This is a genomic window from Streptomyces sp. CA-146814 (genome assembly GCF_050942385.1).
GTDB lineage: Bacteria > Actinomycetota > Actinomycetes > Streptomycetales > Streptomycetaceae > Streptomyces.
In genome coordinates this window covers 2,158,134-2,215,804 of record NZ_CP192068.1, presented here as the reverse complement: position 1 = coordinate 2,215,804, position 57,671 = coordinate 2,158,134, and the positions used below count along the sequence as shown (strand labels likewise).

Below are 57,671 nucleotides of genomic sequence, written 5' to 3'. Positions count from 1 at the left end.
GTGGAGACCCTGAACCCGACCCGGGTTCGGCTCAGCATCGAGGTGCCCTTCGAGGAGCTCAAGGACAGCCTCGACGCGGCGTACAAGAAGATCAACCAGCAGGTCACGGTGAAGGGCTTCCGCAAGGGCAAGATCCCCGCCCGGGTCATCGACCAGCGGTTCGGCCGCGGTGCTGTGCTGGAGGAGGCCGTCAACGACGCCCTTCCGAAGTTCTACACCGAGGCGGTCAACGAGGGTGAGCTGAACGTCCTCGGCCAGCCCGAGGTCGACATCACCGAGCTGAAGGACGGCGAGCTGCTTGCCTTCACCGCCGAGGTTGACGTACGCCCCGAGATCGAGATCCCGGACTACTCCGGCATCGAGGTCACCGTCGACGCCCTTGAGGTCACCGACGAAGAGGTCGAGAAGGCCGTGGAGCAGCTCCGCGAGCGCTTCGCGTCCACCAACCCGGTCGAGCGCGCCGCCGCCGACGGTGACGTCGTCACGATCGACCTGGAGGCCAAGGTCGACGGCGAGGTCCTGGAGGACGGCGTGGCCGCCGGTGTCTCGTACACCATCGGTTCCGGCGAGCTCCTCGACGGCATCGACGAGGCCGTGACCGGCCTGGAGGCCGGTGGCGAGGCCACTTTCACCTCCGAGCTGAAGGGCGGCTCCGCCGAGGGCAAGGCCGCGGAGGTCACCGTCAAGGTCACCGCCGTCGCCGCCCGTGAGCTCCCCGAGCTGGACGACGACTTCGCCCAGATGGCCAGCGAGTTCGACACGCTGGAGGAGCTGAAGGCCGACAGCCGCAAGCGCCTGGAGACCACCAAGCAGTACGACCAGGCCACCCAGGCCCAGGAGCGCGTCCTGGAGGAGCTGCTGAAGCTCGCCGAGGTCCCGATCCCGGAGAAGCTGCTCGCGGACGAGGTCCAGACCCGCAAGCACAACCTGGAGCACCACCAGCTCGGCCAGATGGGCCTCGATCTGGAGAAGTACCTCGAGATCCAGGGCAAGACCCTGGAGGAGTTCGAGAACGAGACCTCCGAGCAGGCCGTCAAGGGCATCAAGACCCAGTTCATCCTGGACGAGCTCGTCAACAAGGAGAAGCTCAACGTCAACCAGGAGGAGCTCACCGAGCACCTCATGCGGCGTGCAGCCTCCTCCGGCATGAGCCCCGACCAGTTCGCCCAGGCCGTCGTCGAGGGTGGCCAGGTGCCGATGCTCGTCGGCGAGGTCGCCCGCGGCAAGGCGCTCGCCGTCGTCGTCGAGGCCGCCAAGGTCGTCGACACCAACGGTGAGGTCGTCGACCTGGAGGACGACGAGGACGAGACCACGGAGGCGTCCGCCGAGGCCGCCACCGAGGACAAGGCCGAGGAGAAGAACGAGGCCTGAGCCTCGCCCTGATCCCAGGCCGGCCACGCGCCGGCCGGCACGACGGGCCCCGGACGCACCATACGCGTCCGGGGCCCGTCGCCGTCACACCTCGCATCGCTGTGCGGCACCGGAACCCCTGTGCCCACGGCGGACCTTGCGCTCCCAGCGAACAGTTGCGGAACCGGGATGGCGTTGTCCCACCTGCGCGTTAGGGTCCATGAAGAGGAAGGGTGGGGGAGTCCCCCATCCACCCGGTACGAAGACGCTGAGACGGCCGGAGCCGTCAGAGACGAGCAGGTGGATACGTGACGAATCTGATGCCCTACGCCGCCGGAGAGCCGTCCCTCGGTGGAGGCCTCGGTGACCAGGTCTACAGCCGACTGCTCGGCGAGCGCATCATCTTCCTCGGTCAGCAGGTCGACGATGACATCGCCAACAAGATCACCGCGCAGCTCCTGCTCCTTGCCGCCGACCCGGACAAGGACATCTACCTCTACATCAACAGCCCCGGTGGCTCGGTGACCGCCGGCATGGCGGTCTACGACACCATGCAGTACATCCCGAACGACGTGGTCACCATCGGCATGGGCATGGCGGCCTCCATGGGCCAGTTCCTGCTCACCGGCGGCGCCGCGGGCAAGCGCTTCGCGCTCCCGAACACCGACATCCTGATGCACCAGGGTTCGGCCGGTATCGGCGGAACGGCCTCGGACATCAAGATCCAGGCGCAGTACCTGCTCCGCACCAAGACGCGCATGGCCGAGATCACCGCCCACCACTCCGGCCAGTCCGTCGAGACGATCATCCGCGACGGCGACCGCGACCGCTGGTACACGGCGGAGGAGGCCAAGGACTACGGCCTCATCGACGAGATCATCACGGTCGCGTCGGGCATCCCGGGCGGCGGCGGCACGGGTGCCTGATCCGGTCCGCACCGGACCGTCGGCATCCCGCCCGCACCCCCTTCTCGTACGCCGAGACCTCCAGCCCCAGAACGCCACCAGGATGGTGAACACCCACATGAACAACTTCCCCGGCGCCTCCGCGAGCGGCCTCTACACCGGCCCGCAGGTGGACAACCGCTACGTCGTCCCGCGCTTCGTGGAGCGCACCTCGCAGGGTGTGCGTGAGTACGACCCGTACGCGAAGCTCTTCGAGGAGCGCGTGATCTTCCTCGGCGTCCAGATCGACGACGCCTCGGCCAACGACGTCATGGCGCAGCTGCTCTGCCTGGAGTCGATGGACCCGGACCGCGACATCTCGATCTACATCAACAGCCCCGGCGGCTCGTTCACCGCGCTCACCGCGATCTACGACACGATGCAGTTCGTGAAGCCGGACATCCAGACGGTCTGCATGGGCCAGGCCGCCTCCGCCGCCGCCATCCTGCTGGCCGCCGGCACCCCGGGCAAGCGCATGGCGCTCCCGCACGCCCGCGTCCTGATCCACCAGCCGTCCTCGCAGACGGGCCGCGAGCAGCTCTCCGACCTGGAGATCGCCGCCAACGAGATCCTCCGGATGCGGACGCAGCTGGAGGACATGCTGGCCCGGCACTCGACCACCCCGCTGGAGAAGATCCGCGAGGACATCGAGCGCGACAAGATCCTCACGGCCGAGGACGCCCTGGCGTACGGGCTCGTCGACCAGATCGTGTCCACCCGCAAGACGACCGCGGGCGCATCGGTCTGACGTCGGTCTTTCCCCTTGGCACATTCCGTTTGCACGGTCTCGGCCGTGTGAACCGTGCCAAGGGGGGCCCGAACGGGGGCCCAGGCAAGGTACCGTCGGATAGAGGCACCAGGAGCCGCTGAACCAGGCGGCCTCCCAGGCGAAGGGGAAGCACCTCGTGGCACGCATCGGTGATGGCGGCGACCTGCTCAAGTGCTCGTTCTGCGGCAAGAGCCAGAAGCAGGTGAAGAAGCTCATCGCGGGACCCGGTGTGTACATCTGCGACGAATGCATCGATCTCTGCAACGAGATCATCGAGGAGGAGCTCGCGGAGACGAGCGAGGTCCGCTGGGAAGAGCTTCCCAAGCCCCGCGAGATCTACGAGTTCCTGGAGGGGTACGTCGTCGGGCAGGAGCCCGCGAAGAAGGCCCTCTCGGTCGCGGTGTACAACCACTACAAGCGGGTCCAGGCCGGGGAGAACGGCGGCGGCGCCGGTCGTGAGGACGCGATCGAGCTCGCCAAGTCGAACATCCTGCTGCTGGGCCCCACCGGCTCCGGCAAGACGCTGCTCGCGCAGACGCTGGCCCGCATGCTCAACGTCCCGTTCGCCATCGCCGACGCCACCGCGCTGACGGAGGCCGGCTATGTCGGCGAGGACGTCGAGAACATCCTGCTCAAGCTGATCCAGGCGGCCGACTACGACGTCAAGAAGGCCGAGACCGGGATCATCTACATCGACGAGATCGACAAGGTCGCCCGTAAGAGCGAGAACCCGTCGATCACCCGCGATGTCTCCGGCGAGGGCGTCCAGCAGGCCCTGCTGAAGATCCTGGAGGGCACCACCGCCTCCGTGCCGCCGCAGGGCGGACGCAAGCACCCGCACCAGGAGTTCATCCAGATCGACACGACGAACGTGCTGTTCATCGTGGGCGGAGCCTTCTCCGGTCTGGAGAAGATCATCGAGTCCCGGGCCGGCGCCAAGGGCATCGGCTTCGGCGCCACGATCCGCTCCAAGCTGGAGATCCAGGCGAGCGACCAGTTCCAGGAGGTCATGCCGGAGGACCTGGTGAAGTTCGGGATGATCCCCGAGTTCATCGGCCGCCTCCCCGTGCTGACCTCGGTCCACAACCTGGACCGCGAGGCGCTGCTCCAGATCCTCATCGAGCCGCGCAACGCGCTGGTCAAGCAGTACCAGCGCCTCTTCGAGCTCGACGGCGTGGAGCTGGAGTTCGAGCGCGAGGCACTGGAGGCCATCGCCGACCAGGCGATCCTGCGCCAGACCGGCGCGCGCGGCCTGCGCGCCATCATGGAGGAAGTCCTCCAGTCCGTGATGTACGAGGTCCCGTCCCGCAAGGACGTCGCCCGCGTCGTCATCACGCCGGACGTCGTCCGCGACCACGTCAACCCGACGCTGGTCCCGCGCGAGCCGCGCACGATCGGCAAGAACGACGGCGGCCGCCACGAGAAGTCGGCCTAGCCGCACAGCAGTTACGTACGCCGAAGGGGCGCCCACCGGACAACCGGCGGGCGCCCCTTCGGGGTTGAGCGCGAACGCGGTGCTTCAGATCTTGGTGCGGGAGGTGTTGTAGAGCTTGGCGGCGAGGGCGGCGACCTCGTCCTGCGCCATGGCCTTGCCGGTGAGGGCTCCGCCGACATCCACGGCGACGACCATGCCGACCGTGCTGTAGTCGGCCCAGATGCAGACCGGGGTGATGACCTCCTTCGGCCCCTTCGCGAGGGTGCCGTCGGCCTTGTCATTGATGGTCTTGAGGTCCTGGCACCTCATCAGAGCGCCCTCGAAACCGGCCGGCTTGACGTCCTTGGCGTCGCCGACGAGAGAGACCTTGGCGCCGTTGCTGCTCTCGCTCATCTTCTTCTCGGCGTCGCTGAAGGAGTTGTTGATGACCTTCGCCGGGTCCTCGACCTCGCCCCAGTAGCCCTGGAGAAGGAGCATCTTCTGCGTGAGCGGGTTGTCCTTCGAACCGCTCTGGTATTCAGCGCCGGCCTGCTGCGGGTTCTTGACGCCCGCAGCCTCGGCGTCCTCCTTCGACTTCCCCGTCACCGGGCCGGAACGTACCGGCTTGGCGGTGTCCCGCGCGTAGTCGTCCACCGACGCGGCAGGAGTCAGCTTGTACCCCTTGGTGGAGTCGGCCACATCGCTGTTACTCGCCCCGCCCGCGAAGTACCAGACCCCCGCCCCGATGACCGCCAGCGCCAGCACCGACGCTCCCACGATCAGCCCGGTCTTCTTCTTCGGCTGCTGCGGCGGGTACGGCGGCTGGCCCCCGTACACCGGCTGGCCGCCGTACGGAGGAGTGGGCGGCTGCTGGCCGTACGGGCCCGGCTGCTGCGGCTGCGGGTAGCCGTAACCGGGCTGGCCCTGCGGTGCGCCGTACGGGCCGGGCTGCTGCTGCGGCGGGACACCCTGAGGGGCCTGCTGGGGGTAGCCGTAGCCGGGCTGGCCCTGAGGCGGGCCCTGCGGCGGCGGGCCGCCGTACGGCCCGGGCTGCTGTCCGTACGGTCCGGGCTGGCCCTGCGGCGGCTGCCCGCCGTACGGGCCCGGCTGGTTGTAGCTCATTGCGGTGTCCCCTCCAGATTCCTTATGCGTTGCGAACATCCTGACGGAAGCCGCCCTGACATGGGCCATCGGCCCGGACACCGTTACTGAACCAATCCGTTTCAGTGCAGAGCTGTGACGGCCCTAAACTGTCTCCCGTGACCGAGAACTCATCGCAGCAGCCAGCCAGCAACCCCGAACTGCCGACCACGTACGCGCCGGCCGATGTAGAGGGGAAGCTGTACGAGCGCTGGGTAGAGCGTGGTTACTTCGAAGCCGACGCGAAGAGTGACAAGCCTCCGTACACCATCGTCATCCCGCCGCCCAACGTCACCGGCGCCCTCCACCTGGGCCACGCCTTCCAGGTCACGCTGATGGACGCCCTCACCCGCCGCAAGCGGATGCAGGGCTTCGAGACGCTGTGGCTGCCCGGCATGGACCACGCCGGTATCGCCACCCAGAACAAGGTCGAGCAGCAGCTCGCCGAAGAGGGCAAGTCGCGGCACGACATCGGCCGTCAGGCGTTCGTCGAGCGGACCTGGCAGTGGAAGGAGGAGTACGGCGGCCGGATCCTCGGCCAGCTGCGCCGCCTCGGCGCCGGCCTGGACTGGTCGCGTGAGCGCTTCACCATGGACGAGGGCCTCTCCCAGGCCGTCCAGACGATCTTCAAGAACCTGTTCGACGACGGGATGATCTACCGCGCCGAACGCATCATCAACTGGTGCCCGCGCTGTATGACGGCCCTCTCGGACGCGGAGGTCGACCACCAGGACGACGCCGGCGAGCTGGTCTCCCTGAAGTACGGCGAGGGCGACGAGACGCTCGTCGTCGCGACCACCCGCGTCGAGACGATGCTCGGCGACACCGCCGTCGCCGTCCACCCCGACGACGAGCGCTACGCCCACCTGATCGGCAAGCGGATCAAGCTCCCGCTGACCGACCGTACGATCCCGGTCGTCGCGGACACCCACGTCGACCCGGAGTTCGGCACCGGCGCGGTCAAGGTCACCCCGGCCCACGACCCCAACGACTTCGCCATCGGCCAGCGCCACGACCTGGAATCCGTCACGATCATGGACGGCCGCGGCGTCATCACCGTCCCCGGTCCCTTCGAGGGCCTGGACCGCTTCGAGGCGCGTTCCGCGATCGTCGAGGCGCTGCGCGAGCAGGGCCGGGTCGTCGCCGAGAAGCGTCCGTACATGCACTCCGTCGGCCACTGTTCCCGCTGCAAGACCACGATCGAGCCGCGGCTCTCGCTCCAGTGGTGGGTCAAGGTCGAGACGCTCGCCGCCGCCGCGGGCGACGCGGTCCGCGACGGCCGGGTCGAGATCCACCCGAAGGAGCTGGAGCGCCGCTACTTCGACTGGGTCGACAACCTCAACGACTGGTGCATCTCGCGCCAGCTCTGGTGGGGCCACCGCATCCCCGTCTGGTACGGCCCCGACGGCGAGGTCGTCTGCGTCGGCCCCGACGACGAGCCGCCGACCGGCGAGGGCTGGTTCCAGGACGAGGACGTCCTGGACACCTGGTTCTCCTCCGGCCTGTGGCCGTTCTCCACGCTCGGCTGGCCGGAGCAGACCCCGGACCTGGAGAAGTTCTACTCCACGGACGTCCTGCTCACCGGCCACGACATCATCTTCTTCTGGGTCGTCCGGATGATGATGTTCGGCCTGTACGCGATGGACGGCGAGGTCCCGTTCAAGACGGTCGCCCTCACCGGTCTCGTCCGCGACGAGTTCGGCAAGAAGATGTCGAAGTCCAACCCGAACGCCGTCGACCCGATCGTCTGGATGGACGCGTACGGCTCCGACGCCGTCCGCTTCACCCTGGCCAACGGCGCCAACCCGGGCGCCGACGTCCCGATCGGTGAGGACTGGGTCAAGGCCTCCCGTAACTTCGCCAACAAGATCTGGAACGCCACCCGTTTCGCGCTGATGAACGGTGCGACGGTCGAGGGCCCGCTGCCGGACCCGTCGGAGATGACGGCCACCGACCGCTGGATCCTCTCCCGCCTCAACGAGACCGTCGCGGACGTCGACCGCTTCTACGACGACTTCCAGTTCGCGAAGATCTCCGACGCGCTCTACCACTTCGCGTGGGACGAGGTCTTCGACTGGTACGTCGAGCTGTCCAAGACCACGTTCTTCGCGGGCGGCGAGCAGGCCAAGGTCTCCGGCCGGGTCCTCGGTGAGGTCCTCGACGTCACCCTGCGCCTGCTCCACCCGATCGTCCCGTTCGTCACGGAGACCCTGTGGACCACGCTGACCGGCGGCGAGTCCGTCGTCGTCGCGCAGTGGCCCGCGGACTCCGGCTTCCGTGACGAGGCGGCCGAGAAGGAGATCGAGCTGGTCCAGCAGGTCGTCACCGAGGTCCGCCGCTTCAAGGGCGACCAGGGCCTCAAGCCCGGCCAGAAGGTCCCGGCCCAGCTGACCCTGACCGGCACCGCGCTGGCCCCGCACGAGGCGGCCATCCGCCAGCTGCTCCGGCTGGAACCGGCCGGCGAAGGCTTCCACGCCACCGCGTCCCTCCCGGTCGCCGGGGCCACCGTCGCGCTGGACCTGTCCGGCACGATCGACGTCCCGGCCGAGCGCAAGCGCCTCACCAAGGACCTGGAGGCGGCGCGCAAGGAGAAGGCGCAGGCGGAGGGCAAGCTCGGCAACGAGGCGTTCCTCGCCAAGGCCCCGGACAACGTGGTCGACAAGATCCGCGGCCGGCTCGCCAAGGCCGAGGCCGACATCGAGCGGATCTCCGCCCAGCTGGCGGCCCTCCCCGCGAGCTGATGAGCTGAGCAGCTGACCGGCGAAGCCCCCGCACCCCCGACCGACCGGGGATGCGGGGGCTTCCCCGTACCACCGCTCCGCACTCCGCCGGGCGCTGCGCGCGATGTCGGTGCCCATCCGTAGACTGGCCCCGTGAGTGAGCCCCGCCCTTCAGACCGGCACGACGCGTCCCAGCCCGACGACACCTTCGCGGAGATCGTCGGCGAAGAGACCCAGCGCGACCCCGACCTGGCGGTGATCGAGGCCGGGAGCCGCACCCTGCGCACCTACGGGGGCGCGCCGCAGGCCGACGCGGTCCCCGCCCGGCCCGCCGACCCCGAGACCGACCGGGCGCTGCGCGCGGTGGAGCAGGAGCTCGCCGGACGCTGGGGCGAGACCAAGCTGGAGCCGTCCGTCACGCGCATCGCCGCCCTGATGGACGTGCTCGGCGAGCCGCAGCGCGCCTACCCCTCGATCCACATCACCGGCACCAACGGCAAGACCTCCACGGCCCGCATGATCGAGGCCCTGCTCAACGCCTTCGAGCTGCGCACCGGCCGGTACACCTCGCCGCACGTCCAGTCGATCACCGAGCGCATCAGCCTCGACGGCTCGCCGATCGCGCCCGAGCGCTTCATCGAGACGTACGAGGACATCAAGCCGTACGTCGAGATGGTCGACGCCCAGCAGCCCTACCGGCTCTCCTTCTTCGAGGTGCTCACCGGCATGGCGTACGCGGCCTTCGCCGACGCGCCGGTCGACGTGGCGGTCGTCGAGGTCGGCATGGGCGGCACCTGGGACGCCACCAACGTCATCGACTCCACCGTCGCCGTCGTCACCCCGATCTCGCTCGACCACACCGACCGCCTCGGCACCACACCGGCCGAGATCGCCGGCGAGAAGTCCGGTGTCATCAAGCAGGGCGCCACGGTCATCCTGGCGCAGCAGCCGGTGGACGCCGCGCAGGTCATGCTGAAGAAGGCCGTCGAGGTGGACGCCACCGTGGCCCGCGAGGGCATGGAGTTCGGCGTCACCTCCCGCGAGGTCGCCGTCGGCGGCCAGCTCGTCACCCTGCGCGGACTCGGCGGCGAGTACGAGGAGATCTTCCTCCCGCTGTACGGGGCCCACCAGGCGCACAACGCGGCCGTCGCGCTCGCCGCCGTCGAGGCGTTCTTCGGCATCGGCGCCGAGCAGGCCCGCTCGCTCGACATCGACGCCATCCGCAAGGCCTTCGCCGCCGTGGTCTCGCCCGGCCGCCTGGAGGTCGTGCGCTCCAGCCCGACCGTCGTCCTGGACGCCGCGCACAACCCGGCGGGAGCCAAGGCGGCGGCGGACGGGATCTCCGAGGCGTTCAGCTTCTCCCGGCTCATCGGCGTGGTCGGCACCAGCGGCGACAAGGACGTACGCGGTCTCCTGGAGGCCTTCGAGCCGATCTTCGCCGAGGTCGTCGTCACGCAGAACTCCACCGACCGCGCGCTGGACGCGGACGAGCTGGCCGCGATCGCCGTCGAGGTCTTCGGCGACGACCGGGTCCAGGTCGAGCCGCGTCTCGACGACGCGCTGGAGGCGGCGATCACGCTGGCCGAGGAGGACGACGAGTACGCGGGCGCCGGGGTCCTGGTGACCGGATCGGTGATCACGGTCGGCGAGGCCCGGCTGCTTCTGGGAAGGGGCTGACAAGGATGCGCACGCTCTGCGCGTCGACGCTGCTCGGTGAGTTCTTCGTGATCGGCTTCGCCGGTCTCGTCGCGATGAAGCTCGACGATGTCTCCCAGGCCACGGTCTGGACGGTCTGCGGGGCCGGCATGGTGCTGTCCCTGCTGCTCTGCGGGATGCTCACCCGGCCCGGTGGCATCCAGCTCGGCTGGGCGCTCCAGGTCGCGCTGGTCCTCAGCGGATTCGTGGTCCCGATGATGTTCATCCTCGGCCTGGTCTTCGGCGGGCTGTGGTGGGCCTCCGTGCACTACGGCCGCAAGATCGACGAGGCCAAGGCCCGCTGGGCCGCCCAGCAGGAGGCCGGCGAGGCCACGGCCTGAGGTGACGGCAGGTGCCCGGGGCGCGAAGGTGACCCTGAGTGAACCCGGGCGCAGACCCGTCCCCGTACCCCTGTAATCTCGCCTCACCGCACCCGAAGTGTCTGCAAGGAGCCGCACATGACTCAGCGCACCCTCGTCCTCCTCAAGCCCGACGCGGTCCGCCGCGGCCTGATCGGCGAGATCGTCGGCCGGATCGAGCGCAAGGCGGAGTGGCGGATCACCGCGCTGGAGCTGCGCACCCTGGACCACGACACGCTGGAGCAGCACTACGGCGAGCACAAGGGCCGCCCCTTCTACGAGCCGCTCATGGAGTTCATGGCCTCCGGCCCGGTCGTCGCCCTGGTGGCCGAAGGTGAGCGGGTGATCGAGGGCGTCCGCACGCTCGCCGGCCCCACCGATCCGATCGCCGCCGCGCCCGGGTCGATCCGCGGTGACTTCGGCACGATCACCCGGGAGAACCTCATCCACGCCTCGGACTCGCCGGAGTCCGCAGAGCGAGAACTGAAGCTTTTCTTTCCGGGACTTTCCTGACCCGATCGGCCAAACAGCGCTGCCTGCCTGGGGCGACCGAAGTAATTCGGTCGCCCTTCGGCATAGGGTTCCCTCTCGCGGGAACGCATCCCTCCGACGTAACGTCACCATGGGTAGAACGGGCACCCGTTCCGCTCACACTGGCGAAGGACCCTCGCGCTGTGTCCGTGCATACGGCACTACGATGGAAGCTTCCACGCCCGCAGCGCCAACCTCGCCTACCAGAACAAGCCATCTTCGCTACCTGGGAAGGCCCGACGCATCCTCATGGGGAACAAGGGGAACTCAATGTCGTTCATCGGCCGTGACATGGCTATCGACCTCGGGACTGCCAACACGCTGGTGTACGTCAGGGGGCGCGGCATCGTCCTGAACGAGCCGTCCGTCGTGGCCATCAACACCAACACCGGCGGGATCCTGGCGGTCGGCTCCGAGGCGAAGAAGATGATCGGGCGGACGCCGGGCAACATCGTTGCCGTGCGGCCGCTGAAGGACGGCGTGATCGCCGACTTCGAGATCACGGAGCGGATGCTCCGCTACTTCATCCTCAAGATCCACAAGCGCCGCTACCTGGCCCGCCCGAGGGTCGTCGTCTGCGTTCCCTCCGGTATCACCGGGGTCGAGCGCCGCGCCGTCATCGAGGCGTCCACGCAGGCCGGCGCGCGCCAGGTGCACATCATCGAGGAGCCCATGGCCGCGGCCATCGGCTCCGGCCTGCCGGTCCACGAGGCCACCGGCAACATGGTCGTCGACATCGGTGGCGGCACCACCGAGGTCGCGGTGATCTCGCTCGGCGGAATCGTCACTGCCCAGTCGATCCGGACCGCCGGTGACGAGCTGGACAACGCGATCATCCAGCACATCAAGAAGGAGTACTCGCTCCTCCTCGGTGAGCGCACCGCCGAACAGATCAAGATCACGATCGGTTCGGCGTACGACATGGACAAGGACGAGCACACCGAGATCCGCGGCCGCGACCTGGTCTCCGGGCTGCCGAAGACGGTCGTCATCTCGGCCGCCGAGGTCCGCAAGGCGATCGAGGAGCCGGTCAACGCGATCGTCGACGCCGTGAAGACGACGCTCGACAAGTGCCCGCCCGAGCTCTCCGGCGACATCATGGACCGCGGCATCGTCCTCACGGGCGGCGGCGCGCTGCTGCGCGGCCTGGACGAGCGGCTGCGCCGCGAGACGGGCATGCCGATCCACATCGCCGAGGACCCGCTGGACTCGGTGGCGCTCGGCTCCGGCAAGTGCGTCGAGGAGTTCGAGGCGCTCCAGCAGGTGCTGGACGCCCAGCCCCGCCGGTAGGACATGCCCCATCGGCGGAGGGTCCGCCGGTAGGACAGACGGAACATCACCCGATCCGGCGCGCGGACGCTGCGGCTCCGCCCGCCGGATCGTTGATATAGATCGTTGCTGTACACGTACCGAAGTGCACGGGCGCTGACGTACCGACAGCGACGTACACACAGGCACGAACATTCCGACGAGGAAGGCACGGCCGCCGCACGTGAGGGACACACGAGAGAGCCGGCTGCTCCTGGTGCTGCTGATCGCCATCGCATTCGCCCTGATCACGGTCGATATCCGGGGCGGCGAGGGATCACCGGTGGACGGCGCACGGCAGGCCGCGGCCACCGTCTTCGGGCCGATCCAGAACGGCGTCGCGACGGCGGTCGACCCGGTGGGCAACGCCATAGGGGCGGTACGGGACTCCGGCAAGCGCCACGACCGGATCTCCGCCCTGGAGCAGGAGAACGCCGCGCTGAAGGCGAAGCTCGGCAGCGACGACCGCACCAACAGCCGCGTCCGCCAGCTCGACGCCATGCTGAAGAACGCGGGCGCCGGACAGTACGGCATCAAGGGCGCCGAGGTCATCGCCATAGGAGCGGCCCAGGGCTTCTCCTGGACGATCACCATCGACGCCGGATCCGACGACGGCATCCGCCGCGACATGACCGTCCTCAACGGTGAGGGGCTGGTCGGCCGTGTCACGACCGTCGGCCCGAGCACCGCGACGGTCCTGCTCGCCAACGACCCGGACTTCACCGTCGGCACCCGGATGGAGAAGACCGACGAGCTCGGCTTCGCCACCGGCCAGGGCTCACGCCCGCTCTCGGTGCAGTTCCTCAACGGCAAGGCCAAGGTGGCGGCGGGCGACCGGCTCGTCACCTTCGGCTCCAGCAAGGACAAGCCCTTCGTGCCCGGCGTCCCGGTCGGCGAGGTCGTCCGCGTCGACCCCTCCGGCGGCGCGCTGACCCGGACGGTCTACGTGAAGCCGTACGTCGGGTTCACCAAGCTCGACATCGTCGGCGTCGTCGTCCAGGCCCCGCGCTCGGACCCCCGTGACACGGTCCTGCCCAAGCAGCCCGTCAAGACGAAGCCCAAGCCGACCCCCACGGTCACCGTCACCGTCCAGCCCAACGGCGACCTCGTCGACGGCTCGGGCAAGGTCGTCGGCAACATCAACGAGAACGCGGGCGACGGCGCGGCAGCCGGCAACCAGCAACCCGACAACGCGGCAAACGACCAGGAGTAGAGCTGATCCCCATGCGCCTGAACCGGACTCTGCTCTCCATCGCCCTGATCACCGTCGCCCTCGTCGTCCAGGTGACCGTCCTCGCCCGCCTCCAGCTCCCCGGCGCCGTCCCGGACCTGCTGCTCCTGACCGTCCTCGGACTCGCCTTCGTGTACGGGCCGGTCAGCGGCGCGCTCATCGGCTTCGGCGCCGGACTCCTCGCGGACCTCGCGCCGCCCGCCGACCACGCCGTCGGTCGCTACGCCCTGGTGCTCTGCGTCATCGGCTACCTCGCGGGCATGGTCCGGCCGGAGAACGGGCAGCTCAAGTCGGCCTTCGCGCCGATGGCCGCGGTGGTCGCCGCCGCGCTCGGCTCGACCCTGCTCTACGCGGGCGTCGGCGCCCTCGTCGGCGACACGGCCGCCCGCCATGTCGGCCTCGGCAGCCTGCTGTTCACCGCCGCGGTGTACGACCTGCTGCTGGCGCCCTTCGTCGTGCCGCTGATCATGGCCCTGGCCAGACGCACCGAGAGCGACCCGGTCTCCGAGGCCGCCGGCGGCGGCAGCGACGTCGCCGCGGGCTGGCTCTCCTCCGGCACCGGGCTGCGCATCGGCAACCAGCGCGGCGGCCTGCGCGTGAAGGCCGCCCGCAACCGCGCCGCCCGCGCGGGCCGCATCAAGGGGGTCAAGCGCCTGTGAGGCTGTACTTCCCGGGGGACGACCCCCGTACCCCCAGCCGGACCACCACCGGGGGCACCCCGTGAGCAACATTCCCGAGACCGGGCGGACCCAGCGGGTCCAGATCCGGCTCATCGTCATCCAGGTCCTCGTCTTCTCGCTGCTGCTCACCCTCGGCGGCCGCCTCTGGTACCTCCAGATCCGCAACGGCGACGAGTACACCGCCGAAGCCGCCGGCAACGGCGTCCAGCAGGTCGTCCAGCCCGCCGTGCGCGGCTCGATCCTCGACGCGCGCGGCGTACCGCTCGCCGACAACGAGACCCGGCTCGTCGTCTCCGCCAGCCGCACCGAGCTGCTGAAGATGAAGGACGACGGCGTCGGCGTCCTCACCCGGCTCGCCGACGTCCTGGACATGAAGCCGCAGGACGTGCGGGACAAGGTCCGCCTTTGCGACTCCAAGACCCCGCAGCCCTGCTGGAACGGCTCGCCCTACCAGCCGATCCCGGTCACCGACGAGGCCACCACCCAGCAGGCCCTCCAGATCCGCGAGCGCGCCGAGGACTTCCCCGGCATCACCGCCGAACCCACCGCCGTACGCCGCTACACCGCACCCGGCAAGGCGAGGACCGCGCAGGTGCTCGGCTATCTGTCGCCCGTCACCGACGATGAGATCCAGAAGGCGCTGGACGGCCCGTCGCCGTACCTGCGTTCGGACCAGGTCGGCCGCTCGGGCCTGGAGCGGACGTACGACAAGGAGCTGCGCGGCAAGGCGGGCGTCACCCGCTACGAGGTCGACAACCTCGGCCGCGTCATGGGCGAGGCGGAGAGCGACCCGGCGGTGGCCGGTTCCAGCCTCGTCACCAGTCTCGACGCCCGCGTCCAGGCGGTCGCCGAGTACGAACTCGCCCAGGCGATGAAGACCGTCCGCCAGGAGACCGACAAGATCACCGGCCGCAAGTACGAGGCCGACTCCGGCGCCGTCGTCGTCATGGAGTCGAAGACCGGGCGCATCGTCTCCATGGCCTCCCAGCCCGACTACGACCCCAACGACTGGGTCGGCGGCATCTCCGGCAAGCAGTACGCCAAGCTCACCAGCGAGACGTCCAACTACCCGCTGCTCAACCGCGGCATCCAGGGCCAGGCACCCGCCGGCTCCATCTTCAAGGTGGTCTCCGCGAGCGCCGCCGTCCGGGGCGGCCACGCCTTCAACGACCGGTACAACTGCAGCAGCTCCTACAGCCTCGGCAGCCAGACCTTCGCCAACTTCGAGTCCCAGGGCCACGGCCCGATCACCCTCGGGGACGCGCTCAAGTACTCCTGCAACACCGTCTTCTACCGCCTCGGCCACGAGGAGTGGTCCAAGGACGGCGGCATAAAGCCGAAGAAGGACGCCAAGAACTGGTTCTACACCACCGCCCGCGACTTCGGTCTCGGCGCCGAGACCGGCATCGACCTGCCCAACGAGGTCAAGGGCCGCATCCCGGACCGCCAGTGGAAGCAGGACTTCTGGAAGGCGAACAAGGACGCCTGGTGCAAGGAGGGCAAGAAGGGCGGCACGTACGTGCAGCAGATCGCGTACGAGAGCTGCCTCGAAGGCAACCAGCTCAAGGCGTACGACAGCATCAACTACGCCATCGGCCAGGGTGACGTCCTCGTCACCCCGATCCAGATGGCCACCGCCTACGCCGCCATCAGCAACGGCGGCACCCTCTACGCCCCCACCGTCGGCAAGGCTGTGATCAGCCCCGACGGCAAGAGCGTCCAGGAGATCAAGCCCAAGTCGACCGGCAAGCTGCCCGTCGACGCGCAGACCGTCAAGGACCTCGACAAGGGCCTGCGTTCGGTGGTCGAGCCCGGCGGCACGGCGGCCTGGCGGTTCGGCGGCTGGCCGCAGGACAAGATCCCGATGCGCGCCAAGACCGGCACCGCGCAGGTGTACGGCAAGCAGACCACCTCGTGGTTCGCGACCTACACCGACGACTACACGATCGTCATGACGATCTCCCAGGGCGGCACCGGCTCCGGCGCCTCCGGGCCCGCCGTCCGCAAGATCTACGACGCGCTCTACGGCCTCGACGCCGAGGGCAACCAGGATGTGAGTAAGGCCCTGCTGCCCAAGCCCCAGAAGGCGCTGCCGAAGATCCAGCCCGACGGCTCGATCTTCGCCCCGAAGATCAAGCCGTACAACCCCGTCCCGACCCAGCCGGAAGGCCAGGAGGCGGACCCGGAGAACCTGGTGCCGCAGCCCCCGGGCCAGCCGGGACTCACCGGATCACCCGCGATGACCGGGAGGCGGCCCTGATGGCCGGTAGCTTCTCCGTAGGCGGATACGGCCCCGAGCGCGGTTCCTGGGCCAAGCTGACCGCCCGCGACTCCCTAGCCCGGCGGCTGGACTGGCCGCTGCTCGGCGCCTCGCTCGCGCTCTCCCTCCTCGGTGCGGTGCTCGTCTGGTCCGCGACCCGCAACCGCGACCACCTCACCCAGGGCGACCCGTACTTCTTCCTCTTCCGGCACGCCATGAACACCGGCATCGGCATCGCGCTGATGATCGCCACGATCTGGCTCGGCCACCGCACCCTGCGCGGAGCCGTCCCGGTCCTCTACGGCATCTCGGTGCTGCTGGTCCTGGCCGTCCTCACCCCGCTCGGCACCACGATCAACGGCGCCCACGCCTGGATCAAACTGCCGGCCGGGTTCTCCATCCAGCCCTCCGAGTTCACCAAGATCACCATCATCCTGGTGATGGCGATGCTGCTGGCGGCCCGCGTCGACGCGGGCGACCAGCCCCATCCCGACCACCGGACCGTCGCCAAGGCGCTGGGCCTCGCGGTCATCCCGATGGCCATCGTGATGCTGATGCCGGACCTCGGCTCGGTGATGGTGATGGCCGTCATCGTCCTCGGCGTCCTGCTGGCCTCCGGCGCCTCCAACCGCTGGGTCTTCGGCCTGCTCGGCGCGGGCGCCGCCGGAGCCGTCTCGGTCTGGCAGCTCGGGCTGCTCGACGACTACCAGATCGCCCGGTTCGCCGCCTTCGCCAACCCGGCGCTCGACCCGGCCGGCGTCGGCTACAACACCAACCAGGCCCGCATCGCGATCGGCTCCGGCGGCCTCACCGGCACCGGACTCTTCCAGGGCACCCAGACCACCGGCCAGTTCGTCCCCGAGCAGCAGACCGACTTCGTCTTCACCGTCGCCGGTGAGGAGCTGGGCTTCCTCGGCGCCGGACTGATCATCATCCTGCTCGGTGTCGTCCTGTGGCGCGCCTGCCGGATCGCCCGCGAGACGACCGAGCTGTACGGCACGATCGTCGCCGCCGGCATCATCGCCTGGTTCGCCTTCCAGTCCTTCGAGAACATCGGCATGACGCTCGGCATCATGCCGGTGGCCGGTCTGCCCCTGCCCTTCGTCTCCTACGGAGGGTCCTCGATGTTCGCCGTCTGGGTCGCGATCGGGCTGCTTCAGTCGATCAGGGTGCAGCGCCCGATGTCCGCCTGAACCCGGCCCACGCGGGTAGGTGTCCGTATATGGCGGACACCAAGCGTGAGATCGAGCGGAAGTACGAAGCCACCGACGCCACCCGGCTGCCCGACCTGAGCCGGGTGGCCGGGGTCGGCCGGGTCCTGGAGCAGGGCGTCACGGAGCTGGACGCCGTCTACTACGACACCGCCGACCTCCGCCTCGCCCAGGGCTCCCTCACCCTGCGCCGCCGGACCGGGGGAGGGGACGAGGGCTGGCACCTGAAGTTCCCGGTCGCCACCGGCATCCGCGACGAGCTCCACGAACCGCTCGCCGACACCCTGCCGCCCTCCTTCGCCGCGCTCCTCCGCTCCCGCCTCCGGCACGCGGAACCGGCCCCGGTCGTCCGCCTGCTCACCTCCCGCGACCTCCAGCACCTGACCGACGCCGACGGCACCCTCCTCGCCGAGGTCAGCATCGACACCGTCTGCGCCGAACGGCTCGCGGGGGAGGGGACCGGCACCACCGCCACCTGGACCGAGATCGAGGTCGAGCTGGCCGACGACGGCGACCCGGCCTTCCTGGACGCGGTCGAGAAGCGGCTCCGCAAGGCCGGCGTGCGCCCGTCGGACGCGCCGTCGAAGCTGACCCGGGCGCTGGCGGAGACCGCTCCCGTACGCAAGGAGAAGAAGCGGACGAAGGAGGACCCGCAGACCGCGGGCGACCACGTCCTCGCCTACGTACGCAAGCAGATCCGCACCATCGTCGACCTCGACGCCGCCGTCCGCCGCGACCTGCCCGACTCCGTGCACAAGATGCGCGTGGCCACCCGGCGGTTGCGCAGCGCCTTCAAGACGTACCGCAAGATCCTGGACCGCGAGGTCACCGACCCGATCGGCGCCGAGCTCAAGTGGCTCGCCGGTGAGCTGGGCGTCGACCGCGACCAGGAGGTCCTGGACGAGCGGCTGTCCACCGGGATCGCGGAACTGCCCGCCACGCTGGCCCTCGGCCCGGTGCGCGGCCGGCTCCAGGTCTGGTCGGCCGCCCGCCGCACCGGATCGCGCCGCCGGATCACCGGCGTACTGGACGGGAAGCGGTATCTGGCCCTCCTCGACACCTTGGACGCCCTCAGCGCCGACCCGCCGCTGCGCCCCGCCGCCTCCCGTACGCCCGAGAAGGCGCTGCCCCGCGCGGTGCTCAAGGACTACGAGAAGCTCGCGCGCCGCATGGACCACGCCCTGGAGCACCCGCCGGGCCCCGAGCGCGACACCGCCATGCACGAGGCCCGCAAGGCCGCCAAACGCGCCCGGTACGCGGCCGACGCGGCCAGGCCCGCCCTCGGAAAGCCCGCCAAGCGGTTCGCCAAGCGGGTGAAGGCCGTGCAGACCGTCCTCGGCGACCACCAGGACAGCGTGGTCGCCCGCGACGCCCTGCGCACCCTCGCGATCGAGGCGCACGCGGCCGGCGAGACCACCTTCACCTGGGGACTTCTGTACGGGCACGAGGAGGCGGCCGCCGACGCCCGGGAGCGCGAGCTGCCCGAGGTGTGGGCGCGGGCCTCGGCCCCCGTACTGCGGGCGGATCTGAAGCACTGAGCCGCGCGGTACGCTGGATGGTCACCCCAGCCGGCTCACGAAGGTTCGCGAGATGTCTGCCGCATCGGTCTTCCCACAGCTCGAAGCTCTGCTCCCGCATGTGCAGAAGCCCATCCAGTACGTCGGCGGTGAGCTGAACTCCACCGTCAAGGACTGGGACAGCTGCGACGTCCGCTGGACCCTGATGTACCCCGACGCCTACGAGGTCGGGCTGCCCAACCAGGGCGTCATGATCCTCTACGAGGTACTGAACGAGCGCGAGGGCGTCCTCGCGGAGCGCACGTACAGCGTCTGGCCCGACCTCGAAGAGCTGATGCGCGAGCACAAGGTGCCGCAGTTCACCGTGGACAGCCACCGCCCGGTCGGCGCGTTCGACGTCTTCGGGCTGAGCTTCTCCACCGAGCTGGGCTACACCAACATGCTCACCGCCCTGGACCTGGCGGGCATCCCGCTGGAGGCCAAGGACCGCACGGTGGACCACCCGATCGTCCTCGCGGGCGGCCACGCGGCCTTCAACCCCGAGCCGATCGCGGACTTCATCGACTGCGCGGTCATCGGCGACGGCGAGCAGGCCGTCCTGGAGATCACCGAGATCATCCGCGCCTGGAAGGCCGAGGGCCGCCCCGGCGGCCGCGACGAGGTGCTCTTCCGGCTCTCCAAGACCGGTGGCGTCTACGTCCCGCGCTTCTACGACGTCGAGTACCTCCCCGACGGCCGCATCGGCCGCGTCGTGCCCAACCGGTCCGGCGTGCCGTGGCGCGTCTCCAAGCACACCGTCATGGACCTCGACGAGTGGCCCTACCCCAAGCAGCCCCTCGTCCCGCTCGCGGAGACCGTGCACGAGCGGATGTCCGTGGAGATCTTCCGCGGCTGCACCCGCGGCTGCCGTTTCTGCCAGGCCGGCATGATCACGCGCCCCGTGCGGGAGCGAAGCATTACCGGCATCGGCGAAATGGTCGACAAGGGCCTCAAGGCGACCGGCTTCGAAGAGGTCGGCCTGCTCTCCCTCTCCTCCGCCGACCACAGCGAGATCGGCGACATCGCCAAGGGCCTCGCCGACCGCTACACCGACGACAAGGTGGGCCTCTCGCTGCCCTCCACCCGCGTCGACGCGTTCAACGTGGACCTGGCCAACGAGCTGACCCGCAACGGCCGCCGCTCCGGCCTCACCTTCGCCCCCGAGGGCGGCTCCGAGCGGATGCGCAAGGTCATCAACAAGATGGTCTCGGAGGAGGACCTGATCCGGACGGTGGCCACCGCGTACGGCAACGGCTGGCGTCAGGTGAAGCTGTACTTCATGTGCGGCCTGCCCACCGAGACCGACGAGGACGTCCTCCAGATCGGCGACATGGCGGTCAACGTCATCGCCAAGGGCCGCGAGGTCTCCGGCCAGAACGACATCCGCGCCACGGTCTCCATCGGCGGCTTCGTGCCCAAGCCGCACACGCCGTTCCAGTGGGCCCCGCAGCTGTCCGCCGAGGACACCGACGCCCGGCTGAAGAAGCTCCGGGACAAGATCCGCGGCGACAAGAAGTACGGCCGCTCCATCGGCTTCCGCTACCACGACGGCAAGCCCGGCATCGTCGAAGGCCTGCTCTCGCGCGGCGACCGGCGCGTCGGCTCCGTGATCCGCGCGGTCTACGAGTCCGGCGGCCGCTTCGACGGCTGGCGCGAGCACTTCAGCTACGACCTCTGGATGAACTGCGCCGAGAAGACGCTGCCCGACTTCGGCGTCGACGTCGACTGGTACACCACCCGCGAGCGCACGTACGAGGAAGTCCTGCCCTGGGACCACCTCGACTCCGGCCTGGACAAGGACTGGCTCTGGGAGGACTGGCAGGACGCGCTCGACGAGACCGAAGTCGAGGACTGCCGCTGGACCCCCTGCTTCGACTGCGGCGTCTGCCCGCAGCTCGACCTGGACATCCAGATCGGCCCGACGGGCAAGAAGCTGCTCCCGCTGAGCGTGGTCAACAAGTAGCAGGTCCGTGACACACCGCAGGCCCGGCCCGGCAACCCCGGACCGGGCCCGCGCGTCTTTCACGGCATGGACGACAGCAGCCACCAGGCCCTCGACCGGTACGCGCCCGACCCGGCCCTGACCAGGCTGATCAGGATCCCCGTGCGCATCGTGGTGCTGGTCGTGGTCCTACCCGTCCGCATGGTCTGGGACCTCCTGGCCGCCGGCTGGCACGCCCTGGACCGGACCCTGCTCCGCCCGCTGGGCCGGGGCCTGGCCTGGCTGCTCGACACCCTGGTCCTGACCCCGCTGTCCTGGCTGTACGCCAACGTCCTCACCCCGCTGGCCCTGGCCGCCACCTGGCTGGCCACCGCTGTCTTCATCTGGCCCTGGATCGGCCTGTGGCGGTACGTGGTCGTGCCGGTGGCGACGTACGGGATCGCCGTCCCGCTGGTGTGGCTGTACGGGGCCGTCCTCACGCCGCTCGGCCGGGGCACGGCCTGGCTGTTCACCACGTTGGTCGTCGCTCCTGCGGTGGGCCTCTGGCGGTACGTGCTCGTCCCGGCGGCCCGGTACGGCGTGATCGTGCCGCTGGTCTGGCTGTACGGGGCCGTCCTCACCCCGCTCGGCCACGGCACGGCGTGGGTGCTGGGAAAGGTGTGGCAGGGCACGGCGTGGACCCTGGGGCTGCTGTGGCAGGGGACCGCCTGGGTCCTGGGCGGCGTCCGGCAGGGTCTCGCGGCCACCGGGCGCGGGCTGGGGATCGCGGTCACCTGGCTGGTCATGACGCTGCTCGTGGCCCCCGCCTCCTGGCTGTACCGCCGCGTCCTCGCGCCGGTCGGCCGGGAGATCGCGGAGGCCGCCGAGGTCGCCTGGCGGATCGCCGGATACCTCTCCCGGGCGGTGGGCCGGGCGGTCGCCTGGCTGTTCCGGCACCTGATCGGCGTACCGGTCGCCTGGGCCTATCGCACGGTGGCCGTCCCGGTCGGCCACTTCGTCCGGGACGCCCTCTGGGCCCCGGCCCGACGCGCCGCCGCCGAAGCGGGCCGCGCCGCCCGGTCCGCCCTGGCCACCGCCCGCGAAACCGTGCGGCAGACCCGCCGTGACGCCTGGCGCGCACTGGTCGGCGGTACGCCCGGAACGCGGTCCGGGGAACCGGTGGGGGTGCCTGCGCGTACTCTGGGTAGTACAACGACTGTCCCCAGCGCGGCGCAGGCGTCCGAGACCCCCCTGCTGAGCGAGAAACTCGTCAAGCAGGGGTGAGCCGGAGCAGCACCCCGGGGACCACCCCGTATTTCGTGGGCGGCGCTCCCCGGCGCCCGCCCCGCACCGAGGAGAAGAACCACTGGGCAAGCGACAGCCCGAAGGCCCGCCGCCCGCACCGGCAGTGCAGCGCATCCGTCTGCGCTACACCAAGCGCGGCCGCCTCCGGTTCACCAGTCACCGCGACTTCCAGCGGGCCTTCGAGCGGGCACTGCGCCGCTCCGAGGTGCCGATGGCGTATTCGGCGGGCTTCACCCCGCACCCCAAGGTCTCCTACGCCAATGCCGCCCCCACCGGTACGGGCAGCGAGGCCGAGTTCCTGGAGATCGCCCTCACCGAGGCGCGCGACCCCGACCTCCTGCGCGAGCTGCTCAACGACTCGCTGCCGGACGGTCTCGACATCACCGACGCGGTGGAGGCCCGCACCTCCGGCCTCGCCGACCGGCTGACCGCCTCGGTCTGGGAGATGCGCCTGGACGGCGTCGAACCCGACGAGGCCCGTAAAGCCGTCGACGCGTTCAACGCCGCCGAGAGTGTCGAGGTCCAGCGCAAAGCGAAGAACGGCATCCGTACCTTCGACGCCCGCTCCGCCGTCGCCGACCTGCAGGCCCTTGAGCAACCGGCTGATAGGCCGGGGGACAAGCCCTGTGCGATACTGCGGCTGGTTGTTCGGCACGTGACACCTGCCGTGCGACCCGACGACGTCCTGTCCGGTCTCCGCGCTGTGGCCGACCTGGCGGATGGGGTCTCCCCTGTTCGAGCGCAGCCGAGAGCTTGGGGATCCGTCCCCGCCGCGGTGACGAGGCTGGCGCAGGGGCTCTTCGACGAGGAGTCCGGCACGGTGACCGACCCGCTCGCGCCCGACCGCGAGGGCGCCCCGACCGCACATCCCGCGGTCGCAGCAGCCGTCGCGACGGCGCCGGAAGGTGCAGGTTCCGCGTAAGGCGGTCGTTGTAGCGCAGCCCTCCGACTCGGGAGCCACCTGGGTCGGGCCGCGCACTGACCCATAAGACTTTCGCCAGGCCGTCCGCAACACCGCGGACGGAACCGGCGAGCCAAGACATCAGCTCCCGTGCGGCGCCCGCGCCCCGGACGAGCGGTATCGCACCACTGCGGACCGTGCCGGACCGGAATCAGACGCGGCGCCCGGGAGCGCGACGGGAGAACCGCCCGCATGCCTCAGCCGAACGAACCCGCCACCAACGGGAACAACGAAGAGAACACCCCCGGCGACAAGCTGCCGCCGCGCCGCAGGCGCCGCGCCGCTTCCCGGCCGGCCGGCCCGCCCGGCGCGGCCCAGGCGCCTGCCGCCGAGGAGGCCGCACCGGCCGCCGCGCCCGAGGAGACGGCCCCCGAACCGGCCGCCGAGACCGCGCCCCCCGCTCGTACGCGCCGCCGCGCCGTGCGCAAGGCGACCGCGCCCGCGGGCGCTCCGGAGACCGCCGAGGTGGTCGCCGAGGTCGTCGAGACCCCCGCTCCGGCGGCCGAGGCCCCGGCCCAGGCCGCCGAGCCCGCCGATGAGGCCCCGGCCCCGCGTACCCGCCGCCGCGCGGTCCGCAAGGCGACGGCTCCGGCCGGTGCCCCGCAGGCCGCCGAGGTCGTGGAGGTCGTCGAGACCCCGGCCGAGCCGGTCGTGGAGGAGGACGAGGAGCCGGCGGCCGAGGCCGTCGAGCCCGAGGTCGCTCCGGAGCCCGCCGCCCCGCGCCGCCGCCGTGCCTCCCGCAAGGCCACTTCGCCCGCCGGTGCCCCGCAGACCGCCGAGGCCGCCGTGGTCGTCGAGCCGGTTGCCCCCGCCGAGCCCGTGGCCGAGCCCACCGCCGTGGCCGCTGAGCCTGCCCCGGTCGCCGAGGCCCCGCGTGGCCGCACCCGCCGCCGTGCCTCCGCCCCGGCCGGCGCCCCGCAGGCCGCCGCCGAAGCCGCCGACGCGCCGGTGAACGAGCCCGCGCCCGCCGCTGAAGCGCCCGCCTCCGAGGAGGCCCCGGCGCCGCGTGGCCGCCGTCGTGCCTCCCGTAAGGCCACCTCTCCCGCCGGTGCCCCGCAGGTCACCGAGGCGGAGGAGACCGTCGAGGCCGGCGAGAGCCTGCCCGCCGCCGTCGCCGAGGAGCTCGCCGCCGAGGTGGAGGAGGTCGAGGAGGCCGCCCCGCGCGGACGCCAGCGCCGCCGGGCCACCGCCGCCGCGGGCCGCCCCGAGTTCACCGCCAAGACCGAGGAGCCGACCCGCAAGGGCCGCCGCGCCACGCGCCCGGCCGTCGCCGTGTTCCAGGCCCCGGTCTTCGCCGAGCCGATGTTCCAGACCCCCGAGACGGCGGCCGCCGCCGCTGCCGCGGCCGGTCCCTCCTCCGCGTACGACGAGGTCGAGGAGGCCGAGGAGCAGACCGCCGAGGTCGAGCAGACCCCCGCGCCCGCCGAGGCCGCGCCGCAGGGTCCCTCGCGCCGCCGTCGCCGTCGCCGTGGTGAGGCCGCCGAGCCCGAGCAGACCGCCGCCGCCCCCGTGGAGACGCCCGCCGAGGAGGCACCCGAGGCCGAGGCCGAGGCGGATGAGCACGACGGCGAGGACACCGACGAGTACGGCGACCGCCCCTCGCGCCGCCGCCGTCGCGGTGGCCGCCGTCGCCGTCGCGGCGAGGCCGGAGACCAGGACGAGGCCGAGCAGCACCACGCCGACGAGGCACCCGCGCCCGCCCGCGCCGAGGACGACCAGGCACCGGCCCAGGCCCAGGAGGCCGACGACGAGGAGGACGACAGCGACTCCGCCGCCTCCGGTTCGAGCAGCAGCCGCCGTCGCCGTCGTCGCCGTCGCCGCAGCGGTGACGCCGGTGCCGAGGCCGACAACGGCACCGACGACCCGGAGCGTACGGTCGTCAAGGTCCGCGAGCCCCGCAAGAAGGAGGAGCGCGAGCCGGGCACCGGCTTCGACGAGGTCCAGTCCATCAAGGGCTCGACCCGGATGGAGGCGAAGAAGCAGCGCCGCCGCGAGGGCCGCGAGCAGGGCCGCCGCCGTGTCCCGATCATCACCGAGGCGGAGTTCCTCGCGCGCCGCGAGGCCGTCGAGCGCGTGATGGTCGTCCGCCAGAGCGGCGAGCGCACCCAGATCGGCGTCCTCGAGGACAACGTGCTCGTCGAGCACTACGTCAACAAGGAGCAGGCCACCAGCTACGTCGGCAACGTCTACCTGGGCAAGGTGCAGAACGTCCTGCCCTCCATGGAGGCCGCGTTCGTCGACATCGGCAAGGGCCGCAACGCCGTCCTGTACGCCGGTGAGGTCAACTTCGAGGCGCTCGGCATGGCCCACGGGCCGCGCCGCATCGAGACCGCGCTCAAGTCCGGCCAGTCCGTCCTGGTCCAGGTGACCAAGGACCCGATCGGCCACAAGGGCGCCCGCCTCACCAGCCAGGTCTCGCTGCCCGGCCGCTACCTGGTCTACGTGCCCGAGGGCTCGATGACCGGGATCAGCCGCAAGCTGCCCGACACCGAGCGCTCCCGCCTCAAGACGATCCTCAAGAAGATCGTCCCCGAGGACGCGGGCGTCATCGTGCGCACCGCCGCCGAAGGCGCCAGCGAGGACGAGCTGCGCCGTGACGTCGAGCGGCTCCAGCAGCAGTGGGAGGAGATCCAGAAGAAGGCGAAGGGCACCAGCGGCTCCAACGCGCCGACGCTGCTCTACGGCGAGCCGGACATGACCGTCCGGGTCGTCCGCGACATCTTCAACGAGGACTTCTCCAAGGTCATCGTCAGCGGCGACGACGCGTGGGAGACGATCCACGGGTACGTCTCGCACGTGGCGCCCGACCTCACCGAGCGGCTCTCGCGCTGGACCTCCGAGGTCGACGTCTTCGCCACGTACCGCATCGACGAGCAGCTGATGAAGGCGCTGGACCGCAAGGTCTACCTGCCCAGCGGCGGTTCGCTGGTGATCGACAAGACCGAGGCGATGGTCGTCGTCGACGTCAACACCGGCAAGTTCACCGGCCAGGGCGGCAACCTGGAGGAGACCGTCACCAGGAACAACCTGGAGGCGGCCGAGGAGATCGTGCGCCAGCTGCGGCTGCGCGACCTCGGCGGCATCGTCGTCGTCGACTTCATCGACATGGTGCTGGAGTCCAACCGGGACCTCGTCCTGCGGCGCCTGCTGGAGTGCCTGGGCCGCGACCGCACCAAGCACCAGGTCGCCGAGGTCACCTCGCTCGGCCTGGTCCAGATGACCCGCAAGCGGGTGGGCCAGGGCCTGCTGGAGTCCTTCTCCGAGACCTGCGTCCACTGCAACGGGCGCGGTGTGATCGTCCACATGGAGCAGCCGACGTCCGTCGGTGGCGGCGGCGGTTCCAAGAAGTCCAAGAAGCGCCGTGGCGGCGCGGGCCAGGACCACGAGCACGGTCACGAGCAGGACCACGGCCACGACGACCACGCCGCCGAGCCCGCCGAGACCGAGGCCGAGCTGGCCGCCGAGGTCGCCGCGCCGGTGGCGGTGGAGCCCGAGGTCGCCGCGGACGAGGAGTTCTACAGCAGCCCGGCCGAGGCCGAGGCGGCCGCCGGCCGTGGCCGCCGCCGCGCCTCCCGCAAGGCGTCGGCCCCGGCCGGCGCCCCGAGGACCGAGGCGCCCGCTCCGGCCCCCGCCATCGAGGCCGAGCCGGTCGCCGAGCCCGTCGTACAGCCGGTCGCCGAGCCGGTCCTCGACACGCCCGAGCCGCCGAAGGCCCCGGAAGCCCAGGAGGCGGCCGAGGCCGCGCCCCAGGGCCGTACGCGCCGTCGCGCCACCCGTAAGGCGTCCGCCCCGGCGGGGTCGCCGAAGCAGACCGAGCCGGCGGAGCCCGTACAGCCGGCCGAGCCCGTCACGGACCCGGTCGCCGTCGAGGACCCGGTCGTCGAGGCGCCCGCCGAGCCCGCCCCCGTACCGGAGGCGCCCGAGGCGGAAGCCCCCGAGGAGGCCGCACCGCCGCGCGCCCGTCGCCGGGCGACCCGTAAGGCCACTGCTCCGGCGGGTTCGCCGACGGGCGCGGACGAGGCGGCGGTCCTCGTCGTCGAGTCGGCTCCCGAGCCGAAGGCCCCCGAGGCTCCGCAGGCCTCCGAGGCTCCGGAGGCCTCCGAGGCCCCGGAGGCCGAGGCCGCCGAGGCTCCCGCGTCCGGTGAGCCGGAGGAGGCGCCGGTGGCGAAGAAGACGGCCCGCAAGGCCGCCGCCAAGAAGGCTCCGGCGAAGAAGGCGGTGGCCAAGAAGACGGCCGCCAAGAAGACCGCCGCGAAGAAGACGACGGCGAAGACGACCGCGAAGAAGGCGACCAAGAAGACCGTCGCCGCCGAGCAGGCGTCGCCTTCCGTGACCGCTTCGGCGCCGTCCTCCGACGGTGAGGCGTCAGCCGGCTGACGATTCCCCGCAATCGGTTGTTCATTGTCCGTGGCCCGTCCCGTTACTTTCGGAGGCGGGCCACGGGCTTTGTACCAGAACTGATGCAAAGAGAGTTAACGTCGCCGAAATGGGTTGTGAAATCCCTGATAATGTGATGACGACTGTTGGACTGTCAGAGTTCTTCGCAGAAACTACAATTGGTGACCGGCCCGGTGACCCATCAGACCGGACCTGATTCCCCCGGGAGGGCGTCGGCGTCACGCCGACGGGGTTTCGCGCGGCTGTGCACGGTGTCCGCAATCCAGAATTCTGCCGGTAACGAGCTCTTGCGGTGTCAAGGAGGACGTCCATGACGAGCATCAACGAGCAGCCGATTCCCGCTGCCCGTCCCGTCATCGGGGAAGACGAGATCGAGGCCGCCGTACGCGTACTGCGCAGCGGCCGGGTCGTGCAGGGGCCCGAGGTCGCGGCCTTCGAGGAGGGCTTCTCCCGCCTGGTCGACGGACGGCACTGCGTCGCCGTCAACTCGGGCACCTCGGCTCTCCAGTTGCTGCTCCTGGCCCTCGGGATCGGCCCCGGCGACGAGGTGATCGTCCCCTCGTTCTCCTTCGCGGCCTCCGCCAACGCGGTCCGCCTGACCGGCGCCGACGTGGTCTTCGCCGACATCGAGCCGGGCAGTTTCGGCCTCGACCCGGCGGCCGTCGAAGCCGCGGTCACCCCGCGCACCGCCGCGATCATGCCGGTCCACCTCTACGGCCACCCGGCCGCGATGGACAAGCTCATGCCGATCGCCGAGAAGCACCGCCTCGCCGTGGTCGAGGACGCCTGCCAGGCCCACGCGGCGGCGCTGAACGGCACACCGGTCGGCGCGTTCGGCGCGGGCGGCACCTTCAGCTTCTACCCCACCAAGAACATGCACGCGCTCGAAGGCGGCATGGTCACCACGGCCGACGCCGGACTGGCCCGTACGCTGCGCCTCCTGCGCAACCAGGGCATGGAGCAGCGGTACGCCAACGAGATCGTCGGCGCCAACATGCGGATGACCGACGTCTCCGCCGCCATCGGCCGCGTCCAGCTCGCCAAGGTCGAGGAGTGGACCGAGCAGCGCCGCGCCAACGCCGCGTACCTGGACGCCCACATCACCGCCCCGGCCGTCACCGCACCGCCGGTGGCCGAAGGCGCCCGGCACGTCTACCACCAGTACACCGTGCGGATCCGCGGCGACCGGGACGCCGCGATGGCGAGGCTCACCGAGGCGGGCGTCGGCAACGCGGTCTACTACCCGACGCCGATCCACCGCCTCAAGCCCTACTGGGAGCCGGACCAGAAGGCGGGCCGGATCTGGGAGCTGCCGCAGACCGAGAAGGCCGCGGCCGAGGTCGTCTCGCTGCCCGTCCACCCCTCGCTCACCCGGAACGACCTGGAGCGCATCGTGGCCGCCGTGAACTCGCTGGGGGAGAATCTGTGACCGCCGTTCTGAAGGCCGGGCTCATCGGCCTCGGCTCCATGGGCCGCAACCACGCCCGGATCCTCGCCGGCCTGGAGGGCGTCGAGCTGGCCGGTGTCGTCGAGCCGATGGGCGACCGGAACGGCTGGGCGCAGGGCGCGCCCGTCCTGTCCACCGTCGACGAGCTCCTCGCCCGCGGTATCGACTACGCCGTCGTCGCCTGCCCCACCGGCCTGCACGAGAAGGTCGGCCTCCAGCTCGCCGACGCCGGTGTCTGCGCCCTGATCGAGAAGCCGCTCGCGGACAGCGTCGAAGGCGCCCGGCGCCTCGTCGAGGCGTTCGAGGCCCGTGACCTGGTCGCGGGCGTCGGCCACATCGAGCGGTGCAACCCGGCCCTGCTCTCGCTCCGCGCCCGCCTGGAGGCCGGTGAGCTCGGCGACGTCTACCAGGTCGTCACCCGCCGCCAGGGCCCCTTCCCGCACCGGATCGCCGACGTCGGCGTGGTCAAGGACCTCGCCACGCACGACATCGACCTGACGGGCTGGGTCACCGGCCAGGCGTACACGTCGATCGCCGCGCACACCGTCTCCAAGTCGGGCCGCCCGCACGAGGACATGGTCTCCGCCGTCGGCCAGCTCTCCGACGGCACGATGGTCAACCACCTGGTCAACTGGCTGAGCCCGCTCAAGGAGCGGTTCACCTCGGTCACGGGCGAGCGCGGCTGTTTCATCGCCGACACCCTCACCGCCGACCTCACCTTCCACTCCAACGCCGCGGTCGCCACCGAGTGGGAGGCGCTGCGCGCCTTCCGCGGCGTCTCCGAGGGCGACATGATCCGTTACGCCATCCCCAAGCGCGAGCCCCTGCTTGTCGAGCACGAACTCTTCCGCGACGCTGTGCGCGGGGAGTCCGCGGATGTCTGCACCCTGCGGCAGGGGCTCCTCACCGTCGAGGTGGCCGAAGCCGTGCTGGAGTCCGCCACGACCCGCACCACCGTTACTCTCACGGCCCCGGACCGGACGGAACATGGCACCTGAACTCCCCTCGTACCCAGACCTCGCCGCACTGCCCCGCAAGGGTTCACGCGGTCGTATCGTCATGCTCGTCGACAACAGCGTGCACGGCGACTCCCGTGTGCAGAAGCAGGCCGGCTCGGCGGCCGCGGCCGGCTGGGACGTCATCCTGCTCGGCAAGTTCTCCGGCAAGGAGGAGGAGACGGCCTGGCAGCTCGGTGAGGCCGAGGTCCGCCTCCTCGGCGTCAAGGCCAAGATGTCGACCCGCCCCAAGGACCTGCGCGGCGCACCGATCCGCCGCCCGCTGGCCTACCCCTCCGAGCGCGTGGCCGAGTTCCGTACGCAGCAGGTCAAGGCCTGGCGCGCGGACCTCCGGGTCCGTGGCGCCGCGCTGAGGACCGGCGAGGACCGCTCCGTCCTCGGCTCCACCGGCGGTCAGGTGTGGCTCGCGGCGCGCAGGGGCGCGGCCAAGGCCACCAGCCGCTGGGTGAAGCTGCGCTCGCGCCACACCAGGAAGCTCCGCGGCCTGCGCAGGACCCGCTCCGCCGCCGTGGACAAGGCGGCCACCGCCTTCTGGCTGAAGACGATGGGCGACCGCGCGTGGCGACGGCTCGACCCCAGCGTCTGGGACTTCGAACTGAGTTACGGGCCCGTCATCGACGTGCTCCAGCCGGACATCATCCACGCCAACGACTTCCGGATGCTCGGCGTCGGCTCCCGCGCCAAGCTCCGCGCCCGCGCGGCCGGCCGGAAGGTCTCCCTCGTCTGGGACGCCCACGAGTACCTGCCCGGCGTGCGCTCCTGGGTCAACCAGCGGAAGCTCCCGGCGATGGTGGCGTACGAACGCGAGCACGCCAAGTACGCCGACGCGGTGGTCACCGTCTCCGGCGGCCTGGCCGACCTGCTGCAGAAGACCCACAAGCTGCCCGAGCGCCCGGACGTGGTGCTCAACGCGCCGGAGGCCGCCGAGGCCTCCCGATTCACCGCTCTGCCCGTCCCCGACCTGCGCGCTCTCTGCGGCATCGGCCCGGATGTGCCGCTGCTGGTCTACAGCGGCCTCGCCGCCCGCCAGCGCGGCCTGGACGTCATGGTCGACGGCCTCCCGGAGCTGCCCGGCGCCCATGTCGCGTTCGTGGCCAGCCACCCCGAGCTGCCGTACATCCGTGCGCTGATGAAGCGGGCCGAGGAGCTCGGCGTCCAGGACCGGGTGCACGCCATGTCCTACGTGCCGCACTGGCAGGTCGTCTCGTTCCTGTCGACCGCCGATGTCGGCGTCATCCCGATCCACCACTGGCCGAACCACGAGATCGCGCTGATCACCAAGTTCTTCGAGTACTCGCACGCCCGGCTGCCGCTGGTGGTCAGCGATGTGAAGACGATGGCCGAGATGACCCGCCAGACCGGTCAGGGCGAGGTCTTCGAGGCGGAGAACGTCACGGACTACGTCCGCGCCGTCCGGGCCGTGCTCGACGCGCCCAAGCGCTACACCGCCGCCTACGAGGTCGAAGGCCGGCTGGACGAGTGGACCTGGGAAGCCCAGGCCGACGTTCTCGACGGGGTCTACACCCGACTGATGCGAGGTACGGCGAGATGACCGGAACACCCGACGTCAGTGTGGTCGTCGCCGTCTACAACACCATGCCGTACCTCACCGAATGCCTGAACTCCCTGGTGGGGCAGACCATCGGCGAGGACCGGCTGGAAGTCATCGCGGTGGACGACGGATCCACCGACGACAGCGGCCGCGAGCTGGACCGTTTCGCGGAGAAGTACCCGGACGTCTTCACCGTGGTCCACCAGCCCAACTCCGGCGGACCCGCGGCCCCGAGCAACCGGGCCCTGGAGCTGGCCACCGGCCGGTACGTCTACTTCATCGGCTCCGACGACTACCTCGGCGAAGAGGCGCTGGAGCGGATGGTCGCCTGCGCCGACGCCAACGAGTCCGACGTGGTCGTCGGCAAGATGGTCGGCACCAACGGGCGCTACGTCCACCAGAAGCTGTTCTCCGGCAACCGGATAGATGTCAGCCTCTACGACTCGGCGCTGCCCTTCACCCTCGCCAACACCAAGCTCTTCCGCCGCGAACTGGTGGAGAAGCACGGGCTGCGGTTCCCCGAGGACCTGCCCGTCGGCAGCGACCAGCCGTTCACCATAGAGGCGTGCGTCAAGGCCCGCAGGATCTCGGTCCTCGCGGACTACACGTACTACTACGCGGTCAAGCGCGGCGACGCGAGCAACATCACCTACCGCGCCGACCACCTGGCCCGCCTCCGGTGCACGGCGCGCATCATGGACCACACCGCCGGACTCATCGAGGCCGGACCGCAGCGCGACGCCGTCCTCAAGCGGCACTTCGAGTGGGAGCTGTCCAAGCTCATGCTCGACGACTTCCCGGCGCTCCCTCTGGAGACTCGGAAGGAGATCTGCGACGGACTGGCCGCTCTCCAGGACACCTACTTCACCGACACCCTGCGCGACGCGACCGGCGTGAAGAGACGGGTCCGCCTCGGCCTCGCCCAGCGCGGCGCCGTGGCGGAGCTCACCCGGGCCATCGCGGACGAGGCGGAGCACGGCGCTCCGCCCTTCCTGCTGGAAGGAGGCCGCGCCTACGCCCCCTACCCCGGCTTCCGGGACGCCGCGATCGGCCTCGACGACCGGTGGTACGAGGCGCGCGAGTCGGTCGCCGGCCGGCTCGCGGACGGTACGAAGCTGCTGTCGGCCGCCTGGGAGCAGGACGGGTCGGACCTCACCCTCGCCCTGAAGCTGCGGATCGGCCTCACCGGCGACACCCCGCCCGCCTTCGTCGCCCTCGCCCACGGTGCCCTGCCCAAGAGCGCAGGCAAGCCCGGCGGCCGCAGACTGCCCAAGGACGCCCAGCGTCCGGAGGCGGTCGGCGAGTTCACCCAGGAGCCCGCCGAGGACGGCACCGGCACCCTGCTGACCGCCCGCATCCCCGTCGACCTGGTCCACGCCAAGCGCGGCGTCCGCCTCTACGTCGACGTCGCGGGCACCCCGTACGAGATCGCGGTCCGCACCGGCGGCCTGCCGATGCCGCTGGCCCGCCGGGTGGGGACGACCACGCCCTACCGGGTCTCGGCCAACCCGAACGCCAAGGGGCGGCTCGTCATCACGACGGCCCTGCTGTGGGAACCGAAGCCCCCGCTGCGCCCCCGGCTGCGCCGACTGCTGTCCAGGCTGAAGAGGAAAGTGTCCCGATGAACATCTGTGTAGTCGCGCTCGGCAAGATCGGGCTCCCGCTCGCCGTGCAGTTCGCCGCCAAGGGCCACCGGGTCATCGGCGCGGACGCCAACGAGAAGGTCGTCGAGCTGGTCAACGCGGCCACCGAGCCCTTCCCCGGCGAGTACGACCTCGGTGCCAAGCTCAAGGAGACGGTCGGCGCCGGCCTGCTCTCCGCGACGACGGACACCACCGCCGCGGTCGCCGCGTCCGACGCCGTCGTGGTCGTCGTCCCGCTCTTCGTGGACGCCGAGGGCACGCCGGACTTCGGCTGGATGGACGCCGCCACCAAGGCCATCGCGGCGGGCCTGAAGCCCGGCACCCTGGTCAGCTACGAGACCACGCTGCCCGTCGGCACCACCCGTACGCGCTGGGCGCCGATGCTGGCCGAGGGCTCCGGCCTCACGCCGGGCGACGACTTCCACCTGGTCTTCTCGCCGGAGCGGGTGCTGACCGGCCGGATCTTCGCCGACCTGCGCCGTTACCCCAAGCTCGTCGGCGGCATCGACGAGGCGTCCGCCGCGGCCGGCGTGGCGTTCTACGAGGCCGTCCTCGACTTCGACCAGCGCGAGGACCTGCCCCGCCCCAACGGCGTCTGGGACCTCGGCACGGCGGAGGCCTCCGAGCTGGCGAAGCTCGCCGAGACCACCTACCGGGACGTCAACATCGGCCTGGCCAACCAGTTCGCCCGCTTCGCCGACCGGAACGACATCGACGTCAAGAAGGTCATCGAGGCCTGCAACAGCCAGCCCTACAGCCACATCCACCAGCCCGGCATCGCCGTCGGCGGCCACTGCATCCCGATCTACCCGCGGATGTACCTGTGGAACGACCCCGAGGCCACCGTCGTCCGCGCGGCCCGCGAGGCGAACGTCGCCATGCCCTCGTACGCCGTCGACCTGCTGGCCGCCGCCTACGGCGACCTGGACGGCGTCGGGGTCCTGGTGCTGGGCGCCGCCTACCGCGGCGGCGTCAAGGAGACCGCGTTCTCCGGCGTCTTCGGGGTGGTGGAGGCCCTGAAGGTGCGCGGCGCGGTGCCGTTCGTCTCGGACCCGCTGTACACCCCCGAGGAGCTGACCGCGCTCGGTCTCGTCCCGCACGACAGCCACCAGGCCGTCACCGCGGCGATCCTCCAGGCCGACCACGCCGAGTACCGCGAGCTCGCCGCCGCCGACCTGCCGGACGTCCGCGTCCTGGTCGACGGCCGTCGTACGACGGACCCGGAGAAGTGGGCCGGCGTACGACGCGTGGTGATCGGCGGCTGACCCTCCGTAGACGGCGGGGGCAGGGGTGAAGGCCTGCCGTGCTAGCGTTTTTATGTGCCTAACACCCCTGCTCCGCACCATGTGATTTACCTGGCGATCGGGTTTCCTCCCGCTGCGAAGAGCTGCGCCTACCGTATGCGTGAAACGGCCAACCAATTCGTCTCGCAAGGCTGGGACGTCACGGTGGTGACCATTGCCGACGAGTCCTGGGAGCGGGACTTCGGCCTCGACCACACACTCTCCGAGCCGGTCGATCCGCGCGTACGCGTCGTGAAGCTTCCGCTGGTGCGCGAGGACCTGGAAACCGATATCCGGAAGTTCTCCGAGGACCGCGCACTCCGGCCCACGCAGTGGGCCGCCGCTTACCGCAAGAAAGGGATGAAGGATTTCCCCGAGCCGATCTACGGCGGCTGGAAGGCCGACCTGGAACGGGCGGTCGAGCGCATTCACCGGAACAGGCCCGCCGACCTCGTCCTCGCGACCTGCGTGCCGTACGTGAACATGGCCGCGGCCCTGCACCTCTGGGAGACACGGAAGGTCCCGTACGCGATCGACTTCCGGGACGGCTGGTCCGTCGACGTCATCGAGGGCGGCGAGGCGTTCACCGCCGACTCGCCCTCCGGCGTGTGGGAGCGCAAGGTGCTCAGCAACGCGCTCTCCCTGTGGCTGGTGAACGACCCGATCGCCGAGTGGTACCGCGAGCGCCACCCCGATCTGGCCGACCGCGTCCACGTCGTGCGCAACGGATACGACGAGGACAGCGTCCCGGCCCGGACCCGCACTCCCGACCCCGAGGCCGGCCTGACCTTCGGCCACCTCGGTGTGGTGACCTCACCGCCCCGCATCCTCCAGGCCGTTCTCGACGGCTGGCGTCTCGCCCGCGAACGGGACCCGCTCGTCGCCCGTTCCCGGCTGGAGATCCGCGGCCAGATCGGCTCCGGAGCCACCCGCGAGGCCAACGCCCATATAGAGATGATCCGTCAGGCGCACGCCCGTGGCGAAGAGGTGAGCTTCGGAGGGCCGGCGCCCAAGGCCGAGGTGCCGGACATCTTCGCGGGCTGGGACGTCCTGCTGATGATGATCATGGGCGGGAAGTACATGACCTCCGGCAAGGTGTACGAGTACGCCGCGACCGGCCTGCCGGTCATGTCCGCGCACGCGGTGGAGCACGACGCGACCACCGTGATGACCGGCCATCCGCTCTGGACCGGAGCCACCGGCTTCGACGAGGAGGCGCTGGCCGCCGGCTACTCCCGTGCGGCGAAGCTCGCCGTGGAGGCGGGCGAGGAGGACCGGGCGGCGGCCAGGCTCCACGCGGCGCGGTACGCGCGAGCGGCCCAACTGGGCCCCGCCGTCCGCCGTCTCATCCGCCAGGCCGTCCCGGGCAGCCCCGACGGCGACCAGGGCTCCGGGACGGCGCCCACGGCCCCCGGCACCCATGAGGTGGAGGACCTCTCCGTATGACGCACGTACTTCTGATCGCCGGAACACGGCCGCAGGCCGCGGTCCTCAAGGCGTCGCTGGAGAAGTTCCGCGCGGCGGGCGCCACCGTCGAACTGGCGGGCCTCTTCGCACCGGACGACATCGACCCCGGTCTCGAACTGGCCGGACTGCGCTCCCTCAAGGAGGCGGCTGCCGGGCGCGGCCGGACGTTCGAGAAGCGCGTGGCCAAGCTCTCCGCCCCGCGCCGCGTCTGGGCCTCGGCCGAAGGCGACCGGCAGGTGCGCGGTTCGGGCCGCCGGGCCCACGTCCTGGTCGCCCTGGACGCCTCCGCCGTCTACACGGTGTGGCGGCTGGCCCAGGTGAACCGCCGGGCCCACGCGGTCTTCGGCATCGCGCCCGCGCTCAAGGCCGTCGAGGACCGCCGCGAGCGCCCGGTGCACTACGCGCTGCGGGCCGTCACCCGGAGCGTGCCGACCCCGGCCGGCGCCGCCCGCTCCACCAAGCGCGGCGTCCGGCGCGTGGCCGGCGGTGTGCTGCGCCGCGCCTCGTCCCCGGCCGTCCTGCGCACATCGCTCGGCGCCAAGTCGTGGCGCGGGGCGGTGGTCGCGCCCAAGGTGCCGGACCGGCTGCGGGCCGAGCTGGCCCGGCGCGTCAGCCTGAGCATGGCCGAAGGCGGCCGCAAGGCCGGCGCCACCCTGGTGCTGCGGGACGCCGCCCGGCTCACCTCCGACCGGGAGCTCCGCGCGGATCTGCTCGCCGAGGCCGCCCGCGCGGACCTGGAGCGCGGGCACGACGACGCGGCGCTGCGCCGGTCCGCGTACGAGGCGGCGCTCACGATCGCGGACCGGCACCACGCGAAGGGCGAGGCGAAGAAGGCCGCGGCCTCGCTCTCCTCGGCCTTCACCCTCGCCTTCCCGCGCGCCGTCCACTTCGACTCGCTCACCTCGCCGCTGGCCGAGGACCCGGCCGGCTATCTGGCGCCGTTCCGCGCGAGCACGGCGTTCCAGGCGCTGACCGCGCCGCGCGGCCGTGCGCTGCCCGCCGCCGCCCCGCCCACCGGCCGGCCGCTGCGGCTGCTGGTCACGACGTACTCCAACGCCAACTTCCTGCAGTCGATCCGCGACCGGTACGCCGACCACCCGGGCGTCGAGATCCGCTTCCTGGAGGTCAAGGAGGACGACACGCTGCGGCCGCTCGCGCGCGGCGCCCAGCGGATGATGGAGTACGCGCTCGGCGGCGCGGCCCCCCTCGGGGAGCAGGCCGAGGAGGCGCTCCGGCCCCATCTGGACTGGGCGGACACGGTGTTCGTCGACTGGTGCACCAACGCCGCGGCCCTGTTCACGCTGGTCGACCCGGGCACCACGCGGATCGTCGTACGGCTGCACAGCTACGAGGCGTTCACCCTCTGGCCGCACCTGGTGGACCTGGACCGGGTCGACGACCTGGTCTTCGTCGGGGACCACCTGCGCGACCTGGTCGTCGACTGCCTGCCGCGCCTGCGGGAGCCGGACGCGCCGGCGCTGCACGTCATCGCCAACGCCATGGACCTGGAGCGGTTCCAGCGCGGGAAGAGCGGCGCCGGCGTCCGCTTCACCGTCGGGCTGATCGGTGCGGGCGTCGTCGCCAAGGACCCGCGCTGGGCCGTCGAGGTGCTGCGGCTGCTGCGGGAGCGGGACGAGCGCTACCGGCTGGTCGTCATCGGCAACGGCCTGGACCGCAAGGCCAGCGCCGCCGCCCGCGCCTACGACGACCTGCTCCGGCGGGACCTGGCCGAGCTGGAGCCCGGCGGAGCGGTTCAGCTGCTGGGCCGTACGGAGGACGTGCCGGGCGCGCTCACCGAGGTCGGCGTGATCCTGAGCAGCTCGGTGCGCGAGAGCTTCCACTGCGGGCTGGTCGAAGGGGCCGCCAGCGGGGCGCTGCCGGTCGTCCGCGACTGGCCGTTCTTCGCGGGCAAGGAGCACGGCGCCCGCACGCTCTTCCCCGCCGACTGGGTGGTCGCCTCACCGAAGGAGGCCGCCGACCGCATCCTCGCGCTGACGGCCACCGAGGAGACCTGGCGCGAGGCGGCGGCCGGGGCGGCCAAGCACTCGCTGACCACCTGGGACTGGTCGGTGATCAGCCCCGGCTTCGACCGGCTGCTGCTGGAAGGCTGAGAGGCAGGTCTCAGGAAGCGGGCCCGTCAACCTTCTCCGAGGGGTTACGCGGCCCGCTCCCTGAGGACCCCGTCCTCCTCCTCGTACACCGCCCCGCCCTGCGGGCACTCCCACACGCCCGGCTCACCCTCGCGCGCCACCAGGCGCACACCGCTGCGGCCCACCCAGCCGATCCGCCGCGCCGGTACGCCGACGACCAGCGCGAAGTCCGGGACGTCCTTGGTCACCACGGCGCCCGCCGCGACCATGGCCCACCGGCCGATCCGCACCGGCGCGACACAGACGGACCGCGCACCGAGCGACGCGCCCTCGGCGACCTTGACGCCCACGGCCTCCCAGTCGCCGCCGCGCTTCTGCTTGCCGTCGGGGTCCACCGAGCGCGGGTACTGGTCGTTGGTGAGGACCACCGCCGGGCCGACGAAGACGCCGTCGCCGAGTTCGGCGGGCTCGTAGACGAGGGCGAAGTTCTGCAGCTTGACGTTGTCGCCGATGCGTACGCCGCTGCCGACGTAGGCGCCACGTCCGACGACACAGCCCTCGCCGAGCTTCGCGCCCTCACGGATCTGCGCCAGCTCCCAGATGCTGCTGCCCGCGCCGATCTCGGCACTCTCGTCGACCTGGGCGGTGGGCTGGACCCTGTAGTTCACGGTGTGTGCCTTCCGGAGAGCTGACTGGCCCGGAAAGCATAGGTGCGCCCGCGGTTCCGGAGGGGCCGCAGCGGGGCCGCCACCCCGGTTTGACCCCCCACGCCCCGGCCCCGTAACCTTGACCCTCGGTGTGTTTACTTGACGCGCCTACCCCTGAGCACATCCCTCCCGGTAACGGTCGGTGTTCGCGCCGTCCGCCAGGAGAGGCCGCTCATCCTTCCGGATCGTCCCGGGCCCCGGCCCGTGCGAGCGGCTGGCATCAGGGGATCCGTTCCGAGCGAGAGAGAGATCCGCGTGTACGCCATCGTGCGCAGCGGTGGTCGCCAGCACAAGGTTGCTGTCGGCGACATCGTTGAGGTTGACAAGATTTCCACTGCCAAGGTTGGCGACACGGTCGAGCTCTCGACCCTGCTCGTTGTCGACGGTGACGCGGTCACCAGCGACCCGTGGGTGCTCGACGGCATCAAGGTCACGGCTGAGATCGTGGACCACCACAAGGGCGCGAAGATCGACATCCTTCGCTACAAGAACAAGACCGGCTACCGCCGTCGCCAGGGTCACCGCCAGCAGTACACGGCGATCAAGGTCACCGGTATCCCCGCGGCTGCGAAGTAAGGGACTGAGAACACATGGCACACAAGAAGGGCGCATCGTCCACTCGGAACGGGCGCGATTCCAATGCTCAGCGGCTCGGCGTGAAGCGCTTCGGCGGTCAGGCCGTCAACGCCGGTGAGATCCTGGTCCGCCAGCGTGGCACCCACTTCCACCCGGGCACGGGCGTCGGCCGTGGCGGCGACGACACGCTGTTCGCGCTGACCGCCGGTGCGGTGGAGTTCGGTACGCACCGTGGCCGCAAGGTCGTGAACATCGTTCCGCTCGCCGTCTGATCCTTCTGACGCGCGCGTAACGGCACACAGCACCTTCCGAGGGCGGATCTCAGCTTTCCCGGCAACCGGGGAAGCGGGTCCGCCCTCGGCGTGTTACGACAGAGACAATTCCGTATTTACCTGCTGTACCTGGAGGCACCCACCATGACCACCTTCGTGGACCGCGTCGAGCTGCATGCCGCCGCGGGTAACGGAGGCCACGGCTGCGCCTCCGTACACCGGGAGAAGTTCAAGCCGCTGGGCGGCCCCGACGGGGGCAACGGCGGACGCGGCGGCGATGTGATCCTCGTCGTCGAGCAGGCCGTGACCACGCTGCTGGACTACCACCACAGCCCGCACCGCAAGGCCACCAACGGCCAGCCCGGCGCCGGTGACAACCGCTCCGGCAAGGACGGCCAGGACCTGGTCCTGCCCGTGCCCGACGGCACCGTCGTCCTCGACAAGGCCGGCAACGTGCTCGCCGACCTCGTCGGCCAGGGCACCACCTTCGTCGCCGGCCAGGGCGGCCGTGGCGGCCTCGGCAACGCGGCGCTCGCCTCCGCCCGCCGCAAGGCGCCCGGCTTCGCGCTGCTCGGTGAGCCGGGGGAGAGCCGGGACATCGTCCTGGAGCTCAAGACCGTCGCCGACGTGGCCCTCGTGGGATACCCGAGCGCCGGCAAGTCCTCGCTGATCTCGGTGCTCTCCGCCGCCAAGCCGAAGATCGCGGACTACCCCTTCACCACGCTCGTCCCGAACCTCGGCGTCGTCACCGCCGGTTCGACCGTCTACACCATCGCCGACGTCCCGGGCCTCATCCCCGGCGCCAGCCAGGGCAAGGGCCTCGGCCTGGAGTTCCTGCGCCACGTCGAGCGCTGCTCGGTCCTCGTGCACGTCCTGGACACCGCCACGCTGGAGTCCGACCGCGACCCCGTCTCCGACCTCGACATCATCGAGGAGGAACTGCGCCAGTACGGCGGCCTGGAGAACCGGCCCCGCATCGTCGCCCTCAACAAGGTCGACATCCCCGACGGCCAGGACCTCGCCGACATGATCCGCCCCGACCTGGAGGCCCGCGGCTACCAGGTCTTCGAGGTCTCCGCCATCGCGCACAAGGGCCTCAAGGAGCTGAGCTTCGCGCTCGCCGGGATCATCGCCGAGGCGCGTGCCGCCAAGCCGAAGGAGGAGGCGACCCGCATCGTCATCCGCCCCAAGGCCGTCGACGACGCGGGCTTCACCGTCACCCTGGACGACGAGGGCATCTACCGCGTGCGCGGCGAGAAGCCCGAGCGCTGGGTGCGCCAGACCGACTTCAACAACGACGAGGCCGTCGGCTACCTCGCGGACCGGCTCAACCGCCTCGGTGTCGAGGACGCCCTGATGAAGACGGGCGCCCGGGCCGGCGACGGCGTGGCGATCGGCCCCGAGGAGAACGCGGTCGTCTTCGACTGGGAGCCGACCGTGAGCGCCGGAGCCGAGATGCTCGGCCGCCGTGGCGAGGACCACCGCCTGGAGGAGCAGCGCCCCGCCGCGCAGCGCCGCCGGGACCGCGATGCGGAGCGTGACGACGCGGAGAAGGAGTACGACGAGTTCGACCCCTTCTAGGAAGCTCGCGCCTACTCATGGGCACACCGCTTCCACGACCGGACGGTCCGGTTCCGTATGGAGCCGGGCCGTCCGGTAGTCTCCGGCCAGGTATCGGGCGGTCCGGCCGCTCCCGGCGGCCGCCCCGAACCGGGCGCAAGAGTCGCAGATGTGCAGATTATGCAACATCTCTGTGGGTCGAATCACTTCCGTACCGGCCCCGCACCGTCCAACCTTCCTGGCCAGAGGGTGAACTGCCGGTTTCCGCGGGACGGGCGCCGGACGGCGTCCGCCTTGCGAGACGGTCACGGAGAGTGCGAGCATCGCGCTGTTCCCCCGTCATAGCAAGGTAGGTCGTCTGTGTCTGAGCCGCACGAAGCCAAGCCCCGGACCACAGCGGTCGTCCTCGCCGGTGGTACGGGACAGCGCGTGGGACTGTCGATCCCCAAGCAGCTGCTGAAGATCGCCGGCAAGGCGGTCATCGAGCACACGCTGGCCATCTTCGAGAACGCCGAGGACATCGACGACGTCGTCGTGCTGATGGCGCCCGGCTTCGTGCCGGACGTCGAGAAGATCGTCGCGAGGGCCGGACTGACCAAGGTCACCCGGATCATCGAGGGCGGCTCCACCCGCAACGAGACCACCGAGCGTGCCATCGCGGCCCTCGGCGAGGGGCTGGCCGAGGGCGAGGACCGCAACGTCCTCTTCCACGACGCGGTGCGCCCCCTGCTGTCACAGCGGGTGATCAGGGACTGCGTCGACGCCCTCGACCGCTACCAGGCCGTCGACGTCGCCATCCCCTCCGCGGACACGATCATCGTGACCCGCACCCACGGCGAGGACGGGGAGTTCATCACCGAGGTCCCCGACCGCTCCCGGCTGCGCCGCGGCCAGACCCCGCAGGCGTTCAAGCTCTCCACGATCCGCAAGGCGTACCGGATCGCGGCCGGGGACCCCAACTTCCAGGCCACCGACGACTGTTCGGTGGTCCTCAAGTACCTCCCCGACGTACCGATCCACGTGGTCGCGGGCGACGAGTACAACATGAAGGTCACCCAGCCGGTCGACGTCTTCATCACGGACAAGCTCTTCCAGCTCGCCTCCACCGCCGCTCCGCGCCAGGCCGGCGAGGACGCCTACCGGGAGCTGCTCTCCGGCAAGACCCTCGTCGTCTTCGGCGGTTCGTACGGGATCGGCGCCGACATCGCGCGGCTGGCCGAGAGCTACGGCGCGACCGTCTACGCGCTGGGCCGCTCCACCACCGGTACGCACGTGGAGAACCCGGTCCACATCGACGAGGCGCTCGCCAAGGCGTACGCCGAGACCGGCCGCATCGACCACGTCATCAACACGGCCGGAGTCCTGCGCATCGGCAAGCTGGCCGAGACGGACAACGCGACGATCCAGGAAGCGCTGAACGTCAACTACCTGGCCCCCGTCCAGATCGCGCGCGCCTCCTACAAGTACCTCGTCCAGACCCGGGGCCAGCTGCTGCTCTACACCTCCAGCAGCTACACCCGCGGCCGCGCCGAGTACAGCCTCTACTCCTCCACCAAGGCCGCGATGGTCAACCTGACCCAGGCGCTCGCCGACGAGTGGGCGGGCGAGGGGATCCGGGTCAACTGCGTCAACCCGGAGCGGACCGCGACGCCGATGCGCACCCGGGCCTTCGGCCAGGAACCGGTGGGCTCGCTGCTCTCCTCGGAGGCCGTGGCGCGCACCTCGCTGGACGTGCTGCTCTCCACGATGACCGGTCATGTCATCGACGTACGGCAGCAGGACCCGACGGCCGAGGCCTCCGCCTCCTCCGGGTTCGAGCAGGCGCTGGCGTATGCGCTGGACCGTCAAGGGGATGTGTAATAATTCTTGACCATTGTGTGTATACGGGCCTCTGTCATCGCTTAGCGCGACGACAGAGGCCCGTGTTCGTGCAGTCATATCCTCACACTTTCCCCGTGCGTGAATCCGACCGGCACCCCCCTGGAGCAGGTTCTTCGTGATTTCGACAGCTATTCGCCTGGCCCGTGTGGGCAGCAGGTCAGAGCTCACGGCAGCATTGCTGCTCGGGCTCGGGTACCCCTGCGTCATGCTGGCGGCGCTCCTTCCGAACATCTGGTTCTTCGCGGCGGCCGCAGCTGTCACCTATGCCGCGGACTGGTATCTGCACCAGCGGGGGAGCTATCTGATCAACCGGCTCGGCAAGGTCCGGGCCGGACTGTCCATCCGCTTCCTGGTGCGCGAGCTGATGCTCGTCCTGCTGCTGGCCCGGCTCGGCCTCGCCGAGGAGCCGCTGTTCTACACGGCGGTCGCCTGCTTCCTGATCTTCTACGGCCTCCAGGCCCCGCACGGCGCGGTGGCGACCCTGATCCGGCTGCGCCGCACGATGCCGGTCGTCACGCGCAACGTGGACCTCAACGCCGTACGCATCCCCGACGCCCCGCCGGGTGCGCTGCTGCGCCGCGCGGGGGAGAAGGTGCTGCACCTCGACATCCCGGCGATGGCCGGCATCCTGATCGCCGCCGGGACCGGTGAGGACGCCGTCGGCTACGCCGGTGCCGCGCTCTCCCTGCTGCTGGCCTTCGCTTACGTCGCCGCGCTCCTGCCGTACTTGCGGCGCGGCCGGCTCGTGCCGTCGGCCGCCGCCGTGCTCAAGGCCGTCGACACCTGGCTGCGCGAGTACCAGCCGACCGTGGTCCTCTACTTCTCCGGCTCCAACGAGTCCGCCTACCAGGGCAACATGTGGCTGGAGACCATGGCCCGGGTCGAGGGCCGGCCGCTGATCATCATGCGGGAGCGCGGTCTGGTGACGCAGCTGGCCGAGACCTCCGTCCCGGTGCTCTGCGTCCCGGCGGGCACGCATCTGATGAACCTGGACCTCTCCACCGTCCGCGTCTGCCTGTACCCGGCCAACGTCGGCAAGAACATCCACATCCTGCGTGTGCCGACCATGAAGCACGTCTTCATCGGTCACGGCGACAGCGACAAGCTCGCCAGCGTCAACCCGTACTCCAAGGTGTACGACGAGGTCTGGACGGCCGGCCGGGCCGGCCGCGACCGCTACGCGCTGGCCGACGTCGGGATCCGGGACGAGGACATCGTCGAGGTCGGCCGCCCGCAGCTGGAGCCCATCAAGAGCTGGACGGGTACGGTCCGCAACCCCATCCCGACCGTGCTGTACGCCCCCACCTGGGAGGGCTGGGACGACAACTCCGGCAACACCTCCCTGCTCCTGGCGGGCGAGAACATCGTGCGCCGGCTGCTCGCCGCCGACGACCCGGTCCGGATCATCTACAAGCCGCACCCCTTCACCGGCATCCGCAGCCGCACGGCCAGGGCCGTCGACGCGAAGATCCGCGCGATGCTGGGGAAGGCGGCCGCCGAGCGCGCCGCGGAGCCCCGCTGGACCGCGGAGGCCGAGCGGTCGGCCGCCGACCGGAGCGCGGCCCAGGCCGAGCTGGTACGGATCGAGGCGCGCCTCGCGGAGCTCGCGGCCGTGGGCCGCGCCGACGGGGACGAGGCCGAGGAGTCCCGGGTCTCGCTCGCCGACCCCGTCCGCGAGGCCGAGGTGGCGCAGCTGCGGGCCGCGTGGAACGACGCCTACTGGCGCTCCTTCGGCTGGTGGGAGCACCGTACGGTGGTGGGCCCGCAGCCCAGGCTGTACGACTGCTTCAACGAGTCCGACGCGATGGTCTCCGACATCTCCAGCGTGGTCTCCGACTTCATCGCGAGCGGCAAGCCGTACGCGGTCACCGACTCGGCGGCGCTGGGGGCCGAGGAGTTCAAGCGGCAGAACACCGCCGTACGGGCCGGGGTCATCCTGTCCAACAGCGCCGAGGAGCTCGACGAGCTGCTGGCCGCTGTCGCGGACCCGGCGGCCGACGGGCTGGCCGGTGCGCGCCGCGAGCTGAAGACGTACCTCCTGGGTCCGGACGAGCCGACCTCCATGGAGCAGTTCAACGCCGCCGTACGGGCGCTGGCCGCCAAGGCCGAGGCGCGCAACGCCGGTGTCGCCCAGCGCCTCGGCGACCAGCCCATCGCCGTCCCGGACCGTGAGGCGGCCCCCGACGGGGTCGCCACGACCGAGGCCGAGGCCGGTGCCGTGGCGGACCCGGGTGCGCTGGCCGTCTCCGGAGGGGCCGTCACCGGTGTGGCCCCGGAGACCGCGGTGGAGGCGGCGGCGGAGACCGCGGTCGTCGAGGGGACCTCGCCGGCGCGCTGAGCCGCGCATCCGATCGGACTGTCCGAAGAACACGCAACCTCCGCAGCGGCCCGTACGTCTCCCAGGGGGAGGAGATGTACGGGTCGTTCGGCGTGCCGGTACGGAGAAGGCGCATAGCCGGGCAAATCGTCCTTTTTCGTGATGAAATCGACGGGTGCATATGGCCGACATGCCCAGGACGAACCACGAGCCCGATGTCAGTGTGATCGTCGGAGCGTATGAAGCGATGCCCTATCTGGTCCGCTGTCTGGAGTCCGTGGAGGCGCAGACGATCGGCGCCGGGCGGATGGAGATCGTCGCGGTGGACGACGGCTCCACGGACGGCACGGGCGCCTGCCTGGAAGAGTTCGCCGCCCGGACCGCGATCCCGATGCGCGTCGTCCGGCAGGCCAACTCCGGCGGCCCCAGCGGCCCGCGCAACCTCGGCCTGAAGCTCGCCCGCGGCCGGTACGTCTTCTTCCTCGACGCCGACGACTACTTCGGCGAGGAGGCCCTGGAGCGCATGGTCGCCATGGGCGACCGGGCGGGCACGGACGTGGTGCTCGGAAAGATCGTCGGCGTCAACCGCGGGGCGGCGAAGTCGATGTGGAAAGAGACCGTCGAACGCGCCGACCTCTATGAATCCAACATCAAATTCACGCTGAGCGCGCAGAAGCTGTTCCGGCGCGACCTCCTCGTACGGCTCGGCATGAGCTTCGACGAGAACCTGAAGACGGGCGAGGACGCTCTGTTCACCATGGAGGCCTATCTGCGCGGCAACGGCGTCTCCGTCGTCGCCGACTACACCTGCTACTACCTGGTGGGCCGCGAGGACGGCAACCAGATGACCAGGAAGGGAAGCCACCGGCGCCGCTTCGACTCGGCCCGCGCGCTGATGGGGCTCATCGCCGACCTGGTGCCCGCCGGTCCGCGCAGGGACGCGCTGATGGTGCGTCCGTTCGTCATCACGCTGCTGCCCCAGTTCGGACCCGGACTGATGAATCAGTCCGACGCCGTGCGCCGCGAGAAGATGGCCCTCGCCGCCCCTCTGATGGACGCCTACTGGACCCCGGAGATCGGCCGCCGGCTCAAGGTCCACGAGCGGCTGAGGCTCACCGCGCTCGCTCGCGGACGGCTCGATCTGCTGCTCGACATCGCCGCGTTCCTGCGCGACAAGAAGGAGCCCGAGGTGGTCCGCAAGGGCGACCGGATCCTCCTCGCGTACCCGCACTTCGCCAAGGCGGGCAAGGGTTCCGCCCTTCCGGAGCGCGCCTACGAGGTGACCGTCCCCGAATGGGTCGGCGGCCGCCGGATCGAGCCGCCGCAGCCGAAACCGCGCGTCTCCTTCGCCCGCCGCGTGGTCCGCAAGGCCCGTCGTGCGGCGCTGCACGCCTGGCGCGCCCCGCGCGCGCACCGCGTCTGACCGGAGGGTGCTCCGAGGCTCCCGGGCCGCCCGCGGGGGGCCGCAGAGAGCATTTATGTGATTAGTGTCACACCGTGCCGGGGTGTAAGCATGAGCCGCTGTTGGCGTCTCAATTGCACCCCATTTTCCCGGGGTTCACCATCTGTACGTTTTCCCTCGGAAAGGCACTCCGCGCGTGGCGTCCCTCGAAGCGATCCCAGAAGAGCTCAGCCGGCTCATGAAGTACTTCCCCGAGACCCCGGCCGAGGAGCGCCCCGCCTTCCACAGCGCGGCCAAGGACTTCCTGGACCGAGCGGCCCCCAGGATCGTGCGGCAGTTCTCCCCGATGGCCCGGGTCAAGTGGCACCTGGCGGCCAGCGGACGCGGCGAGGAGCTGGCGGAGCTGCTCCACTACGAGCGGGAGAACCCGGGCGCCTTCTCCGTCAAGGGCCTGCGGCGGGCCCGGATCGAGCTGCCCGGCATCGAGAGCTCCTCGCTCCCGTCCTCGGTGCGCAACTTCAACCGCAGCGAACTCCCCGTACGCGCCAAGCTCCTGGACCTCGCCTGGGAAGGCGGCAAGCTCCTCGTCAAGGGCTACGCCTACATCCCCAACGTCCCCTCGGCCACCGGCAGACGCTCCCTGCGCGTCGCCGCACTCCGCCGCCAGGGCAGCCGCTCCGCCCTCCCGCTCCGCCTGCGCACGGTCGACGAGCCCCGCGCCACCGCCGAGGCCAAAGGCGCCCTGCACAACTACGACCGGTCCGGCTTCGAGATCGGCATCGACCCGGGCCGGCTGCGGGTGCGCGGCCGGTGGCAGCCCGGCACCTGGCGCCTGGGCATCGGCATCCCGCGCCCCGGCGGCATGTCCGTGGGCAGCGTCACCAAGAACAGCGCGGGCGCGGCCGGACACAGCCTCACCCGCGTCCTGGACGACGGCGTCCGGCTCGTCGCCGGCTTCGACCGCAACCGCCTCAAGCTCACCGTCGACGTCGTCCCCGCCGAGATCGACGCCCAGGAGTGCGACGGCGACACCCTCACGATCACCCTCCGCTCCCGCGTGACGGCCCCCGCCGCCCAGCACCCCGCCGCGCTGCGCATCGACCACGAGCCGACCGGCTTCGCCATCGACCTGCCGCTCCGGCACACCGGCACCGGCGACGACGGCTGGTTCCGCCACACCGCGGAGCTGCCCCTCGCCGCCCTCCCCGACGACGGCGTCGCCCCCGGCACCTGCCGCACGTACCGCACGCTCATCGTCTTCGCCGACGGCACCACCCGCCGCGCCACCAACGGCGAACACCTGCGCACCGGCGTCCACCCGTTGCCCGGCGGACGCGAGCTGGCGATCCGCACCGACGGCGCCGGGAACTTCACCCCGCAGCTGCGCACCGTCCAGCCGGTCGTCGACACCGTCGAGTGGAGCGCCGACGGCGAACTGGTCCTCTCCGGCACCTACACCGGCCCGGCCGAGCGGATGACGATGGTCCTGCGCCACACCGGCCGCAACGAGGACCGCCCGCTGCCCGCCGACTTCGCCGACGGCCGCTTCACCGCCCGCCTGCGCCCCGACACCATGCCGACGTACGAGGGCACCGTGCCGCTGCGCGCCGGACGGTGGATGCCACGGCTGCGCCGGCGCACCGAGTGGGACCACACCCACGACCTGCCCGTCACGCTCCGCCCCGACCTCGTCCCCGTACTGCCGCTCTCCCACCGAGGCGAGCACCGCACGTACACCGTGGACCGCGTCGACTTCGACCGGATCTTCATCGAGTCGGGACCGGTCCTCGGCCCCGAGCTGCGCGCCGCCTACCGCCAGCGCCTGATGCGCGACGTCCACACGCCCGAGCAGCGCAAGCTGCCGCTGCGCGAGGCCGTGCTCTACAACAGCTTCGGCGGCAAACAGTTCTCCGACTCGCCCCGCGCGGTCTACGAGGAGCTCAAGCGGCGCGGCACCGAGGTCGAGCACATCGCGATGGTCCACGACCAGCAGGTCGTCCTGCCGCCCGGCGTACGCGGCGTGGAGTGGGCCGGCCAGGAGTGGTACGAGGCGCTGGCGCGCAGCCGGTACGTCGTCACCAACGGCGGCATCCGCGAGTGGTTCGTCCGCCGCGAGGGCCAGGTCGTCGTCCAGACCTGGCACGGCACCCCGCTCAAGCGCATCGGCGCCGACCTCCTCGGCACCCCGAAGGCGAACCTGGCCTACATCGCGAGCCTGCCCCAACGGTCGAGCCAGTACAGCCTGTTCATCACCCCGAACGCCTTCACCACCCCGATCATGACCAACGCCTTCCGCCTCCGGTGCGAGGTGCTGGAGGCGGGCTACCCGCGCAACGACGTCTTCCACGCCCCCGACCGCGCCGAGCGCGCCGAGGCCGTACGGAAGAAGCTCTCTCTCCCCGCGGACAAGAAGGTCGTGCTGTACGCGCCGACCTGGCGCGACGACCAGCGCTACGGCGGCCGCCGCTTCAAGCTGGACAACCGCATCGACGTCGAGGCCGCGCGGCGCGAGCTCGGCGAGGACCACGTACTGCTCTACCGCAAGCACCACAAGGTCCTCGACTCCATCCCCGGCGCCGGACAGGGCTTCGTCCACGACGTCACGTACTACCCGGACATCGCCGACCTCTATCTGATCGCCGACGTGCTGATCACGGACTACTCCTCGGTGCTGTTCGACTTCGCGCACTCCGGGCGGCCGATGCTCTTCTTCACGTACGACCTGGAGCACTACCGCGACACCCTGCGCGGCTTCTACTTCGACTTCACCTCCCGTGCCCCCGGGCCGCTGATCAAGACCTCCGAGGACCTGGTCGCCGCGATCCGGAACATCGACGAGGTGAGCGAGGAGTACCAGGAGAAGTACGCGCGATTCCGGGACGACTTCTGCGAGCCCTCCGACGGCCGCGCCGCCGCCCGCGTGGTGGACCGGATGCTCGCGATCGGGGACGCCCCTTAGGACGTGTCCACCGGGCGAAACCGGCAGGCAGCGGGGGCGGCCGCTCGCGTACTGTGCTGTGCCGGGGCGGCGGGTGCGCGCCCCGCCGGACACCGGGGCGATCCAGAGCGAGGAAGCACGTGGCAGAGCAGAGGCCGTCGGACCGTACGGTGCCCAAGCACGGGCCTTCGGAGCGTACGGTGCCGGGCCGCGGGCCGTCCGGCCGGGCGGCGGCCGTGACCGGCGCCCGCAGGATCGTCGTCAAGGTCGGCTCCTCCTCGCTCACCACCGCCTCCGGCGGCCTCGACGCCGACCGGGTCGACGCGCTCGTCGACGTCCTGGCCAAGGTCAGGGACGGCGGCGAACGCGAGGTCGTCCTCGTCTCCAGCGGTGCCATCGCCGCCGGGCTGGCCCCGCTCGGCCTGGTCCGCAGGCCCAAGGACCTCGCCCGCCAGCAGGCCGCCGCCAGCGTCGGCCAAGGCCTCCTGGTGGCCCGCTACACCGCCTCCTTCGCGCGGTACGGCGTCCGCGTCGGCCAGGTGCTCCTCACCGCCGACGACACCAGCCGCCGCGCCCACTACCGCAACGCCTACAGCACCCTGGACAAGCTCCTGGAGATGGGCGCCGTCCCCGTCGTCAACGAGAACGACACCGTCGCCACCGACGAGATCCGCTTCGGCGACAACGACCGGCTCGCCGCCCTCGTCGCCCACCTCGTCCACGCCGACCTCCTGGTCCTCCTCTCCGACGTCGACGGCCTCTACGACGGCCCGCCCGGCACCCCCGGCGCCTCCCGCATCGCCGAGATCACCGGCCCCGGCGACTTGGCGGGCGTCACCATCGGCAGCGCCGGCAAGGCGGGCGTGGGCACCGGCGGCATGGTCACCAAGGTCGAGGCCGCCAACATCGCCACCGCCGCCGGCGTGCCGGTCGTCCTCACCTCCGCCAGCCGCGCCGCCGACGCGCTGGCCGGTCGCGACACCGGTACGTACTTCCACCGCACCGGCCGCCGCTCCGCCGACCGGCTCCTCTGGCTCGCCCACGCCTCCACCCCGCAGGGCGCGCTCACGCTGGACGACGGGGCCGTACGGGCCGTCGTCGAGCGCCGTACCTCGCTGCTGCCCGCCGGGATCTCCGCCGTCGAGGGCGAGTTCAGCGCCGGCGACCCGGTGGAGCTGCGCGACCTGCGCGGCACCCCGGTCGCCCGCGGACTCGTCAACTTCGACGCGAAGGAGATCCCGCAGCTCCTCGGCCGCTCCACCCGCGACCTCGCCCGTGAACTGGGACCCGCCTACGAACGTGAGGTCGTACACAGGGACGATCTCGTCGTCCTCACGCCCCGCCTCACCCCCTGAAACGGCTGAAAGTCCCGCCATCGGGCAGGGACCTTTACCAAAACCGCCCCGGACCAGGCCGTGGACTGGTCCACTTTGTAGTGGGGAAACAGGGGTCCGCACAGCAACACATCACAGGAGGCCGCCGGTGAGACGAGCGCGCCCGGGGGCGTCGCCCCGAGGCACGGGCAGCCGCGCCCTGACGAGTGTCGGAGCGGGGGCGGATCTCGACCGGAACCCGCCCCTGGGAGGCACCGCCGAACAGGAGCCGGTGACGGCGAATCAGGAGGACCGGCCGCAGTCCAAACTGTGGCACATCACCCTCAGCGTCTCGGGGACCGAGACACCGCTGGGGGAGGTGAGACGCGGCCTGGAACAGCTCGCACACGACCACCCCTTCCTGCTGACCAGCCGCTACGCAGGAGACCACGCGGAGATCCGCTACTGGGAAGAGGCCCGCGACCTGCACGACGCGGCCGCGGTCGCGCTGCGGCTCTGGGGCGAGCACCGATCCACCGCCCAGCTGCCGCCGTGGAAGATCGTCGGCCTCGAAGTCATCGACCGCGAGACCTACCACCTGCGCATCGCCGAGGGGTACGGGCCACCGCCCGCCGCCCCCGTCGGCGTGCACCCCTACTGAAAGACCCTGAGGCGAGGCGTCCGCCCCTCGGGTCGGCCGTCTCGCATCACGGGATACGTGCCGTATGCCCGCAGAGCGCGCATTACTCTGCGGGCATGACCACGCTCTCGCCCTACGACAACCTCTCCCCGGTCGCGCAGACCGCCTACCGGGCCCGCGCCGCCGCCGCCGATATCGCGCCACTTCCGCGCGCGGCCAAGGACGACGCGCTGCTGGCCATCGCCGACGCCCTGGAAGTGCGGACGGCCGAGATCGTCGAGGCCAACGCGCAGGACGTCGAGAAGGCCCGCGAGGCCGGCACGGGCGAGGGCATCATTGACCGGCTCACCCTCACCCCGGAGCGCATCCGCGCCATCGCCGCCGACGTACGGGACGTGGCGGCGCTGCCCGACCCGGTCGGCGAGGTGGTGCGCGGCTCCACGCTGCCCAACGGCATCGACCTCCGCCAGGTCCGCGTCCCGCTCGGCGTGGTCGGCATCATCTACGAGGCCCGCCCCAACGTCACCGTGGACGCCGCCGCCCTCTGCCTGAAGTCCGGCAACGCGGTCCTGCTGCGCGGCTCCTCCTCCGCGTACGCCTCCAACACGGCCCTGGTCCGGGTCCTGCGCGACGCGGTCGGCGGCTCGGGCCTCCCGGCCGACGCGGTACAGCTCGTCCCGGGCGAGAGCCGCGACTCGGTACGGGAGCTGATGCGCGCCCGCGGCCTCGTCGACGTCCTCATCCCGCGCGGCGGCGCCTCCCTGATCCGTACGGTCGTCGAGGAGTCCACGGTCCCCGTCATCGAGACCGGCACCGGCAACTGCCACGTCTACGTCGACGCCGAGACGGACCTGTCGATGGCCGTCGACATCCTGATCAACTCCAAGGCCCAGCGCCCCAGCGTCTGCAACGCCGCCGAGACCCTCCTCGTCCACAAGGACGTCGCCGACGCCTTCCTGCCGCTCGCCCTGGACGCGCTGGCCGAGGCCGGAGTCACCGTCCACGGCGACGAGCAGGTCCTCGCCCACGCCGAGTCCACCAAGGCCACCGTGGTCGCGGCGACGACGGAGGACTGGGAGACCGAGTACCTCTCGTACGACATCGCGGCGGCCGTCGTGGACTCGCTGGACGCGGCCGTGTCGCACATCCGCCTCTGGTCCTCCGGCCACACCGAGGCGATCGTGACCACCTCGCAGGCGGCCGCCCGCCGCTTCACCCAGCTGGTCGACTCGACCACGGTCGCCGTCAACGCCTCCACCCGCTTCACGGACGGCGGGCAGTTCGGCTTCGGCGCCGAGATCGGCATCTCCACCCAGAAGCTGCACGCCCGCGGCCCGATGGGGCTGCCGGAGCTGACCTCGACGAAGTACATCGTCACCGGCGACGGCCACACCCGGTAGCCCCGGCGGCCTGACGCGTGCGGGGCATGGCCCGTCCGCATGTTCCCCCTCCCGCCGGCCCGGCGACTTTCCGGAGCGCCTGCCCAAAACGTCCCGGCACGGCTACGCTGAGTCCGTGCCGGACGACGTGGGGGGCAAGCCGTTCCAGGACGGCTGGGAGCCCGACGACGACCGCGGGGGCGCGGACAAGGACTTCGCCTCCGTGGTGTTCGACGAGGACTTCGTCCGGGCCGCCACCGTCCATGAACCCACCGCCGTGGAGCGGCTCCTGGCCGCCGCCGAGGCCCGCGCGCAGGCCGAAGCCGCCCGGACCCGCCGCAGTCGCCGCCCCACGGACGGCGAATACGGCTCGTACGGCCGCTCCAGGGCCCACCACGACCCGCAGGACCTCGACTACGACCCCGACGACGACGCCGGTCCAGGCTCCTACGGGCCGGGCGGCTACCGGGGCGCCGCCCGCTGGCACCGCCCGGTCGCCTGGCTGCTGGCCCTGGTGATGGGCGTCGGTATGGTCGCCCTCGCCTTCTCCGCCGTCTACCGGGGCACCTCGGCGAACCGCCAGGACCCGGTGCCGCCGCCCGCGACCAGCGGGGTGGACCAGCCGGGCGCCATTCCGCCGGCCGCCGTGGAGCACGCGCGCCCGACGGTCTCCGCCACGCCCCACGCCCCCTGAGCGGCCCAGCGTCGGGTAACTGCCCGTCCATCACCCGTACGGCGGTGGTCCCGGCCGCCACTTCGCGCCGCTCTCCGCGTTTACGTCACCGCCGATCGACCTACTCTGAAGATGTGACCCCTCGCTTCCCGGGGGGCTTCTCGCTGCCGGACGCCCGGCGGCCGAAGCAGACCGTTGCGCGCCGCGCTGGACCCGGTGGTGCGGAGATGCGGGAGAGACGTCATGACAGGCCGCTCAGAACCGCCGAACGGCCCGCCCGAGAACCCCGAGGGCGGCGAGGACGAGTACCGCTCGCTCGTCTTCGACGAATCGTTCATCCGCAGTGCCCGCATGCAGGAGTTCTCGGCCCAGGAGCGGATGGGCGAGCCCGCCCGCGCCGTGCGGACCCTGCCGGAGCCGGTGGCCCCCGCCCACCACGGCTCCCGGGCCGCCATCGTGCTGGTCGTCCTCATCGCCCTGGCCTTCGCCGCGGCCGTCTACATCGGCTTCCGCAACCCCTATCCGCAGCCCGTCACCCGGCGGGCCGAACCGCTCCGGACCACCGTGGTGCCCCTCGCCCCGCGCGGAGCCGTACCCGCCGGATCACCCGAGCGGCTCTACCGGGCCGCACCACTCTCCGGCTTCCGGACCGGTGGCGAGGGCATCAACTTCCCTTCCGTACGGCGCACGCAGAACTTCTCGGACAGCCAGATCACCACCGCCCTCGCCATCGCCAAGGACTACCTGGTGGAGTCCTCGCTCAACCCGGACGTCCTCACCGGCCAGGTCCGCAGGCCCGTCGAGCAGCTCCTGGACCCGGACCAGCGCGGCCAGTTCGAACGGTCCATGAGCAGCCCCGCCGACGACGGCCTCCACGCCGCCACCGGCTGGCTGGTCCGCTTCGACCCGGCCCGGGTGGAGCTCGCGGACCCGGGGATCCGGGTCCAGGGCACCTTCGCGTACGCGGAGGACGGCGCGGGCACCCTGGAGGTCGTCTCGGACCACACCTTCACCTACGCCCTGCGCCTGGCGACAGGCCCCCGCAAGGAGGACGGCGCCTCGCTCTTCACCGTCCGGCGCGAGCTGCGCTTCCGCTTCGACCGCGAGGACCTGCGGCTGCACCGGCTGGAGCTGCGCACCGCCCACGTACAGGCCGGGCCGCAGTCCTGCTCGTCCGGCCAGGCGGGGGCGCTGCGCCCGCTCCTGGCGGGGGAGCGGGCCGACGACCGGGGCCCCGCGCCCACCGACCCGTACGCGGCCGGCCGACCCACCGCGGCCCTCTGCGGGACCCTGGCGCCGCTGAGCGCCCCTACGCCTTCCGAGGCCCCTCCTCAGGCCCCTCCGTCCCCTCAGGCCCTCCGGGAGTACCGTCCGAGCCCGTAGCGGAACCGCCCCGGGCGGCCCCGGCGCCTCCGGTGAACTTGTCGCGCAGCTTGCCGCCCAGGTCTCCGGCGCCTCCGGCGATGTCACCGACCAGCTTCATCAGCGGGTCCTTGCTCGTCCGCACGGTGTCGGCGTAGTGCGTGGCCGACTCCCGGAAGGAGTCCGTCACCGAGGCGTCCTTGTCCTCGTCGCGCCGCGGGTAGTGGCCGTCCATGATCCGCTGGAAGTCCCGGGTCTCCGACCACTTCTTCAGCTCGGCGGCCCGCACCGTGGTGAAGGGGTGCGACCGGGGCAGCACATTGAGGATCTTGAGGACCGAGTCCCGCAGGTCCCCGCCCTTCTCGTACTCGTCGGCCTGGGCGAGGAAGGCGTCCACGTTCATCTCGTGGAGGTGGTTGCCGCCGGCGATCTTCATCAGACCGCGCATCGAGGCCTGGATGTCCTGGCCCACCAGCAGCCCGGCCCGGTCGGCGGAGAGCTCCGACTTGCGGAACCACTCGCGCAGCGCCGTCACTATGGCCATGACCGCCACGTTCCCCAGCGGGATCCAGGCGACCTTCACGGCCAGGTTGGTCAGGAACAGCAGTATCGTCCGGTACACCGAGTGGCCGGAGAGCGCGTGGCCCACCTCGTGGCCCACCACCGCCCGCATCTCCTCCTCGTCGAGCAGCTCGACCAGGCCGGTGGTGACCACGATGATCGGCTCGTCCATCCCGATGCACATGGCGTTCGGCTGCGGGTCCTGCTTGACGTACATCGGCGGGACCTTCTCCAGGTCCAGGATGTAACACGCGTCGCGCAGCATGTCGTGGAGGTGCGCGAACTGCGCCTCGCTCACCCGCACGGAGTCGGAGAGGAAGAGCAGCCGCAGGCTCCGCTCCGGGAGCAGCCCGCTCAGCGCCTTGAAGACGGTGTCGAAACCGGTGAGCCGGCGCAGGGCCACCAGGGCCGAGCGGTCCGCCGGGTGCTCGTAGGCCCGGGAGGAGATCCCGGGAAATCGCCTGCGCGCCCTGCTCGGCACGTTCTCGTGACTGGTGTCGGTCATGGATGGCCCCCTGTTCGTACGAGACGTCGCTCGTCCCCCGGACAAAACCCAGCGTATGCGCTGGCGCTACGGTGTGCGGGGGGCTGTGGATAACTATGAGGAGCGCCCGGAATGCCGCACATCGCCTTCACTCTCGCCGCCGTATCCGAGGACCAGGGACCCGGTGCCACCCTCCGGATCGTGCTGCTGGCCTCGATCGTCGGAGCGGTGCTGCTCGCCTGGTTCCTGCTGCGCGGATACCGCAACAACGATGACAACGACTGAGTCGGCGTGAGCGTGCCCGGAGGCCCCGCATACGATGTGCCCGACGTCTTCCTTCCGACTCACGATCGATAGGTCCTGCCGAAGATGAGCCTCACGAGCACCGCACACGATCTGGTCACCCTCGCCTCCGGAGGCGGGGGCGGCGGCAACCACGAAAGCCTCAACCCCTACCTCGTCGGCGGCCTCGCCTTCCTCGGGCTGATGTTCCTGCTCTGGGTCACCACCCGCTTCAACCGCGACCGCTGAGTCAGAGGCGTACAGCTGTGCCAGTAGGCTCTGCACGCATGGGAGAGCAGGAAGTGCCTACCGGCCCCGAGAAGCGCCGGATCGGCGTCATGGGCGGGACGTTCGACCCGATCCATCATGGACACCTGGTGGCGGCCAGTGAAGTGGCCGCCCAGTTCCATCTCGACGAGGTCGTGTTCGTCCCGACCGGGCAGCCGTGGCAGAAGAGCCACAAGACGGTCTCCCCGGCCGAGGACCGCTATCTGATGACGGTCATCGCCACCGCGTCCAACCCGCAGTTCTCGGTCAGCCGCAGCGACATCGACCGTGGCGGACCGACGTACACCATCGATACGCTGCGGGACCTGCGCGAGGTCCACGGCGACGCGGACCTCTTCTTCATCACCGGCGCCGACGCGCTCGCCCAGATCCTCACCTGGCGTGACGCGGAGGAGCTGTTCTCGCTCTCCCACTTCATCGGTGTGACCCGGCCGGGTCACGTCCTCACGGACGACGGACTCCCCGAGGGCGGCGTCTCCCTCGTGGAGGTGCCCGCGCTGGCGATCTCGTCCACGGACTGCCGTGAGAGGGTCGCGCAGGGGGAGCCGGTCTGGTACCTGGTGCCGGACGGCGTGGTCCGCTACATCGACAAGCGCCAGCTGTACCGCGGCGACTGAGCCACGGAGAGGGGCACCGGTGAACGACCGACAGAACCCGTACGGACACGACCCGTACTACCAGCAGCCGCAGATCATCGGCTACGACGAGTACGGGCAGCCGGTGTACCAGCAGCAAGGGCAGCAGCAGAGCGGGCAGCAGTACGACCCCTACGCCGCCCAGCAGGG

At 71.0% G+C, this 57,671-nt stretch carries 44 protein-coding genes (2 of these 44 cut by a window edge); 41 read left to right on the top strand and 3 right to left on the bottom strand.

What is annotated here, in order from left to right; genetic code table 11:
• The 4 genes from tig to clpX all read left to right on the top strand — a co-directional run.
• Positions 1-1,371, top strand: partial view of a trigger factor gene (tig, locus tag ACQP09_RS09840; protein WP_432149185.1) — the 3' portion only. Its footprint begins 12 nt before the window's first position; the window shows 1,371 of its 1,383 coding nt (coding positions 13-1,383); the start codon falls outside the window, past its left edge; it ends in the stop codon at positions 1,369-1,371.
• A gap of 299 nt (positions 1,372-1,670) precedes the next feature.
• Positions 1,671-2,276, top strand: a complete 606-nt coding sequence (locus tag ACQP09_RS09835) for an ATP-dependent Clp protease proteolytic subunit (RefSeq protein ID WP_432149244.1) — start codon at positions 1,671-1,673, stop codon at positions 2,274-2,276.
• Positions 2,277-2,358: 82 nt separating this feature from the next.
• Complete coding sequence (locus ACQP09_RS09830) at positions 2,359-3,042, top strand: ATP-dependent Clp protease proteolytic subunit (protein ID WP_432149186.1); 684 nt, start codon at positions 2,359-2,361, stop codon at positions 3,040-3,042.
• Between the two features lie 157 nt (positions 3,043-3,199).
• The gene (gene clpX, locus ACQP09_RS09825) at positions 3,200-4,498 is read left to right on the top strand and encodes an ATP-dependent Clp protease ATP-binding subunit ClpX (protein WP_018511479.1); all 1,299 of its coding nucleotides are present in this window, start codon (positions 3,200-3,202) and stop codon (positions 4,496-4,498) included.
• 84 nt (positions 4,499-4,582) lie between these two features.
• Here clpX and ACQP09_RS09820 read toward each other — a convergent pair whose 3' ends face one another.
• Positions 4,583-5,599: a hypothetical protein gene (locus ACQP09_RS09820; protein ID WP_432149187.1), complete on the bottom strand. Its 1,017-nt coding sequence runs from the start codon at positions 5,597-5,599 to the stop codon at positions 4,583-4,585.
• A 137-nt stretch (positions 5,600-5,736) separates the two neighbouring features.
• Between ACQP09_RS09820 and ACQP09_RS09815 the strand changes: the two genes are divergently transcribed.
• From ACQP09_RS09815 to ACQP09_RS09715, 21 genes are all read left to right on the top strand, one after another.
• The gene (locus tag ACQP09_RS09815; RefSeq protein ID WP_433397644.1) at positions 5,737-8,358 is read left to right on the top strand and encodes a valine--tRNA ligase; all 2,622 of its coding nucleotides are present in this window, start codon (positions 5,737-5,739) and stop codon (positions 8,356-8,358) included.
• A gap of 132 nt (positions 8,359-8,490) precedes the next feature.
• Positions 8,491-10,014 carry a bifunctional tetrahydrofolate synthase/dihydrofolate synthase gene (gene folC, locus ACQP09_RS09810; RefSeq protein WP_433397642.1) on the top strand — a complete coding sequence of 508 codons (1,524 nt, stop codon included), beginning with the start codon at positions 8,491-8,493 and terminating at the stop codon, positions 10,012-10,014.
• A 5-nt stretch (positions 10,015-10,019) separates the two neighbouring features.
• Positions 10,020-10,373: a DUF4233 domain-containing protein gene (locus ACQP09_RS09805; RefSeq protein ID WP_433397640.1), complete on the top strand. Its 354-nt coding sequence runs from the start codon at positions 10,020-10,022 to the stop codon at positions 10,371-10,373.
• Positions 10,374-10,490: 117 nt separating this feature from the next.
• Positions 10,491-10,904, top strand: coding sequence for a nucleoside-diphosphate kinase (gene ndk / locus ACQP09_RS09800; protein ID WP_404057950.1), 414 nt, complete (start codon positions 10,491-10,493; stop codon positions 10,902-10,904).
• Positions 10,905-11,192: 288 nt separating this feature from the next.
• Positions 11,193-12,212: a rod shape-determining protein gene (locus tag ACQP09_RS09795; protein WP_093687258.1), complete on the top strand. Its 1,020-nt coding sequence runs from the start codon at positions 11,193-11,195 to the stop codon at positions 12,210-12,212.
• 202 nt (positions 12,213-12,414) lie between these two features.
• The gene (gene mreC / locus ACQP09_RS09790) at positions 12,415-13,443 is read left to right on the top strand and encodes a rod shape-determining protein MreC (protein WP_433397637.1); all 1,029 of its coding nucleotides are present in this window, start codon (positions 12,415-12,417) and stop codon (positions 13,441-13,443) included.
• Between the two features lie 11 nt (positions 13,444-13,454).
• Positions 13,455-14,120, top strand: a complete 666-nt coding sequence (gene mreD, locus ACQP09_RS09785) for a rod shape-determining protein MreD (RefSeq protein WP_432149192.1) — start codon at positions 13,455-13,457, stop codon at positions 14,118-14,120.
• Positions 14,121-14,181: 61 nt separating this feature from the next.
• Positions 14,182-16,401: a penicillin-binding protein 2 gene (gene mrdA / locus ACQP09_RS09780; protein WP_433397635.1), complete on the top strand. Its 2,220-nt coding sequence runs from the start codon at positions 14,182-14,184 to the stop codon at positions 16,399-16,401.
• Entirely contained in the window at positions 16,401-17,594 is a 1,194-nt protein-coding gene (rodA, locus tag ACQP09_RS09775) for a rod shape-determining protein RodA (RefSeq protein WP_433397634.1), read from the top strand. The genes mrdA and rodA overlap by 1 nt, the downstream gene beginning before the upstream one ends.
• A gap of 29 nt (positions 17,595-17,623) precedes the next feature.
• Complete coding sequence (locus tag ACQP09_RS09770; RefSeq protein WP_433397632.1) at positions 17,624-19,150, top strand: CHAD domain-containing protein; 1,527 nt, start codon at positions 17,624-17,626, stop codon at positions 19,148-19,150.
• Positions 19,151-19,202: 52 nt separating this feature from the next.
• Complete coding sequence (locus tag ACQP09_RS09765) at positions 19,203-21,131, top strand: TIGR03960 family B12-binding radical SAM protein (RefSeq protein WP_433397630.1); 1,929 nt, start codon at positions 19,203-19,205, stop codon at positions 21,129-21,131.
• Between the two features lie 66 nt (positions 21,132-21,197).
• Positions 21,198-22,373 carry a hypothetical protein gene (locus tag ACQP09_RS09760; RefSeq protein WP_433397628.1) on the top strand — a complete coding sequence of 392 codons (1,176 nt, stop codon included), beginning with the start codon at positions 21,198-21,200 and terminating at the stop codon, positions 22,371-22,373.
• A gap of 124 nt (positions 22,374-22,497) precedes the next feature.
• On the top strand, positions 22,498-23,316 hold the full coding sequence (locus ACQP09_RS09755; protein WP_433397626.1) for a TIGR03936 family radical SAM-associated protein: 819 nt from the start codon (positions 22,498-22,500) through the stop codon (positions 23,314-23,316).
• Between the two features lie 231 nt (positions 23,317-23,547).
• On the top strand, positions 23,548-27,732 hold the full coding sequence (locus ACQP09_RS09750; RefSeq protein ID WP_433397624.1) for an Rne/Rng family ribonuclease: 4,185 nt from the start codon (positions 23,548-23,550) through the stop codon (positions 27,730-27,732).
• A gap of 331 nt (positions 27,733-28,063) precedes the next feature.
• Positions 28,064-29,182, top strand: coding sequence for a DegT/DnrJ/EryC1/StrS family aminotransferase (locus tag ACQP09_RS09745; RefSeq protein ID WP_433397622.1), 1,119 nt, complete (start codon positions 28,064-28,066; stop codon positions 29,180-29,182).
• Positions 29,179-30,198, top strand: coding sequence for a Gfo/Idh/MocA family protein (locus tag ACQP09_RS09740; protein WP_433397620.1), 1,020 nt, complete (start codon positions 29,179-29,181; stop codon positions 30,196-30,198). The genes ACQP09_RS09745 and ACQP09_RS09740 overlap by 4 nt, the downstream gene beginning before the upstream one ends.
• Positions 30,188-31,768: a glycosyltransferase gene (locus ACQP09_RS09735; RefSeq protein WP_433397618.1), complete on the top strand. Its 1,581-nt coding sequence runs from the start codon at positions 30,188-30,190 to the stop codon at positions 31,766-31,768. The genes ACQP09_RS09740 and ACQP09_RS09735 overlap by 11 nt, the downstream gene beginning before the upstream one ends.
• Positions 31,765-33,393, top strand: coding sequence for a glycosyltransferase family 2 protein (locus ACQP09_RS09730; RefSeq protein WP_433397616.1), 1,629 nt, complete (start codon positions 31,765-31,767; stop codon positions 33,391-33,393). The genes ACQP09_RS09735 and ACQP09_RS09730 overlap by 4 nt, the downstream gene beginning before the upstream one ends.
• Complete coding sequence (locus ACQP09_RS09725) at positions 33,390-34,676, top strand: nucleotide sugar dehydrogenase (protein WP_433397614.1); 1,287 nt, start codon at positions 33,390-33,392, stop codon at positions 34,674-34,676. The genes ACQP09_RS09730 and ACQP09_RS09725 overlap by 4 nt, the downstream gene beginning before the upstream one ends.
• Positions 34,677-34,811: 135 nt before the next feature.
• The gene (locus ACQP09_RS09720) at positions 34,812-36,140 is read left to right on the top strand and encodes a glycosyl transferase (RefSeq protein ID WP_433397612.1); all 1,329 of its coding nucleotides are present in this window, start codon (positions 34,812-34,814) and stop codon (positions 36,138-36,140) included.
• On the top strand, positions 36,137-38,272 hold the full coding sequence (locus tag ACQP09_RS09715) for a glycosyltransferase (RefSeq protein WP_433397610.1): 2,136 nt from the start codon (positions 36,137-36,139) through the stop codon (positions 38,270-38,272). The genes ACQP09_RS09720 and ACQP09_RS09715 overlap by 4 nt, the downstream gene beginning before the upstream one ends.
• Before the next feature lie 44 nt (positions 38,273-38,316).
• On the opposite strand, the gene ACQP09_RS09710 is transcribed toward ACQP09_RS09715, so the two are convergent.
• On the bottom strand, positions 38,317-38,919 hold the full coding sequence (locus ACQP09_RS09710; RefSeq protein WP_433397608.1) for an acyltransferase: 603 nt from the start codon (positions 38,917-38,919) through the stop codon (positions 38,317-38,319).
• Positions 38,920-39,213: 294 nt separating this feature from the next.
• Here ACQP09_RS09710 and rplU point away from each other — a divergent pair, with 294 nt between their 5' ends.
• From rplU to ACQP09_RS09650, 12 genes are all read left to right on the top strand, one after another.
• Complete coding sequence (rplU, locus tag ACQP09_RS09705; RefSeq protein WP_003969204.1) at positions 39,214-39,534, top strand: 50S ribosomal protein L21; 321 nt, start codon at positions 39,214-39,216, stop codon at positions 39,532-39,534.
• A 14-nt stretch (positions 39,535-39,548) separates the two neighbouring features.
• On the top strand, positions 39,549-39,806 hold the full coding sequence (rpmA, locus tag ACQP09_RS09700) for a 50S ribosomal protein L27 (protein WP_015608479.1): 258 nt from the start codon (positions 39,549-39,551) through the stop codon (positions 39,804-39,806).
• A 144-nt stretch (positions 39,807-39,950) separates the two neighbouring features.
• The gene (gene obgE / locus ACQP09_RS09695; RefSeq protein ID WP_433397605.1) at positions 39,951-41,387 is read left to right on the top strand and encodes a GTPase ObgE; all 1,437 of its coding nucleotides are present in this window, start codon (positions 39,951-39,953) and stop codon (positions 41,385-41,387) included.
• Positions 41,388-41,726: 339 nt separating this feature from the next.
• Entirely contained in the window at positions 41,727-43,226 is a 1,500-nt protein-coding gene (locus ACQP09_RS09690; protein WP_433397603.1) for an SDR family NAD(P)-dependent oxidoreductase, read from the top strand.
• Between the two features lie 226 nt (positions 43,227-43,452).
• Complete coding sequence (locus ACQP09_RS09685; protein ID WP_433397601.1) at positions 43,453-45,585, top strand: hypothetical protein; 2,133 nt, start codon at positions 43,453-43,455, stop codon at positions 45,583-45,585.
• 160 nt (positions 45,586-45,745) lie between these two features.
• A complete protein-coding gene (locus ACQP09_RS09680) occupies positions 45,746-46,987 on the top strand; it encodes a glycosyltransferase family 2 protein (protein WP_433397599.1) in 1,242 nt (413 codons plus the stop codon).
• A 175-nt stretch (positions 46,988-47,162) separates the two neighbouring features.
• Positions 47,163-49,925: a CDP-glycerol glycerophosphotransferase family protein gene (locus tag ACQP09_RS09675; protein ID WP_433397597.1), complete on the top strand. Its 2,763-nt coding sequence runs from the start codon at positions 47,163-47,165 to the stop codon at positions 49,923-49,925.
• Positions 49,926-50,140: 215 nt separating this feature from the next.
• The gene (gene proB, locus ACQP09_RS09670; protein ID WP_433406535.1) at positions 50,141-51,259 is read left to right on the top strand and encodes a glutamate 5-kinase; all 1,119 of its coding nucleotides are present in this window, start codon (positions 50,141-50,143) and stop codon (positions 51,257-51,259) included.
• 127 nt (positions 51,260-51,386) lie between these two features.
• Positions 51,387-51,878, top strand: coding sequence for a hypothetical protein (locus ACQP09_RS09665; RefSeq protein WP_433397596.1), 492 nt, complete (start codon positions 51,387-51,389; stop codon positions 51,876-51,878).
• A gap of 95 nt (positions 51,879-51,973) precedes the next feature.
• Entirely contained in the window at positions 51,974-53,257 is a 1,284-nt protein-coding gene (locus ACQP09_RS09660; RefSeq protein WP_433397594.1) for a glutamate-5-semialdehyde dehydrogenase, read from the top strand.
• A 115-nt stretch (positions 53,258-53,372) separates the two neighbouring features.
• Positions 53,373-53,930 carry a hypothetical protein gene (locus tag ACQP09_RS09655; RefSeq protein ID WP_432149214.1) on the top strand — a complete coding sequence of 186 codons (558 nt, stop codon included), beginning with the start codon at positions 53,373-53,375 and terminating at the stop codon, positions 53,928-53,930.
• A 222-nt stretch (positions 53,931-54,152) separates the two neighbouring features.
• Complete coding sequence (locus tag ACQP09_RS09650) at positions 54,153-55,292, top strand: hypothetical protein (RefSeq protein WP_433397592.1); 1,140 nt, start codon at positions 54,153-54,155, stop codon at positions 55,290-55,292.
• Here the strand turns inward: ACQP09_RS09650 and ACQP09_RS09645 are convergent.
• Complete coding sequence (locus ACQP09_RS09645; protein WP_433397590.1) at positions 55,219-56,337, bottom strand: M48 family metallopeptidase; 1,119 nt, start codon at positions 56,335-56,337, stop codon at positions 55,219-55,221. The genes ACQP09_RS09650 and ACQP09_RS09645 overlap by 74 nt on opposite strands.
• A 111-nt stretch (positions 56,338-56,448) precedes the next feature.
• On the opposite strand from ACQP09_RS09645, the gene ACQP09_RS09640 reads away from it, so the two are divergent.
• The 4 genes from ACQP09_RS09640 to ACQP09_RS09625 form a co-directional block, all read left to right on the top strand.
• Positions 56,449-56,601, top strand: coding sequence for a hypothetical protein (locus ACQP09_RS09640; protein WP_432149217.1), 153 nt, complete (start codon positions 56,449-56,451; stop codon positions 56,599-56,601).
• Positions 56,602-56,685: 84 nt separating this feature from the next.
• Positions 56,686-56,847 (top strand): hypothetical protein, encoded by a 162-nt coding sequence (locus ACQP09_RS09635; RefSeq protein ID WP_433397588.1) that lies wholly within the window; start codon positions 56,686-56,688, stop codon positions 56,845-56,847.
• A gap of 38 nt (positions 56,848-56,885) precedes the next feature.
• Entirely contained in the window at positions 56,886-57,503 is a 618-nt protein-coding gene (nadD, locus tag ACQP09_RS09630; protein WP_433397586.1) for a nicotinate-nucleotide adenylyltransferase, read from the top strand.
• 19 nt (positions 57,504-57,522) lie between these two features.
• On the top strand, positions 57,523-57,671 hold the beginning of the coding sequence (locus tag ACQP09_RS09625; RefSeq protein ID WP_433397584.1) for an LCP family protein. 1,696 nt of this gene lie beyond the right edge of the window; the window shows 149 of its 1,845 coding nt (coding positions 1-149); its start codon is at positions 57,523-57,525; its stop codon lies beyond the right edge, outside the window.

What these genes read in the sequence shown, in the direction of transcription:
- ACQP09_RS09735 (WP_433397618.1), top strand. Translation starts at nt 30,188, where the DNA reads ATGGCACCTGAACTCCCCTCGTACCCAGACCTCGCCGCACTGCCCCGC.
- ACQP09_RS09720 (WP_433397612.1), top strand. Translation starts at nt 34,812, where the DNA reads ATGCGTGAAACGGCCAACCAATTCGTCTCGCAAGGCTGGGACGTCACG.
- ACQP09_RS09760 (WP_433397628.1), top strand. Translation starts at nt 21,198, where the DNA reads ATGGACGACAGCAGCCACCAGGCCCTCGACCGGTACGCGCCCGACCCG.
- ndk (WP_404057950.1), top strand. Translation starts at nt 10,491, where the DNA reads ATGACTCAGCGCACCCTCGTCCTCCTCAAGCCCGACGCGGTCCGCCGC.
- obgE (WP_433397605.1), top strand. Translation starts at nt 39,951, where the DNA reads ATGACCACCTTCGTGGACCGCGTCGAGCTGCATGCCGCCGCGGGTAAC.
- ACQP09_RS09820 (WP_432149187.1), bottom strand. Translation starts at nt 5,599, where the DNA reads ATGAGCTACAACCAGCCGGGCCCGTACGGCGGGCAGCCGCCGCAGGGC.
- ACQP09_RS09680 (WP_433397599.1), top strand. Translation starts at nt 45,746, where the DNA reads ATGGCCGACATGCCCAGGACGAACCACGAGCCCGATGTCAGTGTGATC.
- ACQP09_RS09765 (WP_433397630.1), top strand. Translation starts at nt 19,203, where the DNA reads ATGTCTGCCGCATCGGTCTTCCCACAGCTCGAAGCTCTGCTCCCGCAT.
- ACQP09_RS09650 (WP_433397592.1), top strand. Translation starts at nt 54,153, where the DNA reads ATGACAGGCCGCTCAGAACCGCCGAACGGCCCGCCCGAGAACCCCGAG.
- ACQP09_RS09770 (WP_433397632.1), top strand. Translation starts at nt 17,624, where the DNA reads ATGGCGGACACCAAGCGTGAGATCGAGCGGAAGTACGAAGCCACCGAC.
- ACQP09_RS09685 (WP_433397601.1), top strand. Translation starts at nt 43,453, where the DNA reads ATGCTGGCGGCGCTCCTTCCGAACATCTGGTTCTTCGCGGCGGCCGCA.
- ACQP09_RS09730 (WP_433397616.1), top strand. Translation starts at nt 31,765, where the DNA reads ATGACCGGAACACCCGACGTCAGTGTGGTCGTCGCCGTCTACAACACC.
- rodA (WP_433397634.1), top strand. Translation starts at nt 16,401, where the DNA reads ATGGCCGGTAGCTTCTCCGTAGGCGGATACGGCCCCGAGCGCGGTTCC.
- mreD (WP_432149192.1), top strand. Translation starts at nt 13,455, where the DNA reads ATGCGCCTGAACCGGACTCTGCTCTCCATCGCCCTGATCACCGTCGCC.
- ACQP09_RS09640 (WP_432149217.1), top strand. Translation starts at nt 56,449, where the DNA reads ATGCCGCACATCGCCTTCACTCTCGCCGCCGTATCCGAGGACCAGGGA.
- ACQP09_RS09750 (WP_433397624.1), top strand. Translation starts at nt 23,548, where the DNA reads ATGCCTCAGCCGAACGAACCCGCCACCAACGGGAACAACGAAGAGAAC.
- ACQP09_RS09835 (WP_432149244.1), top strand. Translation starts at nt 1,671, where the DNA reads ATGCCCTACGCCGCCGGAGAGCCGTCCCTCGGTGGAGGCCTCGGTGAC.
- ACQP09_RS09715 (WP_433397610.1), top strand. Translation starts at nt 36,137, where the DNA reads ATGACGCACGTACTTCTGATCGCCGGAACACGGCCGCAGGCCGCGGTC.
- ACQP09_RS09645 (WP_433397590.1), bottom strand. Translation starts at nt 56,337, where the DNA reads ATGACCGACACCAGTCACGAGAACGTGCCGAGCAGGGCGCGCAGGCGA.
- ACQP09_RS09830 (WP_432149186.1), top strand. Translation starts at nt 2,359, where the DNA reads ATGGTGAACACCCACATGAACAACTTCCCCGGCGCCTCCGCGAGCGGC.
- ACQP09_RS09795 (WP_093687258.1), top strand. Translation starts at nt 11,193, where the DNA reads ATGTCGTTCATCGGCCGTGACATGGCTATCGACCTCGGGACTGCCAAC.
- ACQP09_RS09745 (WP_433397622.1), top strand. Translation starts at nt 28,064, where the DNA reads ATGACGAGCATCAACGAGCAGCCGATTCCCGCTGCCCGTCCCGTCATC.
- nadD (WP_433397586.1), top strand. Translation starts at nt 56,886, where the DNA reads ATGGGAGAGCAGGAAGTGCCTACCGGCCCCGAGAAGCGCCGGATCGGC.
- ACQP09_RS09805 (WP_433397640.1), top strand. Translation starts at nt 10,020, where the DNA reads ATGCGCACGCTCTGCGCGTCGACGCTGCTCGGTGAGTTCTTCGTGATC.
- ACQP09_RS09725 (WP_433397614.1), top strand. Translation starts at nt 33,390, where the DNA reads ATGAACATCTGTGTAGTCGCGCTCGGCAAGATCGGGCTCCCGCTCGCC.
- rpmA (WP_015608479.1), top strand. Translation starts at nt 39,549, where the DNA reads ATGGCACACAAGAAGGGCGCATCGTCCACTCGGAACGGGCGCGATTCC.
- ACQP09_RS09635 (WP_433397588.1), top strand. Translation starts at nt 56,686, where the DNA reads ATGAGCCTCACGAGCACCGCACACGATCTGGTCACCCTCGCCTCCGGA.
- ACQP09_RS09660 (WP_433397594.1), top strand. Translation starts at nt 51,974, where the DNA reads ATGACCACGCTCTCGCCCTACGACAACCTCTCCCCGGTCGCGCAGACC.